58 protein-coding genes, 4 tRNA genes and 1 pseudogene (1 of these 63 only partly in view) are annotated in these 54,957 nt (G+C 68.8%); 23 read left to right on the forward strand and 40 right to left on the reverse strand.

Going from position 1 to position 54,957, the window contains the following annotated elements; translation table 11 throughout:
• The 9 genes and pseudogenes from DW306_RS07225 to DW306_RS07265 all read right to left on the reverse strand — a co-directional run.
• A pseudogene (locus DW306_RS07225) lies at positions 1 to 548 on the reverse strand (apolipoprotein N-acyltransferase); the annotation flags it as partial.
• Between the two features lie 11 nt (positions 549 to 559).
• The gene (locus DW306_RS07230; RefSeq protein WP_136054942.1) at positions 560 to 3,034 is read right to left on the reverse strand and encodes a DEAD/DEAH box helicase; all 2,475 of its coding nucleotides are present in this window, start codon (positions 3,032 to 3,034) and stop codon (positions 560 to 562) included.
• Positions 3,031 to 3,789, reverse strand: coding sequence for a twin-arginine translocase subunit TatC (gene tatC / locus DW306_RS07235; RefSeq protein ID WP_136054999.1), 759 nt, complete (start codon positions 3,787 to 3,789; stop codon positions 3,031 to 3,033). The genes DW306_RS07230 and tatC overlap by 4 nt, the downstream gene beginning before the upstream one ends.
• 57 nt (positions 3,790 to 3,846) lie before the next feature.
• Complete coding sequence (tatA, locus tag DW306_RS07240; protein ID WP_136055000.1) at positions 3,847 to 4,098, reverse strand: Sec-independent protein translocase subunit TatA; 252 nt, start codon at positions 4,096 to 4,098, stop codon at positions 3,847 to 3,849.
• A 40-nt stretch (positions 4,099 to 4,138) separates the two neighbouring features.
• The gene (locus DW306_RS07245) at positions 4,139 to 5,122 is read right to left on the reverse strand and encodes a WYL domain-containing protein (protein ID WP_136054943.1); all 984 of its coding nucleotides are present in this window, start codon (positions 5,120 to 5,122) and stop codon (positions 4,139 to 4,141) included.
• Positions 5,119 to 6,111: a WYL domain-containing protein gene (locus DW306_RS07250; RefSeq protein ID WP_136054944.1), complete on the reverse strand. Its 993-nt coding sequence runs from the start codon at positions 6,109 to 6,111 to the stop codon at positions 5,119 to 5,121. Before DW306_RS07250 ends, DW306_RS07245 begins: the two co-directional genes overlap by 4 nt.
• Entirely contained in the window at positions 6,111 to 7,043 is a 933-nt protein-coding gene (locus DW306_RS07255) for a hypothetical protein (RefSeq protein WP_136054945.1), read from the reverse strand. Before DW306_RS07255 ends, DW306_RS07250 begins: the two co-directional genes overlap by 1 nt.
• A 10-nt stretch (positions 7,044 to 7,053) precedes the next feature.
• Entirely contained in the window at positions 7,054 to 8,073 is a 1,020-nt protein-coding gene (locus DW306_RS07260; RefSeq protein WP_136054946.1) for a tRNA (adenine-N1)-methyltransferase, read from the reverse strand.
• Positions 8,070 to 8,753, reverse strand: coding sequence for an HAD family phosphatase (locus DW306_RS07265; protein WP_342670840.1), 684 nt, complete (start codon positions 8,751 to 8,753; stop codon positions 8,070 to 8,072). The genes DW306_RS07260 and DW306_RS07265 overlap by 4 nt, the downstream gene beginning before the upstream one ends.
• 88 nt (positions 8,754 to 8,841) lie before the next feature.
• On the opposite strand from DW306_RS07265, the gene DW306_RS07270 reads away from it, so the two are divergent.
• On the forward strand, positions 8,842 to 9,690 hold the full coding sequence (locus DW306_RS07270; RefSeq protein WP_136055002.1) for a PAC2 family protein: 849 nt from the start codon (positions 8,842 to 8,844) through the stop codon (positions 9,688 to 9,690).
• Positions 9,691 to 9,696: 6 nt separating this feature from the next.
• On the opposite strand, the gene DW306_RS07275 is transcribed toward DW306_RS07270, so the two are convergent.
• Both DW306_RS07275 and DW306_RS07280 read right to left on the reverse strand, forming a co-directional pair.
• Positions 9,697 to 10,521: an undecaprenyl-diphosphate phosphatase gene (locus DW306_RS07275; RefSeq protein WP_136054947.1), complete on the reverse strand. Its 825-nt coding sequence runs from the start codon at positions 10,519 to 10,521 to the stop codon at positions 9,697 to 9,699.
• A 47-nt stretch (positions 10,522 to 10,568) separates the two neighbouring features.
• Entirely contained in the window at positions 10,569 to 11,864 is a 1,296-nt protein-coding gene (locus DW306_RS07280; protein WP_136054948.1) for a M20/M25/M40 family metallo-hydrolase, read from the reverse strand.
• 111 nt (positions 11,865 to 11,975) lie between these two features.
• On the opposite strand from DW306_RS07280, the gene DW306_RS07285 reads away from it, so the two are divergent.
• Positions 11,976 to 12,058, forward strand: a tRNA-Leu gene (locus tag DW306_RS07285).
• A 64-nt stretch (positions 12,059 to 12,122) separates the two neighbouring features.
• Here DW306_RS07285 and DW306_RS07290 read toward each other — a convergent pair.
• From DW306_RS07290 to DW306_RS07305, 4 genes are all read right to left on the reverse strand, one after another.
• Positions 12,123 to 13,115, reverse strand: a complete 993-nt coding sequence (locus tag DW306_RS07290; protein WP_136054949.1) for an SRPBCC domain-containing protein — start codon at positions 13,113 to 13,115, stop codon at positions 12,123 to 12,125.
• A complete protein-coding gene (locus DW306_RS07295) occupies positions 13,112 to 13,357 on the reverse strand; it encodes a hypothetical protein (RefSeq protein WP_136054950.1) in 246 nt (81 codons plus the stop codon). Before DW306_RS07295 ends, DW306_RS07290 begins: the two co-directional genes overlap by 4 nt.
• Before the next feature lie 53 nt (positions 13,358 to 13,410).
• Positions 13,411 to 14,505: a VIT1/CCC1 family protein gene (locus tag DW306_RS07300; RefSeq protein ID WP_136054951.1), complete on the reverse strand. Its 1,095-nt coding sequence runs from the start codon at positions 14,503 to 14,505 to the stop codon at positions 13,411 to 13,413.
• A gap of 143 nt (positions 14,506 to 14,648) precedes the next feature.
• Positions 14,649 to 16,391 (reverse strand): DEAD/DEAH box helicase, encoded by a 1,743-nt coding sequence (locus tag DW306_RS07305; protein ID WP_136054952.1) that lies wholly within the window; start codon positions 16,389 to 16,391, stop codon positions 14,649 to 14,651.
• Positions 16,392 to 16,538: 147 nt separating this feature from the next.
• On the opposite strand from DW306_RS07305, the gene DW306_RS07310 reads away from it, so the two are divergent.
• On the forward strand, positions 16,539 to 17,366 hold the full coding sequence (locus tag DW306_RS07310; RefSeq protein ID WP_136054953.1) for an SGNH/GDSL hydrolase family protein: 828 nt from the start codon (positions 16,539 to 16,541) through the stop codon (positions 17,364 to 17,366).
• A 16-nt stretch (positions 17,367 to 17,382) separates the two neighbouring features.
• On the opposite strand, the gene DW306_RS07315 is transcribed toward DW306_RS07310, so the two are convergent.
• Positions 17,383 to 18,183, reverse strand: a complete 801-nt coding sequence (locus DW306_RS07315) for an RNA methyltransferase (protein ID WP_136054954.1) — start codon at positions 18,181 to 18,183, stop codon at positions 17,383 to 17,385.
• Positions 18,184 to 18,265: 82 nt separating this feature from the next.
• Here DW306_RS07315 and DW306_RS07320 point away from each other — a divergent pair, with 82 nt between their 5' ends.
• On the forward strand, positions 18,266 to 19,105 hold the full coding sequence (locus tag DW306_RS07320; RefSeq protein ID WP_136054955.1) for a Sir2 family NAD-dependent protein deacetylase: 840 nt from the start codon (positions 18,266 to 18,268) through the stop codon (positions 19,103 to 19,105).
• Positions 19,102 to 19,689: a histidine phosphatase family protein gene (locus DW306_RS07325; RefSeq protein WP_136054956.1), complete on the forward strand. Its 588-nt coding sequence runs from the start codon at positions 19,102 to 19,104 to the stop codon at positions 19,687 to 19,689. The genes DW306_RS07320 and DW306_RS07325 overlap by 4 nt, the downstream gene beginning before the upstream one ends.
• Here DW306_RS07325 and DW306_RS07330 read toward each other — a convergent pair whose 3' ends face one another.
• The 5 genes from DW306_RS07330 to DW306_RS07350 are packed head-to-tail and all read right to left on the reverse strand — an operon-like array spanning position 19,690 to position 25,606.
• Positions 19,690 to 20,499, reverse strand: a complete 810-nt coding sequence (locus tag DW306_RS07330; protein ID WP_136054957.1) for a CoA ester lyase — start codon at positions 20,497 to 20,499, stop codon at positions 19,690 to 19,692. It lies immediately after the preceding gene.
• Complete coding sequence (locus DW306_RS07335) at positions 20,496 to 20,981, reverse strand: MaoC family dehydratase (RefSeq protein ID WP_205814114.1); 486 nt, start codon at positions 20,979 to 20,981, stop codon at positions 20,496 to 20,498. Before DW306_RS07335 ends, DW306_RS07330 begins: the two co-directional genes overlap by 4 nt.
• 10 nt (positions 20,982 to 20,991) lie before the next feature.
• Positions 20,992 to 22,140 carry an acyl-CoA dehydrogenase family protein gene (locus tag DW306_RS07340; protein ID WP_136055003.1) on the reverse strand — a complete coding sequence of 383 codons (1,149 nt, stop codon included), beginning with the start codon at positions 22,138 to 22,140 and terminating at the stop codon, positions 20,992 to 20,994.
• A gap of 2 nt (positions 22,141 to 22,142) precedes the next feature.
• On the reverse strand, positions 22,143 to 24,047 hold the full coding sequence (locus tag DW306_RS07345; protein WP_136054959.1) for a biotin carboxylase N-terminal domain-containing protein: 1,905 nt from the start codon (positions 24,045 to 24,047) through the stop codon (positions 22,143 to 22,145).
• Positions 24,048 to 24,052: 5 nt separating this feature from the next.
• Positions 24,053 to 25,606 (reverse strand): carboxyl transferase domain-containing protein, encoded by a 1,554-nt coding sequence (locus DW306_RS07350; protein WP_136054960.1) that lies wholly within the window; start codon positions 25,604 to 25,606, stop codon positions 24,053 to 24,055.
• A 112-nt stretch (positions 25,607 to 25,718) separates the two neighbouring features.
• On the opposite strand from DW306_RS07350, the gene DW306_RS07355 reads away from it, so the two are divergent.
• Positions 25,719 to 26,342, forward strand: a complete 624-nt coding sequence (locus DW306_RS07355) for a TetR/AcrR family transcriptional regulator (protein WP_136054961.1) — start codon at positions 25,719 to 25,721, stop codon at positions 26,340 to 26,342.
• On the opposite strand, the gene DW306_RS07360 is transcribed toward DW306_RS07355, so the two are convergent.
• Genes DW306_RS07360 through pdhA form a run of 3 tightly spaced genes read right to left on the reverse strand, consistent with a single transcriptional unit; the run spans position 26,335 to position 29,857 of the window.
• Positions 26,335 to 27,732: a dihydrolipoamide acetyltransferase family protein gene (locus tag DW306_RS07360; RefSeq protein ID WP_136054962.1), complete on the reverse strand. Its 1,398-nt coding sequence runs from the start codon at positions 27,730 to 27,732 to the stop codon at positions 26,335 to 26,337. The genes DW306_RS07355 and DW306_RS07360 overlap by 8 nt on opposite strands.
• A complete protein-coding gene (locus tag DW306_RS07365; RefSeq protein ID WP_136054963.1) occupies positions 27,729 to 28,739 on the reverse strand; it encodes an alpha-ketoacid dehydrogenase subunit beta in 1,011 nt (336 codons plus the stop codon). Before DW306_RS07365 ends, DW306_RS07360 begins: the two co-directional genes overlap by 4 nt.
• A gap of 2 nt (positions 28,740 to 28,741) precedes the next feature.
• Entirely contained in the window at positions 28,742 to 29,857 is a 1,116-nt protein-coding gene (gene pdhA, locus DW306_RS07370) for a pyruvate dehydrogenase (acetyl-transferring) E1 component subunit alpha (protein ID WP_136055004.1), read from the reverse strand.
• Positions 29,858 to 30,027: 170 nt separating this feature from the next.
• Between pdhA and DW306_RS07375 the strand changes: the two genes are divergently transcribed.
• Positions 30,028 to 30,501 carry an Lrp/AsnC family transcriptional regulator gene (locus DW306_RS07375; protein ID WP_136054964.1) on the forward strand — a complete coding sequence of 158 codons (474 nt, stop codon included), beginning with the start codon at positions 30,028 to 30,030 and terminating at the stop codon, positions 30,499 to 30,501.
• Here DW306_RS07375 and DW306_RS07380 read toward each other — a convergent pair.
• Positions 30,473 to 31,372, reverse strand: a complete 900-nt coding sequence (locus DW306_RS07380; protein ID WP_136054965.1) for an alpha/beta hydrolase — start codon at positions 31,370 to 31,372, stop codon at positions 30,473 to 30,475. The genes DW306_RS07375 and DW306_RS07380 overlap by 29 nt on opposite strands.
• Positions 31,373 to 31,438: 66 nt before the next feature.
• Here DW306_RS07380 and DW306_RS07385 point away from each other — a divergent pair, with 66 nt between their 5' ends.
• The 3 genes from DW306_RS07385 to DW306_RS07395 all read left to right on the forward strand — a co-directional run bounded on the left by DW306_RS07385 (position 31,439) and on the right by DW306_RS07395 (position 33,671).
• Entirely contained in the window at positions 31,439 to 32,161 is a 723-nt protein-coding gene (locus DW306_RS07385) for an exonuclease domain-containing protein (RefSeq protein WP_136054966.1), read from the forward strand.
• 89 nt (positions 32,162 to 32,250) lie between these two features.
• Positions 32,251 to 33,210, forward strand: coding sequence for an AraC family transcriptional regulator (locus tag DW306_RS07390; RefSeq protein ID WP_136054967.1), 960 nt, complete (start codon positions 32,251 to 32,253; stop codon positions 33,208 to 33,210).
• Positions 33,211 to 33,353: 143 nt separating this feature from the next.
• Positions 33,354 to 33,671: a hypothetical protein gene (locus DW306_RS07395; protein ID WP_136054968.1), complete on the forward strand. Its 318-nt coding sequence runs from the start codon at positions 33,354 to 33,356 to the stop codon at positions 33,669 to 33,671.
• Positions 33,672 to 33,713: 42 nt separating this feature from the next.
• Here the strand turns inward: DW306_RS07395 and DW306_RS07400 are convergent, their stop codons facing one another.
• The 3 genes from DW306_RS07400 to DW306_RS07410 form a co-directional block, all read right to left on the reverse strand.
• Positions 33,714 to 33,974 carry a DUF6458 family protein gene (locus DW306_RS07400; RefSeq protein WP_136054969.1) on the reverse strand — a complete coding sequence of 87 codons (261 nt, stop codon included), beginning with the start codon at positions 33,972 to 33,974 and terminating at the stop codon, positions 33,714 to 33,716.
• 124 nt (positions 33,975 to 34,098) lie between these two features.
• Positions 34,099 to 34,172, reverse strand: a tRNA-Ile gene (locus tag DW306_RS07405).
• Between the two features lie 30 nt (positions 34,173 to 34,202).
• A complete protein-coding gene (locus DW306_RS07410; protein WP_136054970.1) occupies positions 34,203 to 34,739 on the reverse strand; it encodes a gamma carbonic anhydrase family protein in 537 nt (178 codons plus the stop codon).
• 131 nt (positions 34,740 to 34,870) lie between these two features.
• Here DW306_RS07410 and DW306_RS07415 point away from each other — a divergent pair, with 131 nt between their 5' ends.
• Complete coding sequence (locus DW306_RS07415; protein WP_136054971.1) at positions 34,871 to 35,356, forward strand: DNA starvation/stationary phase protection protein; 486 nt, start codon at positions 34,871 to 34,873, stop codon at positions 35,354 to 35,356.
• An 89-nt stretch (positions 35,357 to 35,445) separates the two neighbouring features.
• On the opposite strand, the gene DW306_RS07420 is transcribed toward DW306_RS07415, so the two are convergent.
• From DW306_RS07420 to DW306_RS07440, 5 genes are read right to left on the reverse strand one after another with little or no spacing between them, the layout of a single operon-like run.
• Positions 35,446 to 36,942, reverse strand: a complete 1,497-nt coding sequence (locus DW306_RS07420) for an amidohydrolase family protein (RefSeq protein WP_240747107.1) — start codon at positions 36,940 to 36,942, stop codon at positions 35,446 to 35,448.
• On the reverse strand, positions 36,939 to 37,580 hold the full coding sequence (locus DW306_RS07425; protein ID WP_136054972.1) for an FMN-binding negative transcriptional regulator: 642 nt from the start codon (positions 37,578 to 37,580) through the stop codon (positions 36,939 to 36,941). The genes DW306_RS07420 and DW306_RS07425 overlap by 4 nt, the downstream gene beginning before the upstream one ends.
• Positions 37,581 to 37,604: 24 nt before the next feature.
• Positions 37,605 to 38,603 (reverse strand): DNA-formamidopyrimidine glycosylase family protein, encoded by a 999-nt coding sequence (locus DW306_RS07430; protein WP_136054973.1) that lies wholly within the window; start codon positions 38,601 to 38,603, stop codon positions 37,605 to 37,607.
• A gap of 1 nt (position 38,604) precedes the next feature.
• On the reverse strand, positions 38,605 to 39,090 hold the full coding sequence (locus tag DW306_RS07435; RefSeq protein ID WP_136054974.1) for a ribose-5-phosphate isomerase: 486 nt from the start codon (positions 39,088 to 39,090) through the stop codon (positions 38,605 to 38,607).
• A 38-nt stretch (positions 39,091 to 39,128) separates the two neighbouring features.
• Positions 39,129 to 40,313, reverse strand: coding sequence for a ferrochelatase (locus DW306_RS07440; RefSeq protein ID WP_136054975.1), 1,185 nt, complete (start codon positions 40,311 to 40,313; stop codon positions 39,129 to 39,131).
• A gap of 125 nt (positions 40,314 to 40,438) precedes the next feature.
• Between DW306_RS07440 and pepN the strand changes: the two genes are divergently transcribed.
• From pepN to DW306_RS07460, 4 genes are all read left to right on the forward strand, one after another.
• Positions 40,439 to 42,991, forward strand: coding sequence for an aminopeptidase N (gene pepN / locus DW306_RS07445; RefSeq protein WP_136054976.1), 2,553 nt, complete (start codon positions 40,439 to 40,441; stop codon positions 42,989 to 42,991).
• Positions 42,992 to 43,084: 93 nt separating this feature from the next.
• On the forward strand, positions 43,085 to 44,155 hold the full coding sequence (locus tag DW306_RS07450) for a mechanosensitive ion channel domain-containing protein (protein WP_136054977.1): 1,071 nt from the start codon (positions 43,085 to 43,087) through the stop codon (positions 44,153 to 44,155).
• Positions 44,110 to 44,601 carry a globin gene (locus DW306_RS07455; protein WP_342670841.1) on the forward strand — a complete coding sequence of 164 codons (492 nt, stop codon included), beginning with the start codon at positions 44,110 to 44,112 and terminating at the stop codon, positions 44,599 to 44,601. Before DW306_RS07450 ends, DW306_RS07455 begins: the two co-directional genes overlap by 46 nt.
• On the forward strand, positions 44,598 to 46,256 hold the full coding sequence (locus DW306_RS07460; RefSeq protein ID WP_136054979.1) for an FAD-binding dehydrogenase: 1,659 nt from the start codon (positions 44,598 to 44,600) through the stop codon (positions 46,254 to 46,256). Before DW306_RS07455 ends, DW306_RS07460 begins: the two co-directional genes overlap by 4 nt.
• A gap of 41 nt (positions 46,257 to 46,297) precedes the next feature.
• Here DW306_RS07460 and DW306_RS07465 read toward each other — a convergent pair whose 3' ends face one another.
• Positions 46,298 to 46,963: a hypothetical protein gene (locus DW306_RS07465; RefSeq protein ID WP_136054980.1), complete on the reverse strand. Its 666-nt coding sequence runs from the start codon at positions 46,961 to 46,963 to the stop codon at positions 46,298 to 46,300.
• A gap of 50 nt (positions 46,964 to 47,013) precedes the next feature.
• Between DW306_RS07465 and DW306_RS07470 the strand changes: the two genes are divergently transcribed.
• Entirely contained in the window at positions 47,014 to 47,898 is an 885-nt protein-coding gene (locus DW306_RS07470; protein ID WP_136054981.1) for an acyl-CoA thioesterase II, read from the forward strand.
• Here DW306_RS07470 and DW306_RS07475 read toward each other — a convergent pair.
• From DW306_RS07475 to DW306_RS07495, 5 genes are all read right to left on the reverse strand, one after another.
• Entirely contained in the window at positions 47,895 to 48,269 is a 375-nt protein-coding gene (locus tag DW306_RS07475; protein WP_136054982.1) for an HNH endonuclease signature motif containing protein, read from the reverse strand. The two genes, DW306_RS07470 and DW306_RS07475, sit on opposite strands and share 4 nt — an antisense overlap.
• Positions 48,270 to 48,378: 109 nt before the next feature.
• On the reverse strand, positions 48,379 to 48,855 hold the full coding sequence (locus tag DW306_RS07480) for a thioesterase family protein (protein WP_136054983.1): 477 nt from the start codon (positions 48,853 to 48,855) through the stop codon (positions 48,379 to 48,381).
• Complete coding sequence (gene ettA, locus DW306_RS07485; protein ID WP_136054984.1) at positions 48,855 to 50,534, reverse strand: energy-dependent translational throttle protein EttA; 1,680 nt, start codon at positions 50,532 to 50,534, stop codon at positions 48,855 to 48,857. The genes DW306_RS07480 and ettA overlap by 1 nt, the downstream gene beginning before the upstream one ends.
• 63 nt (positions 50,535 to 50,597) lie before the next feature.
• Positions 50,598 to 51,095 (reverse strand): hypothetical protein, encoded by a 498-nt coding sequence (locus DW306_RS21490; protein ID WP_205814116.1) that lies wholly within the window; start codon positions 51,093 to 51,095, stop codon positions 50,598 to 50,600.
• A gap of 75 nt (positions 51,096 to 51,170) precedes the next feature.
• Entirely contained in the window at positions 51,171 to 51,710 is a 540-nt protein-coding gene (locus DW306_RS07495) for a single-stranded DNA-binding protein (protein WP_136054985.1), read from the reverse strand.
• A gap of 204 nt (positions 51,711 to 51,914) precedes the next feature.
• On the opposite strand from DW306_RS07495, the gene DW306_RS07500 reads away from it, so the two are divergent.
• The gene (locus DW306_RS07500) at positions 51,915 to 52,184 is read left to right on the forward strand and encodes a hypothetical protein (protein WP_136054986.1); all 270 of its coding nucleotides are present in this window, start codon (positions 51,915 to 51,917) and stop codon (positions 52,182 to 52,184) included.
• Between the two features lie 50 nt (positions 52,185 to 52,234).
• Here DW306_RS07500 and DW306_RS07505 read toward each other — a convergent pair.
• Positions 52,235 to 52,306 (reverse strand) — tRNA-Arg (locus tag DW306_RS07505).
• Between the two features lie 58 nt (positions 52,307 to 52,364).
• Here DW306_RS07505 and orn point away from each other — a divergent pair.
• From orn to DW306_RS07535, 6 genes are all read left to right on the forward strand, one after another.
• A complete protein-coding gene (orn, locus tag DW306_RS07510) occupies positions 52,365 to 52,991 on the forward strand; it encodes an oligoribonuclease (protein WP_136054987.1) in 627 nt (208 codons plus the stop codon).
• A 36-nt stretch (positions 52,992 to 53,027) separates the two neighbouring features.
• Positions 53,028 to 53,103, forward strand: a tRNA-His gene (locus DW306_RS07515).
• 77 nt (positions 53,104 to 53,180) lie between these two features.
• Positions 53,181 to 53,810, forward strand: coding sequence for a LysE family transporter (locus tag DW306_RS07520; protein ID WP_136054988.1), 630 nt, complete (start codon positions 53,181 to 53,183; stop codon positions 53,808 to 53,810).
• Positions 53,811 to 53,852: 42 nt separating this feature from the next.
• Complete coding sequence (locus tag DW306_RS07525) at positions 53,853 to 54,200, forward strand: metallopeptidase family protein (protein ID WP_136054989.1); 348 nt, start codon at positions 53,853 to 53,855, stop codon at positions 54,198 to 54,200.
• A complete protein-coding gene (gene clpS / locus DW306_RS07530; protein ID WP_136054990.1) occupies positions 54,197 to 54,493 on the forward strand; it encodes an ATP-dependent Clp protease adapter ClpS in 297 nt (98 codons plus the stop codon). The genes DW306_RS07525 and clpS overlap by 4 nt, the downstream gene beginning before the upstream one ends.
• A protein-coding gene (locus tag DW306_RS07535; protein WP_136054991.1) for a DUF2017 family protein crosses the window boundary here: on the forward strand, positions 54,490 to 54,957 show its 5' portion. It continues 33 nt past the right edge of the window; 468 of the gene's 501 nt are visible here — the first part of the coding sequence; the start codon lies at positions 54,490 to 54,492; its stop codon lies beyond the right edge, outside the window. Before clpS ends, DW306_RS07535 begins: the two co-directional genes overlap by 4 nt.

The following is a 54,957-nucleotide window of genomic DNA, read 5'->3' on the forward strand; positions in this document are numbered from 1 at the left end:
AGGAGCACCATGAGGAAGCCGAGGCCGCTGACGCCGATCCACGATGTGAGCGGAGCGAGCGGACTCTGCGCCTGGCTCATGCCGATGCGGGCCCAGGGGAAGCCTCCGTAGGGCCAGGAGCCGACGAACACCTCCCGACCGACCCAGAGGGCGGCGATCACGGTCGGGAGTCCGAGCAGGCGCCCTGCCGTCCCCGGGAAGGCGCGCGGCATCCAGCGGTAGGCCAGCGCCGTCAGGATCAGCGCAATCGCCGTGAGACCGCCCTCGACAACGCTCAGCGCCGCCCACGGAACCGGACCGAGATAGCGCGCGGTGAACGACACGAGGAACCCGAACAGCACGATGCCGTAGACGAGCCCGACCAGCAGGGCACCGCCCGCCCGACGGCCGATGAGCGCGAGGAGCACGAGGGCGACCGCCGGGAAGGCGAGCACCCAGACCGCGGACTCCGGGTAGGCGAGGTTCATCAGGAACGCCGAGAGTGCGGCGGCGATCACGGCCACCCAGAGCGGCAGGAGGGGGCGCTGGCGCGCTCGGGATTCGGACATCCCTCTCATTCTCACATCGACGAGTAGGAGACGATTCCACGGCGCACGCCGTCGAGTGCCGCTCGCGCCGTGCGGGCGAGTGCTCCGTCCTCTGCGACGATCGACAGCTGGTCGAGAAGATCGATCGTCTGCTTCGCCCAGCGCACAAAATCGCCCGCAGCCATGTCGGCATCGATCAGGACGCGATCGAGCATTCCGCCTCGAGCCCACGAGTGCATCGCTCCGGCCAGGCCGGCGGCGAGCGGCTCGGATCCCGGGAGGTGGTGATCCTTCTCCAGATCGTCGAGCTCGGCCCACAACATGGTCGTCTTCTCGTACGCGGTGCGGAATGCCCCACGCGGGAGACCCCGCTCCCCCGAGTTCGCCTCGTCGCGACGCGGCTCGTAGACGAGGCAGCACGCCATCGCAGCGAGCGACGGCGCATCGAGTCCGTTCCAGAGCCCTTGTCGGAGCGACTCCGCGACGAGCAGATCGCGTTCCCCGTAGATGCGGCGCATCGTGCGTCCGGCTTCGGTCAGCACGGTCTCGCCCGAGTCCTGGGAGAGGTAGTCCAGCGTCTCGAGCACCTCGACGACACGATCGAAGACGCGTGCGACCGTGCCGGTGCGCGTCTCGATCTGACGGCGGATGCGGTCGGTCTGGCGCTTGAGCTTCCAGTAGCGCTCCGCCCACCGGGCGTGCGCCTCGCGATCAGGGCATCGATGGCAGGGATGACGCTGCATGCTGGTGCGCAGCGACTGGATGCGCTTCATGCGCTTGTCTCGGGCGGCGCGCGGCGCGGCGGAGTCCTGCCGGTTCTTCTTCTCGAGGTCGCTCAACTCACGCCGGATGGCCGCGTACTCGGGGAAGTCTCCGTGCTCGCACGCCATCGACTTCTCGTAGCCGGCGAGCGACGCCTCGGCCTCTCGCACCTGGCGCGCCAGCCCGACGACGGCACGGTCCGCCTGGAACTGCGCGAACGACGACTCGAGGATCTGCCGCGCGCGCTGCTTGCCGAACAGGTCGATCAGGTTGACCGCCATGTTGTACGTCGGGCGGAAGCTCGAGTTCAGCGGGTACGTGCGCCGCGACGCGAGCGCGGCGACCGCCTGCGGATCCATGCCCTCGGTCCACTGGACCACTGCATGGCCCTCGACGTCGATTCCACGGCGCCCCGCTCGTCCGGTGAGCTGCGTGTACTCCCCCGAGGTGATCGCGACGCGGGCCTCGCCGTTGAACTTCTCCATCTTCTCGAGCACGACCGTCCGCGCCGGCATGTTGATGCCCAGCGCCAGCGTCTCGGTGGCGAAGACGACCTTGACGAGCTTGAGGCGGTAGAGCTCTTCCACGACCTCCTTGAAGGCGGGCAGGAGGCCGGCATGATGGGCGGCGACACCGCGCTCCAGGTTCTCCAGCCAGTCCCAGTACCCGAGCACGCCCAGGTCCTCGTCCTGGAGCGACCGCGTGCGGTCCTCGACGATCGCGCGGATCTCGGCCTTCTCCTCCGATGACGTCAGCCGGATGCCGGAGCGACGGACCTGCTGCACCGCAGCATCGCATCCCACACGACTGAAGATGAAGAAGATCGCCGGCAGCAGATTCGCGCGCTCGAGGAGCTTGATGACATCCGGCCGGTCCATGCGCTCGATACGACGGACGTTCGAGGGGCGCACCGGACGCTGTCCGCCGCGCGGTGGCCTCTTGGCCTGTCGGCCCGCGTGCCGGGCGCTGCTGTACGACTGGGCCTGCCGATTGTTCTCGTAGTGCGAACCCGTGAACGACCGGATCCGCATCAACTCCTGATTGACCTGCGCGGTGGCGATGCCCGCCCGGTCGTCGAAGAGCGGGAGCAGGTCGTCCCTCACGAGCACGTGCTGCTCGAGCGGCACCGGGCGGATCTCCGACACGATGACCTCGGTGTCACCGCGGACGGTGTCGAGCCAGTCGCCGAACTCCTCCGCGTTCGACACGGTGGCGCTCAGGGACACGAGCCGCACGTGCTGCGGCAGGTGGATGATGACCTCTTCCCACACCGCACCGCGGAACCGGTCGGCGAGGTAGTGCACCTCGTCCATGATCACGTACCGCAGGTCGCGCAGCGCCGCCGAGTCGGCGTAGATCATGTTGCGGAGCACCTCGGTGGTCATCACCACGATGCGCGCGTTGCCGTTGATGTTCGTGTCACCGGTGAGCAGGCCGACCTCGTCGGGGCCGTAGACCTCGACGAGCTCGCGGAACTTCTGGTTCGACAGCGCCTTCATCGGCGTCGTGTAGAAGGCCTTGTCGCTCGGGGTCTGCATCGCGAGGTGGATGGCGAACTCGCCCACGATCGTCTTGCCGGCGCCGGTGGGAGCCGCGACGAGAACGCTCCGACCGGCCTCGAGCGCGTGGCATCCGGCCACTTGGAAGGGGTCGAGCTCGAACTTCTGGCGGGCAGCGAACGCGATCGTCGCCGGGTGCTCAGCCGCCTCTCGTGCCGCAGCGTATCGCTCGGAAGGCGAACTCATACCGCGTCCGGCAGAAGCCCGGCTGCGGCGTCACGTTTGCGTTTGCGTCGGTCGAACAGCATCGAGAGCCCGGCCGCGGCGAAGAACAGCACGATCAGGATGCCGGCGAGCATCAGCATGCTGATGACATCCGCGGCGGGCGTCGCCAGAGCGGCGAAGACCGTCGCGATGAGGATCGCGACGCGCCACCCTTTGAGGATGGCCCGCCCGGACATGATGCCCGCGACGTTCAGAGCGACCAGGAACACGGGGAGCACGAAGGAGATCCCGATGACGATCATCAGCTTGAAGATGAAGTCGTAGTACTCCTGCGCCTGGTAGAAGTTCGTGCCGCCCTCGGGCGTGAAGCCCCACATCAGCTCGATCACGTGCGGTGTGACGAGGATGCCGAGGTAGCAGCCGGCGAAGAACAGCGGCACGGCGGCGGCGACGAACGAGACCGTGTAGCGGATCTCCTTGCGCGTCAGGCCGGGCATGATGAACGCCCAGATCTGCCAGAGCCAGACCGGCGCCGAGAGGAAGAGACCGATGGAGAACGCGATCCGCATTCGCATGTCGAACGCGGCCGTCACGGTCCCGAAGTTGAGTGCACTGAAGTTGTCGCCGCGCTTCTCGATGATGACGCGGATCGGCTCCGTGATCAGGTGGATCACCGGATCGGCGATGAGGAAGGCGATGACCATGCCGACGACCAGCGCGAGCGCCGCCCACATCAGGCGCTTCCGCAGTTCGACCAGATGCGCGCCGAGCGACATCCGCCTATCCCGATCCGCCTTCGGCTTCACGGGCGGTTCGATGGTTGCCACGGTCGATCAGGTGCGAGGCGGAGTCTCAGGGTTGACGCCGGAGTCCTTGGCTACGGAGTCCTTCACCGTGGTGGGCTCGGCGACGACAGCGTCGGTGCGAGTCTCGTCCTCGTCCTTCATCGCCTTCATCTCACCCTTGAAGACGCGAGCCGACTGACCCACGCTCTTCGCGAGTGCCGGCAGCTTCGCAGCGCCGAACAGAAGAAGGATGACGGCGAGCACGATGAGCAGGTGCCAGCCTTGCAGTCCAGCCATAATCATTTCCCGTCTTCGGTAAGCGTGTGACCCAGTCTACAGATCAATCCCGGGGATCGGGGTGACGATAGAGCGCGAGTCCGGATGCCGCCCATTCACGGGTCGACGACCGCGCGATGCCGGGTTCCAGCACCTCCATCTGTCCGCCGAAGCGCGCGGCGAGCCGCTTGATGCCCCGCGGATCGGCCAGGTGGAAGTGCGCGGTCGTCGAACCGTCGACGGCTTCGAGAGTGGTCGCCGGGAGGAAACCGGTCAGCAGCGGCACGTACCGCTCGGAGACACGCACCGTGACCTCGCGCTCGTCGTCGAGGCCGGCGAAGGGCTCCGGCACCTGATCTCCGCCATGGGTGATCGGGATGTCGGTCAGCTTCGGCTCGCTCACCCGATCGAGGTGGAACGTGCGCATCGCCTGCCGCAGGTGGCACCACCCCTGCAGGTACCACTGGGCGTTGGTGATGAGGATCTGCACCGGGTCGACGGTGCGTGTCGTCGGCGCGGCATCCGGAGCCTGGTAGGTGAACGAGATCGCGACCCCGTCCTGCAGGCCGCGGGCGACGGCCTCGCGCACCTCGTCCACCGCGCTGGGCGCGACGACGACGTCGGCGGGCGCGTCGGCCGCCCCGCGGGACAGCTTGGAGATCAGTCCTGCGACGAGGCCCGAATCCGAGACCGCGGGCACGGCGGCGACCATCTGAAGGCCGGCGAGCAGGGCGGCCGCCTCTCGGGCGGTGAAACGGGGAACGCGACGCAGGGCGACGTCGTTGGTGATCTCGATGACGTCCTCGAGATCGAGCAGGTCCCAGTTGATGTCGAACATCTCCTGCGGCTGCTGCCAGTACCCGGACTCGCCCGGGAGACCGATCACGGTCAGCTTCTCGACCATGCCGCGCATCTCCTGCGGCGTGACGCCGAACTCCGCGGAGGCCTCGGCGAGCGAGACCTGGCCGTGCTCGAGCAGGTACGGCACGAGAGTGAGATACAGCCGCACGCGTTCGGCGGCGAGCAGAGGCTTGGCCTGGGTGCTCATCGTGTTCCCTCCCGCTCGGTGTGCGCGTCGACGACGGCCTGCAGCCGTGCGATCACTTCGTCGCGCAGCGCGGCAGGCTCCACGACGCGCACCTCGGGGCCGTACGAGGCGAGCTCGTCGGCGAGGATGTGCAGGTCGACGAACGGAACCGTGATGCCCTGTGCCGCGGGTGCGGCGCGGCGACCGAGGCGGAGTGCCGCCTCCGTGCCGGGAGTGACCTCCAGCAGTGCGGAGTTCTCCGCGGCGACGCGATCGAGTCCGGCGAGTGCACGCTCCCCCGCGCCGTCACGCAGCGACGGATCGAAGCTCGTGGCGGTGAGCTTCACGTCGCCGACGATGCGGCTGAGCAGGAACATCCGGTCCTCGTCGATGTCGACGTCGACCCCGAACACGTGCCACCGCGCCTCGTAGTCGACGAGCGCGAGCGGACGGATGCTGCGCCGTCGAGGCACGGACTCGCCCGGCTTCAGGTATTCGAAGACCACGACCCGGCTCTTCTCGATCGCATCCTGCAGCGGAGCGAACGCCGCGTCCCTCGCGGTGATGCGGGGTGCGAAACCGATGATCGGCTCGTCGCCGTCGATGCCCAGGGCACGGATCTTGCGGACACCGGACTGCGCGTCGCCCGACGCGGATTCCGCGCTCCACACGCTTCCGGCCAGTCTCAGCACGGCGAGTTCCGCCGGCGTGAACTCGATGTCGGCGGGCAGGTCGTATTCCGCCTGCGGAATGCGGTAGCGCGCCTCGCGGAGATCGTTCGGGTCCGCGGCGTCGCCGATCGTCTCGATCGGAACGCCGAGAGACCGCAGCTCCTCCTTGTCGCGCTCGAACATCTTCTCCAGAGCGTCCGAGCGGGTGCCGGCATCCGCTCGCTGACGATAGCCCGAGACGTTGTCGAGGATCTGCTGCTTGGTGAGCCCGATCTCCGTGGCCATCAGCGCCACGACGAGATTCGTCAGGCGCTCCTCCGCGGGAATCCGGGCGGCCATCACTGCGTGGGCGCCGTCACTGCGCCCAGGATGTCGACGACGTACGCGACGGCTGCCGCACCATCGGTACCGGGGGTCACGACGAGCAGCTGCGAACCCACCGTCTTGCCGACGATCTGCTCGGCGACGGCGGGAGCGGTCGACGCCAGGTCGCCCGTCGGGCCCTTACCCCATGTGGTCGTGACGACGCTCTTGTCGTCCCAGTTGACGGCCGTCACGTTCACCAGAGGAATCTGGTCGGCGGCGACCTTCTCGCCGTCGCCCTTGATGAGGGTCTGCACGACCTGCTTCTTCGGCGCGGCACTGTCGGGAATGATGATGCCGGGTGTGCCGTCGGCGGCGCGGACGACCGTGGGCATGCCCTGCGCATCGTTGAACTGCAGCGCCCCCTCGGCCTTCGAGAGGAAGACGTCGAGGACATCGATCACGAAGACCATGTTGTCGTCATCCGACAGACCGAGACCCGAAAGGGCTTCGACACCGAAGTCCTCCGGGGTGAGACCGGCGATGATCCGCGAGCCCTCGGTCGCGCATTCGAACGCCTTCGCGAGCCCGGGCGACTGCGATGCCCAGTAATCCGCGTTGGAGACCTGGCCCTTGTTCTCGTCGTACGCGGTCGCATAGACCTTCTCGCCGGTCTCCCCGCTGTAGATCGAGAGCTCGACGGTGACGGCCTGCTGGCCGTTGACGATCGTGGGTCCGTCGCCGACGGCGACGTCGGCGTAGGACGACTTCTTGAGGTGGAGCGGCGAGAACACCGTGACATCGGGTGCGGAGCCGAAGTCGCCCTCGACGGTGACGGCGTCCTTAATGGCGCTGGAGTCGGCGCTGCGATCACAGGCGGCACCGTCGGACGAACCCGCGGCGGAGCAGCCCGTCAGGGCGAGGACGGCGAGGCTGAGGGAGGCCAGAACGGCGGACGTTTTACGCACGCGCTCCAGTCTATTCCGTCGAGTGCTCCGATTCGCGCGAAGCGGCGGCCGCGCGCGCCCCCTCGGCAGCCTTGCTCGCCTCCCTGGCTCGCTTGCGGAGCTGCTTGTCGTTGATCTCGCGATCGCCGACGGCGCCGGGGGTCCACTGTTCGACATCCTCATCGCCGTAGCTGCTCTTCGACGCACGCCGCTTCACCGAGGGGGCCACGGCGCCGGGCGCGAGTCGCCGCGCGGTCAGCAGGAACCCGGTGTGCGCGACCATCCGGTGATCGGGACGCACGGCGAGACCTTCGACGTGCCAGCCGCGGACCATGGTCTCGGAGGCGTCGGGGTCGGTGAAGAGCCCGGTTCCGCGGATGTACTCCGCCACCCGGGAGAGCTGCGTCGCGGTCGCGACATAGCAGAGCACCACGCCACCGGGAGTCAGGGCCTCGGAGACCGCATCGATGCACTCCCACGGGGCGAGCATGTCGAGCACGACGCGGTCCACGCTGCCCGCAGCCGTCTCCGCCGGGAGCGATTCGACCAGGTCTCCGACCACCACACGCCAGGTGTCGGGATGCCCGCCGAAGAAGGTCTCCACGTTGCCACGGGCGACGTCCGCGAAGTCGTCGCGTCGCTCGAACGAGATCAGCTGCCCGGCAGGACCGATGGCCCGCAGCAGCGACAGCGACAGCGCTCCTGAGCCGACGCCGGCCTCGACCACCGTGGCGCCGGGGAAGATGTCCGCCTGCATGACGATCTGCGCCGCATCCTTCGGGTAGACGATCGCCGCGCCGCGGGGCATCGACATGGCGAAGTCCTTCAGAAGAGGGCGCAGCGCCAGGTATTCGTGGCCGGAGCTGTTGGCGACCACGGAGCCGTCGGGAAGACCGATCAGATCGCGGTGGCGGAGCACGCCCTGGTGCGTGTGCAGTTCGCCGTCCTCGCGGAGGGTGACCGTGCTGAGACGGCCCTTGGGGCCGGTCAGCTGCACGCGATCGCCGACCCGGAACGGTCCGCTCGGGCGCGGAGCACCGGCGACCGTCATCGGATCGCCTCCGTCGCAGCGCTCTCGACGACGAACAGGTCGACCAGGTCGGAGACGCTCCGCCCGGCGAGAGTCGGCCACAGTTCATGGGCCCCGAGTCCGTCCAGCGAGACGATGTGCGGCACGCCGATCGTCCGTGCTCCCGATGCGAGACCGGCACGCACGCCGGTGGGCGAATCCTCGATCACCACGACGTCGGCGATGTCGACGTCGAGGAGCGCAGCGGCCTGCAGATACGGCTCCGGGTGGGGCTTGGGGTTGTCGACGTCGTCACCGGCCACGACGATGTCGAACGCCTCGAAGTCGATCAGGTCCACGACGCTCAACGCCATCCGGCGGAGCGACATGGTGACGAGACCGGTGGGGATCCCCGCCTGCCGGAGCTCCGCGAGAAGCTCGCGCGCGCCGGGACGGAACGGCACGCCCTGCGTGCGCAGCGACTCCTGCACGACATCGGTCAGATGCGACACGATCGCCTCCGGCTCCATGACGACGCCGGCGTTCTGCAGGATGATCGCGCTGTCGATCAGACCGCTCCCGACCAGCTGCAGCGCATCCTCATGAGTCCATGTGCCGCCGAAGGATTCGACCAGCGACGTCTCGGCCGCCATCCAGTACGGCTCGGTGTCGACGAGTGTTCCATCCATGTCCCAGAGGACTGCGCGGGGCTTTCTGCTCACTGAACCCATGCTAGCCGGGTGCCGCCCACATCCTTCCGACGCGGACTAGCCTGGAGGGATACGTCCTCGATCTCGAAGGGAGCCCATGATGGATGTTCTCGGTTCACGCATCGTCATCGCCGCCTTCGACGGCTGGAACGACGCAGGCGAAGCAGCCAGTGGCGCCGTCGAGGCGCTGCGTTCGTCGTCGGAGTACGAGCTCGTGCATTCCGTCGACCCCGAGCTGTACTTCGACTACCAGTACACCCGTCCTTCGACGCAGATGGATGCCGAGGGACGACGACAGCTCAAATGGCCGGAGGCCGGGCTCTGGCGTCCGCGCGATCCCGGCCCCGGCACGGAGTTCTGGCTGCTCACCGGCGTGGAGCCGGCCCGGACATGGCAGTCGTTCGCCGCGGAGTTCATCGACATCGCGCTGCGCGACGACATCACGGGACTCGTGACGATGGGCGCCATGCTGGCCGACGTGCCGCACACCCGACCCATCTCGATCTTCGCTTCGAGCCAGAACGAGCAGGTGCGCGAGGCGCACGGCCTGGAGCGCTCGCTCTACGAGGGGCCGGTCGGCATCCTCAGCGTCTTCGAGCACTTCGCCGAGAGCGCCGGCATCCCGACCGCCGGTCTCTGGGCGAGCGTGCCGCACTACGTCGCCTCCGCGACGCCCTCCCCCAAGGTCACACTCGCGCTCCTCGATCGACTCGAGGAGCTGACCGGTGTGGACGTCGACCGCAGCCACCTGCGCACCGAGGCTGCCGCGTGGGAGGCGTCGATCGACGCCGCGGCCTCCGAAGACGACGACATGGCCGAGTACATCCGTCAGCTCGAGCGCACGCGCGACACCTGGGACTCCCCCGAGGCTTCGGGAGACGCGATCGCGCAGGCTTTCGAGCGCTACCTGCGCCGTCGGGGCGATGCGCCCGGCGACCACAAGCGCTGACCCGGCTCAGGCGGCGATGACGCCCGTGGCGAGCATGATGAGCAGCGCGGTGCCGAGCAGGATCCGGTAGATCACGAACGGCAGGAAGCTGCGCTTCGAGATGAAGTTCATGAAGAACGCGATCACACCGAGGGCCACGACGAACGCGATGCCGGTCGCGGCCAGCGTGTCGCCGAAGGAGAAGAACGACGGCTCGCCCCAGCTCTTGAACACCTGATAGAAACCACTGCCGAAGACGGCGGGGATCGCGAGCAGGAAGGCGTAGCGGGCTGCCGCAGCGCGCTCGTAGCCGAGGAAGAGCCCCATCGTGATGGTGCCGCCGGAACGCGAGACGCCGGGGATCAGCGCGAGCGCCTGCGCGAACCCGAACGCGACGCCGTGCGGGTAGGTCAGGTCGCCGAGCTTGCGGCGCTTCGCGCCCACGTGGTCGGCGATGCCGAGCAGGATGCCGAACACGATGAGCATGATCGCGACGATCCAGAGCGACCGGAACACGGTCTCGATCTGATCCTGGAAGAACAGCCCGAGCAGCACGATCGGAACGCTGCCGATGATGATCATCCAGCCCATCCGGGCATCCGGATCGCTGCGCGGCACGCGACCGGCGAGTGAACGGAACCACTGCGAGATGATGCGCACGATGTCTCGCCAGAAGAAGACCACCACCGCCGCTTCGGTGCCGATCTGCGTGATCGCCGTGAAGGCCGCTCCCGGATCCTCACCCGACGGCAGGAAGGTGCCGATGATGCGCAGGTGGGCACTGGAGGAGATGGGCAGGAACTCGGTGAGTCCCTGGACGATGCCGAGGATGAGGGCTTCGAGCAGGTGCATGGAGGGCCTTCTGGTGAGATGAGGGCGCGGAGGCGGGCGGGCTGCGGTCAGTAGGTGCGCAGCAGATCGGCCAGCACCCGCTGGCCGAAGACAAGCGATTCTACGGGCACGCGCTCGTCCACACCGTGGAACATGCCCGTGAAGTCGAGGTCGGCCGGCAGCTTCAGCGGGGCGAATCCGTAGCCGGTGATGCCGAGGTAGGCGAGCGCCTTGTTGTCGGTGCCGGCGCCCAACAGGTACGGGATCACGGGAACGCCGGGGTCATGGCGTCCGATGCTCGCGACCATGGCCTCGACGAGCTCGCCTTCGAACGGGGTCTCCATGCCGATGTCGCGCACGACCGTCTCGATCACGATGTCGTCGCCGACGATCTGCTGGAGCTCGGCGAGCACGTCGTCTTCCGTACCCGGGATGACGCGCACGTCGATCAGCGCCTCGGCGCGCTCGGGGATCACGTTGTGCTTGTAACCGGCGGTCAGCGCGGTCGGGTTGGTCGTGGTGCGGAACGACGAGCGCAGGAACGCCTCGGCCGGCCCCGCGGCGGCGGCGAGAGCATCGGGATCCTCTGCGCTGCGGCCCGTCAGGCTGCTGAGGCCCTGGAGGAGCGCCTCGGTGGTGGATGTCAGCCGGATCGGCCAGCGAGTGCGACCGATAGCGGCGACAGCCTCGGCGAGCTTCGTGACGGCGTTGTCGTCGTGCAGGCGGCTGCCGTGACCGGCCCGGCCCTTCGCCACCAGGCGGATCCAGATCAGGGCTTTCTCGCCCACCTGCAGCAGGTACGCGCGCCGGTCATCGACGGTGATCGAGTAGCCGCCGACCTCGCTGATGGCCGCAGAGGCGCCCTCGAACCACTCCGGGTGATTCTGCACGACCAGCGCCGATCCCTCCACTCCGCCGTTCTCCTCGTCGGCGAAGAACGCCAGAACGAGATCGCGCTCGGGCTGCTCCCCTGCGCGCAGGATGTCCGCGACGGCCGTCAGGATCATCGCGTTCATGTTCTTCATGTCGACGGCCCCGCGGCCCCACAGCATGCCGTCCTGCACGAGGCCGGCGAACGGATCGACGGTCCAGTCCTCCGCCATGGCCGGGACGACGTCCAGGTGGCCGTGCACGACGAGCGCGGGCTTGCTGCTGTCGCGACCGCGCACGCGAGCCATCACGTTCGTGCGGCGAGGGATCGGCTCGTAGTACTCGACCTCGAGTCCGAGGCCCTCGAGGTAGGCGCCGACGTACTCCGCGGCCTCCCGCTCGCCCTTGGCGTTGCCGCCGCCGAAGTTCGACGTGTCGAACCGGATCAGGTCGCTCGCGATGCGGACGACCTCGGGCAGGGAGGGATCGGTCATGGCTCCAGGCTACCGAAACGGCGAGCCACGCCCGGGCGTACGGCTCGGTTCGAAGCGCGCTCCATTACGTGCTAATCTCATTCTTCGGTCGGCAACGATCATCCAACACCTGCGCGGGTGGCGGAATGGTAGACGCGCTACGTTGAGGTCGTAGTGCCCGTAAGGGCGTGGGGGTTCAAGTCCCCCTCCGCGCACAGGAAGCAAGAGGCGGTCCCGAGAGGGGCCGCCTCTTCTGTTTCCGCCGCTCGTCCTCGTGCCTCATCGGAAAGCGCGGCTGATGCCTCCGCTGATCTGAGCGAGCTGCGACCACAGCAGGAGGCGTCGCAATGGCCGGAACAGGAGGCCGACGGCTCGTCGCCAGCCTCTGCTGCGACGCCAGGCAAGAGTGATCTCCAGCTGCGTTCCTCCGGCCGCGGGGTGCAACGCGATCAGAATCCTGATCGCGGCGCTGCCCGGTGCGTCCGGATAGCTGAATCGCCAGGAGATCACCGCGTTCCTGTCCACCTCGAGCACCTCCACGCGGCGCCGCAGGAATCGTTCGCGTACGGCGAGGCGCTTGCCGTCCGGGCGGCGTTCCGGGGCGAAGGTGAACCAGGTGTCGCCCGCCTCGGCGATCGAGACTTCGGCCCCGCACTCGACTCGGGCCGTCATCGCATCCCACTCCAACATCTGCCGCGGGTCGGCGAGGAGACTCCAGACCTCGTCGACGGATGCCGGCACGAACGCCTCCGCGAATCCGCACACCTCACCCTCTCCGTGGACGGGGAACGTGTGGAGCGCGAGACCCTGCACCTCGTCCAGCCGCGCGACGATCTCGGCTGCCGACGTGCCCACGCGTTCGAGCAGGTCGTCGATCAGCCCGCTCTGATCCTTCAGCAGCTCTCGCAGGACCGCCTCGGCGTCGCCCGTGTGCCTGCCCGAGGCGGCGCGCGCGAAGATCTCGCGAGCCCGCGGCGTCCACTCGTAGCCGCCGGTCTCGTGGAACCGGATCCGCTCCGGTCCTTCCGCATCCCCCGCGACGATCCCGAGAGACCGGAGCTGCGCGGCGCGCTGATCGCCGAGGGCCCGACGGACGGCGTCGAGAGTGACGCCGGCGCCGCGCAGCACCTGGCCGGCCGGGTGCGTGCTGAGCGTCAGCGCGAGGAGCAGATGGTCGAGATCGGTCTCTCGCTGGCCGAAGCGAGAGGCCTCCTCCATCGCTGCAAGCGAGAGGCTCTGGCTCGTCGCCGCGATCACCGAGAACCTGCTCACCGGTTCCTCCTCGGAACGGGGATCGTCTGGTCGACGCGTCTCGCGTGCTTCTTGTGCACCGCCTGCCGCGTCACGCCCAGGGCCTCGGCGATGGCCTGCCAGCTCATCCCGGCTCTGAGCCCCGCTTCGACCTGACGGAGTTCGAGAGCGTCCGTCAGGATGCGAAGAGAGGCCACCGCCCGCAGACCGGCGCGCGGGTCGGCGGTGTCGGAGGCCAGAGTCGCCAGCTGCGCAGAATCCATGGTGTCAACCTACGTTGCTCGCGTGAGCGTGTCAACGTAGGTTGCGAACGGCGTCAGGCCACGCCGACGCCGAACACGAGACCGAGCACGTAGGTCACCGCGGCCGCACCGAAGCCGATCGCCAGCTGCCGCAGTGCCCGGCGCAGCGGAGGTCCGCCGGAGAGCACGCCGACCATCGCCCCGGTGCTCAGCAGGGCGATGCCGACGAGCACGAGGGCGAGAGCGATCGCGGCGATCCCCTGGAGCCCGAAGATCCACGGGAGCACCGGCACGATCGCACCGGACGCGAAGAGCAGGAAGCTGGAGATCGCAGCCGTCCAGTCGCTGCCGACGATGTCGTGGTCGCCGCCGGGCACGGTGACCGGCCCGGTCGCGGCGCGACGGGCGCCGGCCTTGGCGGCCTCGACGATGCGGTGGGCACGGGCGAGCGCTTCTTCCTGCTCCATGCCCCGTGCCCGGTAGACCAGGGCGAGCTCGTTCTCGTCGATGTCGAGGTCGCCCGCCGCATCCGCCGCATCCTCGTTGGCCTCGGTGGCGGCGAGCAGCTCGCGCTGCGACCGCACCGAGACGAACTCGCCGGCGCCCATCGACAGGGCGCCGGCCAGCAGACCGGCGATGCCGCTGAAGAGCACGAACCCGGAGCTCACCCCGGTCGCGCCGATGCCGAGCACGAGCGCCAGGTTGCTCACCAGACCGTCGTTGGCGCCGAACACCGCGGCGCGGAACGAGCCGGAGAGCCGTCGCCGTCCTCGGGCTGCGAGCCCGCGCACCACCTCGTAGTGGATCTTCTCGTCGGCGCGCATCGCCGGAGTCGCGTACTGCTCTGCGTCGTAGGGCGAGCGTGCTTCCGCGCTCTGCGCGAGGGCCAGCACGAAGATCGAGCCGAAACGACCGGCCATCCAGCCGAGCAGACGTGAGCGGATGCCGGCACGCGGCAGGCGCTTCGGCTCGCCGCCGAGCAGGTCGAGCCAGTGCTGCTCGTGGCGCCGCTCCGCATCGGCGAGGCGCAGCAGGATCTCCTGCTCCTCCCCCGTGCGTCGCGCCGCGAGCTTCTGGTATACCGTCCCTTCGGCACGTTCCTCGACCAGGTATCGTGCCCAGCGGCGGCGGTCAGCGGGTGTCGGTTCGGTGGCGGCAGGCGCTGTCATGGATCCTCCAGATGTCGCGGAGCCCGGTCCGCGGGCAACCGTTCCACGCTAGCCGCGCACCCGCTCACGAACGGCGCTCACGCGAGGATTGCCAGCATTTCGGGAATCCGAACCCTTCGGCAGGCTCAGGGACCTCCCGGCAGTCAGGAGCGCACGCGCTTGCGCAGCACGTCGATCCGCGCCTGCAGCTGCGTCACGGTGGCCTGCGCGACCGCCGGTCCTCCGCAGATGCGTCGCAGCTCGGCGTGCACCGCGCCGTGCGGCTCGCCCTTCTGACGGGCGTACAGGCCCACGAGGCTGTTCAGCAGCTGCCGCTGCTCTTTGAGCGTGCGGTGGAGAGGCGCAGGCAGCGTGGTGGTCTCGGTCGGCCCGGCCGCGGCCTCGCGGGCCTCGCGCAGGCGGGACTGCCGGGTCTGACGCTGCATGAGCAGCTCGTGCACGTGCTCGGGCTCGAGGAGGCCGGGGAAGCCGATGAACTCCTCCTCCTCGGGCGTGCCGGGCTCGGCGAGCTGTCCGAACTCCTGGCCTTCGAACACCACCCGATCGAAGTGCGCGACCGAGGAGAGCGCCTGATAGCTGAACTCCTGCTCGAGCGCGTCGGAGGTCTCTTCCTCGCGGTTGGCGCTCTCGAGCAGAGAGTCGTCGAGGCCGTCGTCATCGTTGGACTGGCGGTCGAGCGCGTGGTCGCGCTCCTTGTCCATCTCGTTGGCGAGGCCCATGAGGACGGGCACCTGGGGCAGGAAGACGCTGGCGGCTTCACCACGACGCCGCGCCCGCACGAACCGGCCGATGGCCTGCGCGAAGAACAGCGGCGTCGACGAGGACGTGGCGTACACGCCGACCGCGAGGCGCGGCACGTCGACGCCCTCGGACACCATCCGCACCGCCACCATCCAGCGCTGCTCGCCGGCGCTGAACTTCTCGATGCGCTCCGACGCCGTCGCGTCGTCGGAGAGCACGATCGTGGGCTGCTGCCCGGTGATGCTGTGCAGGATCTTCGCGTAGGCCCGCGCGACGGTTTGGTCGGTCGCGAGCACGAGGCCACCGGCATCCGGCACATGATGGCGGATCTCGGTCAGTCGACGATCGGCGGCCGACAGCACCGCCGGCATCCACTCGCCCTCGGGATCGAGCGCCGTGCGCCAGGCCTGGGACGTGACGTCTTTCGTGTTGTCCTGGCCGAGGTGGGTCTCGAGCTCGTCACCCGAGGTCGTGCGCCAGCGCATCTTTCCGGCGTACATGTGGAACAGCACCGGACGCACGACGCCGTCGGCGAGGGCCCGTCCGTAGCCGTAGTTGTAGTCGGTGCGCGAGATGCGCGCCCCGGATTCGTCGGGGTGGTACTCGACGAACGGAATCGGCGCGGTGTCGCTGCGGAACGGGGTGCCCGACAGCAGCAGCCGTCGTTTCGCCGGCCCGTAGGCGTCGCGGATCGCATCGCCCCAGCTCAGCGCGTCGCCGCCGTGGTGCACCTCATCGAGGATGACGAGGGTCTTGGCGTCTTCGGTCAGGTGCCGATGCACGGACGACTTCGCCGCGACCTGCGCATACGTGACCACGGCACCGTGATAGTGCCGTGCCGGTGCCCAGTGACTGTTGCGGAAACGCGGGTCCAGGCGGATGTGCACGCGCGCCGCAGCGTCGGCCCACTGGGTCTTGAGGTGCTCGGTGGGGGCGACCACGATGATGCGGTTCACCTCGCCCATGCGCATCAGCTCGACCGCGAGGGTCAGGGCGAAGGTCGTCTTGCCTGCGCCCGGCGTGGCGGCGACGAGGAAGTCGCGTTGGTCGGCCTCGAAGTACGCCTCGAGCGCCTCGTGCTGCCATGCCCGCAGCTTGCTCGCCGTCCCCCAAGGGGCGCGCTGAGGGAAGGAGGGAGAGAGCATCGAGTCCACGATAATCGCTCCCACGGACACCGCTGCGCACTCCCGCCGACGCGCCCGGCAGACCTCCCGTGACACGCCGAGCGCGGGTAGGCTCAGTCCTTGCGCTGCAGCCACCGCCGCACGCATCTGTTCGCGAAGGAGAGCTGGATGACAGACCAGGATTCGACCCGGACCCCCTACGTCGCCAACGAGACGGTGCACCCGTGGCGCCGGTTCGTCGCCGTGGGCGACTCGTTCACCGAAGGCATCGGCGACCCCGACCCGGCGACGCCGGGCAGCCATCGCGGTTGGGCCGACCGCGTCGCCGAGGTGCTCGGTGATCAGGTCGAGGACTTCGCCTACGCGAACCTCGCGGTGCGCGGCAAGCTGATCGCGCAGATCGTCGCCGACCAGATCGAACCGGCCGTGGCGCTGCATCCGGACCTCGTGTCGATCTGCGCAGGCGGCAACGACGTGATCCGCCCGGGAACCGACCCGGACGCGATCGCCATGCAGCTGGAGGATGCCGTCGCGCGCCTGGCGTCCACCGGTGCCGCCGTCATCCTCTTCACGGGCATCGACACCGGATTCACCCCGGTCTTCCGCGCCTTCCGCGGCAAGGTCGCCATCTACAACGAGAATGTGCGCGCGATCGCCGACCGGCACGACTGCATCGTGGCCGACCAGTGGGCGCTGAAGGTCGTGCAGGACATGCGCTTCTTCGACGACGACCGCCTGCACTACAACGCTCTCGGCCACCACGAGGTCGCCCGGATGGTGCTGCGCGCGCTGAACGTGCCGAACGAGCTCGAGTCGCTCCAGCCCGAGCCCATCCCGGTGCGCACCTGGCGCGAGGCCCGCGCCGAGGACTTCGGATGGGCGCGCGAGCATTTCGTCCCGTGGGTGCTGCGCCGTCTGCGCCACCAGTCATCCGGTGATCACATCGTCGCGAAGCGCCCGGATGCGTCGCCGATGATCCGACTCGACCAGAGCTGAAGCGCGACGCTCGTTCTCAGCGCTGCAGCGCCCAGAGGGCGACCGCGGCAGCCGAGGCCACGTTCAGGGAGTCCACTCCCCCGCTCATCGGGATCGTGACCACGTGGTCGGCGCCCTCGAGTGCGGTGCGGGACAGCCCATCGCCCTCCGAGCCCATCACGAGGGCGACCCGTTCGGGGCGGTCGGCGACATAGGCGGCGAGCGTCACGGCATCATCGCGCAACGCGAGCGCCGCGATGTCGAACCCTTCGGCGTGCAGGTCGGTGGTGGCGGATTCCCAGTCCGTGATGCGGGTCCACGGCACCTGGAAGACGGTCCCCATGCTCACGCGCACGCTGCGGCGGTACAGGGGGTCCGCTCCGCCGGGCGAGACGAGCACGGCATCGGCGCCGAGGCCGGCCGCCGCACGGAACGCGGCGCCGACGTTCGTGTGATCGCCGATGTTCTCGAGGATCAGCACGACCCGGGCCCCCTCGAGGACCTCGCGAACGGTCGGCAGCTCCGGACGGTGCATCGACGCGATCGTTCCGCGATGCACCGCGAAACCGGTCACCGCCTCGGCGACCTCGTCCGGGACGACGTACACCGGCACGTCGAGATCGCCGAGGATCCCGCGGATCTCGTCGACGCGCTTCTGCTGCAGCAGCACCGAGCGCGGACGGTGACCGGCGGCGACCGCGCGGGCGATCACCTTCGTCGACTCGGCGATGTACAGGCCGCCCGTCGGGTCGCTCACCGTGCGCAGAGCGGTGTCGGTGAGTCCGCGGTAGTCGTCCAGCCGGGGGTCTGCGGCGTCGGCCACGGAGAAGAGTTCCACGACAGCCACTCTGCCACCCGAGGGGCGACTCGCGGCACGCCCCGGGCCCGCGGCACGTCGTAGACTCGCTCGGGGAGGTCCTGTGAGCGCATCGAGCACTGCCGAGCTGTCGGCCACCCTCGCCCAGGCGGCAGGGCTGCTTCGTGGCAGGCGGATCGCGCTCCTGACCGGCGCCGGCATCTCGACGGACTCGGGCATCCCCGCGTATCGCGGCGAGGGCGCCAGGACGCGCAGCGATCCGATGACGATCCAGACCTACCTCGGCGACGAGACCGCCCGGCGTCGCTACTGGGTCGGCGGGCACCTGGGATGGCGCGCGTTCGCACGTGCCGAGCCCAACCCCGGGCACGTCGCCCTCGCCGAGATGGAGGCCGCGGGAGCCGTCTCCGGCGTCATCACGCAGAATGTCGACGGACTCCACCTTCGGGCTGGCAGTTCGCACGTCATCGAGGTGCACGGCACCATGCGTCGCGTCCACTGCCTGCACTGCGGCCAGGTGTTCGACCGCCGCGATGTCGCGGTGCAGATCGAGGAGCTCAACCCCTGGATCACGGTCCCCGAGAACGTCGCACTGAACCCCGACGGCGATGTGCTGCCGGAGAGCACCGACGGATTCGTGATCCCCACCTGCACGGTCTGCGGAGGGATGCTGAAGCCCGACGTCGTGTTCTTCGGGGAGTATGTGCCCCAGGATCGCTTCCGGGCCGCGGAGTCGCTGCTGAGGTCCAGCTCGGCGCTCATCGTCGCGGGCTCGTCGCTGGTCGTGAACTCCGGCGTACGCCTCGTGGAGCGAGCCCGTCGCCGCAGCATCCCCCTGATCATCGTCAACCGCGAGCCCACCCGCGCGGACGCCTGGGCCGATCTCACGATCGCCGCGGGCACCAGCGACGTGCTCCCCGCCCTCCAGGAACTGCTCTCGTGACCTTCATCACCCTCATCCGCCACGGACAGACCGACTGGAACCTCGCCCGTCGCATCCAGGGCTCCACCGACATCCCGCTGAACGAGAAGGGGCGCGCCGACGCGCACCGTGCGGCCGCGCATCTCGCCGAGACGCCGCACGATGCGATCTACTCGAGTCCGCTGCTCCGGGCGAAGGAGACCGCCGAGATCATCGCCGCAGAGCTCGGGCTGGAACTCGCGGGGGTCGTCCCCGATGTGCGCGAACGCGAGTTCGGCGAGGGCGAGGGGATGCTGGTCTCGGACTACATCTCGACCTACGGCGATTGGCATGCCGAGGTTCCCGGCGCCGAATCCCTCCACGACGTCGGAGTGCGGGCCATCGCAGCGCTGCACGCGATCGCCCGCGATTCCCGGCGCCGCTCCGCTCCCCGCGCCGAATCCGTCCTGGTCGTGGCGCACGGCGGCGTCATCCGCTCCGTGATCGACCTCGTCTCGGGCGGCACACTCCCCCGCGACGGCGAGGTCATCGCGAACGGGTCGGCCCACCGGTTCGAAGCCTCACCCGGATCCCTCCGACTGCTCGAGGAGACGCTGGTCATCTGATCAGCTGACCCGGGCCACCACCGAACGCGCGTGCCGGAGCACGGGTTCGTCGACCATGCGGCCCTCGAATCGGAAGACGCCGCGTTCGCTCTCCGCAGCGCGGAGGACCGCTCGCGCCCACTCGACCGTCGCCTCATCCGGCAGGTAGGCCGCGCGGATGACGGCGACCTGGTTCGGGTGGATGCAGGCTGTGGCACGGAAGCCGGATGCCGCGGCATCCACCGCCTCCTCCTCCAACCCTTCGAGGTCGCCGAGGTCGATGTGCACGGCGTCGATCGCGGCCTTCCCGTGCGCGCCGGATTCCAGCAGCACGCGCGAGCGGGCGTAGCGCGCGATCTCTCGGTAGGCGCCGCCGGACGTGCGCGACGAGGTGCCGCCGAGCGAGGCGACGAGGTCTTCCGCGCCCCACATCATCGCGGCGACGAGCGGATGCGCAGCGATCTCGGGGGCCGCATGCACTCCGCGGGCCGTCTCGCACAGCGCGATGAGCGAGAACCGGTCGTCGAACGCGGAGAGGCCGTCGGCGCCCTCGGTCTTCGCCACCATGACGGTGCGGAAGGCGGTGTGCTCGAGAGCCTCCAGGTCTGCAGCGAAGTGCTCGCTGCTCGGCGCGTTCACCCGCACGATCACCCGCTCGGGATCGACGTCCGCCGCGATCAGGTTGACTCGCGCCCCGGCCTTGGCATCGGGCAGCACGGCGTCTTCGAGATCGAGGATCACCGCGTCGGCCCTCTCCAGCGCGGTGCGGAAGCGCTCCGGTCGATCGGCAGGGCAGAACAGCAGCGCCGGGCCGAGGTCGAACGCGGTCATGCGGAGGCCTCCGGACGGCAGTGCACGAGCACACTCCTCGTCGCGGTGGCGACGATCGTGCCGTCCTGGCTGCGGCCGGTGTGCGCGATCTGCACGATGCCCTGGCCGGGGCGAGACGACGACAGCCGCTTCTCGACGATGACGCTCTCGGTATAGAGCGTGTCGCCGGCGAAGAGCGGATGCGGGAACGCGATGTCGCCGAAGCCGAGCTGTGCGACGAGCGTGCCCTGGGTCAGCTGCGCCACCGACGCCCCGACCATGGTCGACAGCGTCCACATCGAGTTCATCAGCCGCGCATGGAACGGCGCCTGCGCGTCGGCGAACGCTGCATCGAGGTGCAGCGCCTGCGTGTTCATCGTGAGCGTCGTGAACAGCACGTTGTCGGCCTCGGTGGCCGTGCGCCCCGGTCGATGCAGATAGCGCGCGTCCGTCACGAACTCCTCGTAGTACAGCCCCCGCTGGATGATGTCCTGCCTACCCATGCCGCTCACGCTACCCGGCGAGACCGAGCCCGCGCGCGATCACCAGGAGCTGCACCTCGGTGGTGCCCTCGCCGATCTCGAGGATCTTGGAGTCGCGGTAGTGCCGTGCCACCGGGAACTCGTTCATGAATCCGTTGCCGCCGAAGATCTGGGTCGCGTCCCGGGCGTTGTCCATCGCGGCCTCGCCGGCGACGAGCTTCGCGATCGCCGCCGCCTCGGCGAACGGCTTGTCTGCATCGCGCAGTCGTGCCGCGTGATGCCAGGCGAGGCGTGCCGTGTGCACCCGCGCCCGCATGCGTGCCAGAGTGAACTGCGCGTTCTGCCGGGTGCTCAGGGCGCTGCCGAAGATCGTGCGGCTCTTCGCGTAGTCGACAGCAGCCTCCAGGCAGCCTTCCGCAGCACCTGTGGAGAGCGCGGCGATCGCGATGCGCCCCTCGTCGAGGATGCTGAGGAAGTTCTTGAACCCGCGTCCGCGCTCTCCCACCAGGTTCGACGCAGGAACCCGCGCACCCTGGAAGCTGAGCGGATGCGTGTCGGAGGCGTTCCACCCGACCTTGTCGTAGGGCGGCTCGACGGTGAACCCCGGCGTGCCGTTGGGAACGATGATCGTCGAGATCTCCTTGCGACCGTCCTGGACACCGGTGACCGCGGTCACGGTCACGAAGCGCGTGATCGGCGTGCCGGAGTTGGTGATGAACTGCTTGGAGCCGTCGATCACCCACTCGTCGCCCTCCAGCCGCGCGGTGGTGCGCGTCGCACCGGCGTCACTGCCGGCCTCGGGCTCGGTGAGGCCGAACCCCGCGAGAGCGCGCCCGGCGAGGAGGTCGGGAAGCAGCTCCTGCCGCTGCTCCTCGGTGCCGAAGCGGAAGATCGGCATGGCGCCGAGGCTGACGCCCGCCTCGAGCGTGATCGCGATGGACTGATCGACGCGGCCGAGCGCTTCGATCGCGATGCCGAGCGCCATGTAGTCACCGCCCTGACCGCCGTACTCCTCCGGGAACGGCAGGCCGAACAGGCCCAGGTCGCCCATCTGCGCGACGACGTCCATCGACAGGGTGTGCGTGCGATCGGCCTCGTACGACTGCGGGGCCACGACGGTCTCTGCGAATTCGCGCACCATGGCGGCGAGCTCGCGCTCCTCCTCGGTCAGGTCTTCCATCATCAGCTCTCTTCCGTCGTCACACGCGCGACCGGCTGGTCGCGTCGAACCTGATCGCCCACGACGACCAGCAGCTGCACGACGCCGTCGTGCGGCGCGAGCACCGGGTGCTCCATCTTCATCGCCTCGATGGCGACGAGCGGCGTGCCGGCGGAGACCGACGCGCCGTCCTGCACATGCACGGCGACGACGCTTCCCGGCATCGGCGCACGCGCCTCCGGCGCGGTCGCCGCGACGCCACGATCGTGCGCGGCGTGCCGGCGTCGCATCCGCTCTCGTCGGTCGAGCGGACGCAGACGAGCAGTCCTGCCGTGTTCCGAGACCCAGACGGCGCCGTCGGCATCGACGGCCGCGCGCGCAGGAGACCGCGCCGCCCCGCCGTCGTCTGCCGGCACCTCGATGACCTCGTCGTCGTCGGTGAGCATCGCGAAGGCCTCACGGTCGACCGGTCCCGCTCCGAGGCGCCAGCCCGGGAGCTCTCTCCAGAGAGCACTCGTCCGGACGGGCTCCGCCGCTGTCGGCGCGACCGCGCGAGCAGCCGACAGCATCGCGCCCGACGGCGGATCCGCGGTCACCGGCAGCAGAGTCTCGATCAGGCCGGTGTCGAGGTCGCCGGCGATGACGCGGGCGTCGTTGCACAGTCGGCGCAGGAACGCGATGTTGGTGTCGACGCCGAGCACGACGGTCTGCGCCAGCGCCTCGTCGAGGCGGCGGAGTGCGCTCGCGCGATCCTCAGCGAACGCGATGATCTTCGCGATCATGGGGTCGTAGAACCCCGTGACCTCGCTGCCGCTCTCGATCGCCGCGTCCACGCGCGCGCCCGCAGGCGGGTCGAACAGCAGCACCGTGCCGGTCGACGGAAGGAAACCTCGCTCCGGAGACTCCGCGTAGACGCGGGCCTCGACCGCATGGCCGCGGGTCGTCGGCGCGACGTCGAGTGGCAGCCCGGCCGCGGCGCGCAGCTGCAGCGCGACCAGATCCAGACCGGTGACCTCCTCGGTGACCGGATGCTCCACCTGCAGCCGAGTGTTCATCTCGATGAAGAAGACGTCCTTCGGCGAATCCGCGTCGACGAGGAACTCCACCGTCCCGGCGCCGACATATGCGACGCTCTCGCCGGCCTGGACGGCCGCTGAGAGCAGGCGTTCGCGCGTCTCCTCCGGGATTCCCGCGGACGGCGCCTCCTCGATCACCTTCTGGTGCCGCCGCTGAAGGGTGCACTCCCGTTCGCCAAGCGCGACGACGGAGCCGTGGGCATCACCGAACACCTGCACCTCGATGTGGCGCGGACGTCGGATGAGCCGCTCGAGGATCAGGGAGTCGTCGCCGAAGGCCGCGGCCGCGACCCGGCGCGCCGAAGCCAGAGCACCGACGAGACCGGCGGCGTCCGACACGACCTCCATGCCCTTCCCACCGCCGCCGGCGCTCGGCTTGACCAGCAGCGGGAAGCCGACACGTGCCGCTTCCTCGGCGATCTCGGAGTCCGAGAGGCCTCGTGCGTCGAAACCGGGCACCACGGGTACGCCGTAGCGCATCACGTGATCGCGCGCCCGAGCTTTGTCGCCCATGATCTGCAAGGCCTCGACGGACGGGCCGATGAAAACGATCCCGCTCTCGGCGCATGCCTCGGCCAGACCGACGCTCTCCGAGAGGAAGCCGTAGCCCGGGTGGATCGCCTGGGCGCCCGAAGTACGCGCGGCCGCGATCACGGCGTCGATGTCGAGGTACGACTCTGCCGCCGGTGCCGGACCGATGCGCACGGCGTCGTCGGCTTCGCGCACGTGGGGCGCGTCGGCGTCGGCGTCGCTGTACACCGCGACGCTGCGGATGCCGAGGTCGCGCAGGGTGCGGATCACTCGGCGGGCGATCTCGCCGCGGTTCGCGACGAGGACGGTGTCGTAATACATGGCACTCACATCCGGAAGACGCCGAAGCGCGGTTCGGGCAGCGGACTGCGGGCGACGACATCGAGGGCGAGGCCCAGGAGATCACGGGTCTGAGCCGGGTCGACGATTCCGTCGTCCCAGAGCCGAGCGGTGGCGTAGTACGGCTCGCCCTGCTGCTCGTACTGCTCGCGGATCGGCGCCTCGAAAGACGCCCGATCCTCGGTGGTCCAGCCGTCGCCACGGGCCGTGAGCTGGTCCTCCTTGACCGTCGCGAGGACGGATGCCGCCTGCGCGCCGCCCATCACCGAGATCCGGCTGGCCGGCCAGGTCCAGAGGAAGCGCGGCGAGTAGGCACGGCCGCACATGGAGTAGTTCCCGGCGCCGAAGGATCCGCCGATGATGACCGTGAGCTTGGGGACGCGGGTGCTCGCGACGGCGGTGACCATCTTGGCCCCGTCCTTCGCGATGCCGCCGGCCTCGGCATCCGATCCGACCATGAAGCCGGTGATGTTCTGGAGGAAGAGCAACGGGATGCCGCGCTGGTCGCACAGTTCGATGAAGTGCGCGCCTTTGAGCGCCGACTCGCTGAACAGCACCCCGTTGTTGGCGACGATGCCGATCGGATGCCCGTGCAGACGAGCGAAGCCGGTGACGAGAGTCGTGCCGTACTCGGCTTTGAATTCGCGGAAGCTGTCGCCGTCGACCAGGCGCGCGATGACCTCGCGCACGTCGTAGGCCTCGTTCACATCGACGGGTACGACGTCGTACAGGGGCGACTGCTCGGACGGGACACGGCTGTCGAGCACCTCCCATGCGGGTGCCTGCGGCGGCGGGAGCGTCGCGACGATGTCCCGGAGGATCTCGAGGGCGTGCTCGTCGTCTTCGGCGAGGTGGTCCACGACGCCGCTGCGACGGGCGTGCAGCTCTCCGCCACCCAGCTCCTCCGCGGTCACGATCTCACCGATCGCGGCCTTCACGAGCGGCGGACCGCCGAGGAAGATCGTGCCCTGGCCACGGACGATGATGGTCTCGTCGCTCATGGCGGGCACATACGCGCCGCCGGCGGTGCAGGACCCGAGCACCGCCGCGAGCTGCGGGATGCGCTCCGCCGACATCCGCGCCTGGTTGAAGAAGATGCGCCCGAAGTGCTCGCGATCGGGGAAGACCTCGTCCTGCCTCGGCAGGAAGGCTCCGCCCGAATCGACGAGGTAGAGGCAGGGCAGTCTGTTCTCGAGAGCGATCTCCTGGGCGCGCAGGTGCTTCTTCACCGTCATCGGGTAGTAGGTGCCGCCCTTGACGGTGGCGTCGTTGCAGACCACCATCACGTGGCGACCGTGGACGAGCCCGATCCCGGCGATCACTCCCGCGCCCGGCGCCTCTCCCCCGTACAGCCCGTCCGCGGCGAGCGGCGCGACCTCGAGGAAGGGACTGCCCTCGTCGAGGAGTCGTGCGACACGGTCGCGCGGGAGCAGCTTTCCCCGAGCCAGATGGCGCTCTCGTGACGCCGCGGGTCCGCCGCGCGCAGCGGTCGCGAGGCGATCCCGCAGCTCCTGGGCGAGCGACTCCTGGGTTGCCGACATCGTGATGTCCTCCTCGACCCACGTCGGCGCCGGCGAAGGTGCTGGCGCAGTGCATGCATTCTCGGTTAGTGTTCACTAACCCGTTGATTCAGGTTAGCGAGGATTAACTGAGATGACAAGCCCGGTCACTGCCCGAGACCGCGCGAAGGCCGAGCGCTCCGACGCGATCCTTCACGCCGCCGCTCGCCTCTTCGCCGAGCGTGGCTACACGGGCGTGAGTCTTGAAGACATCGGCGCTGCGGTCGGCGTGTCCGGCCCGGCGGTCTACCGCCACTTCGCCGGTAAACAGGCGCTGCTCGGCGCGGTCCTGGTGAAGGTCAGCCAAGACCTGATCCACGGAGGCCGTCAGGTCTCCGACGGCGCCACGACACCCGACGCGCGCATGCAGGCGCTGATCCGCTTCCACGTGGACTTCGCTCTCGGCAACGCCGAGGTGATCCAGGTGCAGGACCGCGATGTCGCCCACCTCTCCGAGACCGATCGAGCCGAGGTGCGCCGCCTGCAGCGCGCATACATCGAGCTGTGGATGGACACCCTGGAGCCTCTGCATCCGATCAGCGGCGCCGCCGCCGAGACGCCGAAGGCCGATCGTGACGAACTCCGGCTGCGCGTGCAGGCCTGCTTCGGTCTGATCAACTCGACGCCGCACAGCACGCGCGCCGCCGCCCGCCGGCATGCCGCCACCGCGAGCGTCCTCGTCGCGATGGCGGATGCCGCGCTGCGCGCCCCTACCTGAGGAGCATGGCGCGGCCCGGCTCCTGCAGCACGTCGGCGACGTCCTTGAGGAATCTCGCGCCTTCCGCCCCGTCGACGAGTCGGTGATCGAACGAGAGACTGAGCGTCATCACCTGACGCAGCGCGATCTCGCCCTGGTACTCCCACGGCTGTCGGCGGACGGCGCCGACCGCCAGGATGCCGGACTGACCGGGAGGCAGGATCGGTGTCCCCGCCTCCACACCGAACACGCCGATGTTGGAGATCGAGAAGGTGCCGCCGGCGAGCTCGGCCGGCGACGTCTTCCCTGCTCGCGCCGTCTCGGCGAGCGACTTCAACGCCGTCGCGAGCCCCGTGAGTGTCAGCTGATCCGCATCCCGGATGTTCGGAACGATGAGGCCCCGATCCGTCGCCGCGGCGATGCCCAGGTCGACGAAGTTGTACTGGACGATCTCGCCAGCCGCCTCGTCCCAGCGCGAGTTGAGGCCCGGCGCGCGACCGAGGGCGAGGCAGACGGCCTTCGCGATGACCGCGAGCGGACCGATCCGGTGCTCGGCGAGTGCCCTGTCGTCGCGGAGGCTCGCCAGGAGGTCCATCGTCGCCGTCACATCGACGGTGTGGAACACGGTGACGTGCGGAGCGGTGAAGGCGCTCTGCACCATCGTCGCCGCGGTGTGCTTGCGGACGCCGCGGATCGGGATGCGCGTCTCCCGCTCGCCCGAGCGGGCCGTCGCGAACAGGCTCTCCGCCGTGGCGGGCACGACGGTCTCGGCCGGCGACGGAGCCGCGGACGCCGCGGAGGCGGAGGCTGCAGAGGCGGACCCGACGCGTTGCGCATACGCATCGACGTCGTTCCGGGTGATCACCCGATCCCCGACCTCTGCCGCGACGAGCACCAGATCGATGCCGAGCCGCTTGGCATGCGCGCGGACCGGTGGTGTGGAGCGCGGACGCTCGACGACGGTCTCGGTGCTGGCCGCGGGCCGCGCATCATGTGGAGCGGCCTCGAGGACGGCGATATCCGCCGACGCAGCGGTCCCGCCGACACGACGCGCGCGGCGGGCCGGACGACCCGCGGCGGTCGGTGCGGCACCGTAACCCACGAGGTTCGGCTGTGCCTTCTCCCCCGCATCCTGCTTCCCCGCATCGTCCGTCGCCGCCGGCTCATCGGCGCCCTCCACGTCGAAGTCGATCAGCGGGGCGCCGACGGCCACCGTCTGGCCCGCTTCGGCGTGCAGCGTCGCGACCGTCCCCTCATAGGGCGACGGCAGTTCGACGACGGCCTTCGCCGTCTCGACCTCGGCGAGCGTCTGGTTCAGGGCGACCGCGTCGCCGGGGGCGACGAGCCACTGCACGACCTCTGCCTCGGTCAGTCCTTCACCGAGGTCCGGCAGGCGGAACTCCGCGTTCATGCGTCTGCTCCCGTCAGGCTGTTCGGGCGGTCTAGCACGCGATCGACCGCGTCGAGCAGGCGGTCGAGGTCGGGTAGGTGATACTTCTCGAGCTTCGCGGGAGGGTACGGGATGTCGTGTCCGGTGACGCGGAGAGGTGCGGACTCGAGGTACTCGAAGCAGCGCTCGGTGATGCTCGCGATGACCTCCGCGGCGACTCCCGCCTCGCGCGACGCCTCGTGGGCGACGACGACGCGTCCGGTCTTGCGCACGGATGCGGCGACCGAGGCGTAATCGACCGGCGAGAGAGAGCGCAGGTCGACGACCTCCAGCGAGATGCCTTCGTCCTCCGCGGCATCGGCCGCCTGCAGGGCGGTCGAGACCATGGCGCCGTAGGTGATCAGCGTGGCATCCGTTCCCGTGCGCACGACACGGGCGAGCCCCATCGGCGACGCGTCGGCGAGCGGCGCCTCGAGGTCGACCTCGCCCTTGTGGTGGTACAGCCGCTTCGGCTCGAAGAAGATCACGGGGTCGTCGCTGGCGATCGCCTGGCGGAGGCTGCGATACGCGTCCTCCGGATTGGAGACCGCGATCACGCGCAGACCGGCCGTGTGCACGAAGTACGCCTCCGGCGACTCCGAGTGGTGCTCGGCCGCGCCGATCCCACCCGCCCACGGGATCCGGATCGTGATGGGCATCTTCGCGCGCCCCTGCGTGCGATAGTGCAGCTTCGCGACCTGCGCGACGATCTGGTCGAACGCGGGGTACACGAAACCGTCGAACTGGATCTCGACGACCGGCCGGTAGCCGCGGAACGCGAGTCCGACCGCCATGCCGACGATGCCGGACTCCGCGAGAGGGGTGTCGATCACGCGGGCCGCGCCGAATTCGTCGAGCAGCCCGTCGGTGATGCGGAACACACCGCCGAGCTTGCCGATGTCCTCGCCGAGCAGCACGACCTTGTCGTCGTCGCGCATCGCCTGACGGAGTCCGGCTCCGAGGGCCTTTCCGAGAGTCATCTCCGTCATGATCAGGCCTCGACGTCGAAGGTCGCGAGGTACGCGGCGTATTCGTCGCGCTGACGGTCGAGCCCCGTGTGAGGCTCCGCGTAGACGCCGTCGAACACCGAGAGCGGGGGGCGCGTGACCATCCCCAGGCATGCGGCGCGCATCTCCTTGGCGACGGCATCCGCCGCGGCCTGGGTCTCGGCGACGTGCTCGTCGCTGAACTCTCCCGTCGCGCGGAGGTACTCCTCGAGTCGCGCGATCGGATCGCGCCGGCGCCACGAGTCGAGCTCGACCTCGTCGCGGTAGCGCGTGGGGTCGTCCGCCGTGGTGTGCGGACCCATGCGGTAGGTCACGGCCTCGATGTACGCCGGGCCCTTGCCGGCCCGCGCGTGCTCGAGGGCCCAGCGCATGGCCGCCATGCAGGCGAGAACATCGTTGCCGTCGACCCGCAGGCTGGGGATGCCGAAACCGGGAGCGCGTCCGGCGATGGGGAACTGCGACTGCACCGCGACGGGCTCGGAGATCGCCCAGTGGTTGTTCTGGCAGACGAAGACGACGGGGGCCTGGTAGGACGCGGCGAAGATCATCGCCTCGTTCACGTCGCCCTGGCTGGTGGCGCCGTCACCGAAGTAGGTCACCGCGACCTCGTCGGCGCCCTCATGACGGATGCCGAGGGCGTAGCCGACCGCGTGGAGCGTCTGCGCGCCGATGATGATCTGCAGCGGAGCGACCCGGTGTGCCTCCGGATCGTGGCCGGCGCCTTCCTCGCCCCGCCACATGCGGACGTAGTCGCCGGGCTGTGCGCCCCGGGCGTAGATGACGCCGGTCTCGCGGTAGCTCGGGAAGACGTAGTCCTGCGGGGCGAGGGCCCGCGCGGTGCCGATCTGCGTGGCCTCCTGGCCGAGGCACGGCGCCCAGAGGCCGAGCTGTCCCTGACGCTGGAGGGCCACGCCCTCGGAGTCGATCCGGCGGAGGATCATCATGTCGCGGTGCAGAGCGCGCAGCTGCGCGGCATCCACGTCGGCGACATACGGGTCGAGCCGGGGGTTCGCGATGCGCGATCCGTCGGGGGCCAGGATGCGCTCGGAGAGCTCGAGATCCTGTGCGGTGTCGGCGATGGGCGTGATCTGCGGTGACATCATCGTCCTCCAAGTCCTCAGCGGCTCTCATGGAGCCTCGGCGCTGGCACCGGCTTCAGCACCGGCATGCTCAGAGGCTACGTCCGTTCAGCACCTCGCTCAAGCAATTGCGATGGGCTTGAGCATGTTGCTCGATATTCGGCGTTCGGGTCCTGCTAGGGTTTGTCACTATGTCTGGACTGGACCGTATCGATCTCGAACTCCTCGCCGCGCTCGCCGCCGATCCGCGCATCACGATCGTCGCGCTCGCCGAGAACCTCAAGCTGTCGCGCAACACCATCCAGGCCCGGATGGCGCGGCTGGAGCAGACGGGGGTGTTCCTCTCCTACGAGCGCTCCTTCTCCCCCGACGTGCTGGGCTTCCCGCTGCAGGCCTTCGTCAACATCGGCGTGCGTCAGCCCGAGCTGCCCCGCATCATCAACGAGCTCGCGCGCATTCCGGAGATCGTCCAGGCGCACGGCCTCAGCGGCTCGATCGACCTGCTCGCCCGCGTCGCGTGTCGCGACGCCAGACACCTCTTCGACACCGATGCCCGGATCCTGTCGATCGAGGGTGTCGAGCGGACGGAGACCTCGCTCGCCATGGGCGAGGTGATCCCGTTCCGGGTGGCCGGACTCATCGGCCTCGCTCGACGGGAATCCTGAGGAAGCGCCGCACAGCGCCGGCGGCCTCGGCCGGCGTCTCGTAGTGGATGAGGTGCCCCACGTGGGCGATCTCGACCAGAGTGGCGTCCTCGAACATCGTCGCGAGCTTCCGCTCGGCCTCGATGGGGGTGATGTCGTCGCGCTCGGCGGCGACCAGCAGGGTCGGCACAGGGATGTCGGCGGCGAACTCCCGCACGTCGTGTGACACGCTCGCGACGAACGCGTCGTGCAGCACGTCCCGGTCGGAGAACCGCGAGAAGTACGTGTCGTGCTGATCGTGGATGAAGCGGCGCAGCGCGGGCTCCCGCGTCTTCGTCATCGTGAGGCTCATCACCCGAACGACGAGGCGGCTCCGCAGCCATGCGGTTCCCAGCCGCTGAGGAAGACGCGCACCCAGTGCGTAGTAGAACACGGCGAGGCGCGTCATCACGCCCTTGGGACCTTCGAGCGCGGGAGCCCCGATCGGGTTCAGCAGGATCAGCCGCGGAGTCTCGAGTCCCCCGGCGACGGCGGCCGACGTGACGATCGAGCCGAAGGAGTGGCCGAGGATGACGGCACCCGGTGCGACGACGGCGGTGAACTCGGTCAGCCAGGCCGCGTACTCGTCGAGGTCGTGCGTCCGAGACGGCAGCGCTGCCGTCTCGCCGAAGCCGGGAAGGTCGGGCGCGATCACACGCACCTCGGGAAGGTACGCGAGCACGGGTTCCAGGCCGTGATGCTCGCCCCGGAATCCATGCACAGCCACGACCGTGGTCTCCGCATCCTCCGGGCCGTACTCCCAGTAGGCGGTCACCCCGCCGCGCACGGCGACCTCGTGCCGGCGCACCGGCAGGCGACGGAGACGGTCGGCGTAGGGCGATGGCACGGTCATGCTCCGAGTCTACGAGCCGCCGTGCGCCTTCTCCTGAATGTCGGAGGACGGATCTACCGTGAGGGCATGCCACCCCGTCCCGAGCTCCCCGCCTGGCTCACGCGTGTCGCGGTGTTCGATCTGGAGACGACCGGGGTCGACGTCACCTCCGACCGGGTGGTCAGCGCGCACGTCGGCGTCCTCGACGCCCACGGCCGGCAGATCGCGGCTCGTTCCTGGCTCGCCGATCCCGGCATCGTCATCCCCGATGGCGCCACCGCCGTGCACGGCATCACCACCGACCACGCGCGGACGCATGGTCGACCCGCGCCCGAGGTCGTGGGCGAGGTCACCTCCGCCCTCCGGTCTCTGCTCGGCCAGGGCGTTCCGGTCGTCGCCTACAACGCCTCCTACGACTTCTCCCTTCTCGCTCACGAGGCCCTGCGGCATGGGATCGAGCCGCTCACCGACCCCGCGCCGGTCATCGACCCGTTCGTCATCGACAAGGCCTACGACCGGTACCGCCGAGGCAAGCGCACCCTCGAGGTCGTCGCCGAGCACTACGCCGTCTCGCTCGAGGGAGCACACGAGGCCGCCGCCGATGCGATCGCCGCCGGACGCGTCGCCCAGGCGCTCGCGCGCCAGTTCTCCCTTCCCCCCACTCTGACCGAACTGCACACGCGTCAGATCGGCTGGGCCCGCTCCCAGGCCGCGAGCCTCACGGAGTACTTCATCAGCGTCGGCCGCCTCGAGCCCGAGGAGCGGCTCGACGGCACCTGGCCGGTGCGCGCGCACCGTCCGGCGGACTGAGCGTCCGATGCCGCGTTCGTCACTGTCTGCGGGTTCGACTAATCTCCACATTGGCGCCTATTTCGCGCGGTGTGAGGAGGAAGCACGCGATGCAGTTCACGTCCAGGAACGTCGATGACGTGGAGTCCACCTGGCAGCAGTTCGTGCCGTCCGCCACCCTCCAGAAGGTCGACCCGAGACGCTTCCGATTCGACTGGCGATCCGCCGATCTGGCGTCCGCGACTTTGGTGCGCTATGAACTCGCCGCGCAGATCCATTCCACCGCCGAACCGCAGGATCAGCTGCTCGCGTGCCGCGTCGATTCTGCGGGCGCCCGCGTCTGGTCGAAGGACCAGGATCTCGATGCGCGCACGCCATGGCTCACCGACGGCGAGCCTGTCCAGGCCCAGTGGCTGCACTCGGCTCGCGTTCGCGCCCTCGTCTTCGACCGCGCAGCGGCGCAGGAGCGCGCCCGGCAGATCACGGGTGACGACGGCATCGAGCTGCGTGCGACGGGCCTCGCACCGCGGTCGTCCGCCGCTGCGATGCAGTGGGAGCGGATGTTCCACTACCTCGACACCTCCTTCGACGACGAACTCGGCGACGACCGCATCCTCCGCGCCGAGTTCGAACGGCACGCGTTGATGACGACGCTGGCGACGTTCCCCACGACCATGACCGACTCCCTGCGGAGGACGCCGCAGCGCGCGGGCGCGCCGTTGACGGTGCGGCGCGCTCTCGCCTACATCGAGGAGAACGCCCACCTGCCGATCACGGTCGACGACGTGGCGACCGCGTCGTTCATCTCGACCAGGGGCCTGCAGTACGCCTTCCGGCGTGCCCTCGACATCACCCCGACCGACGCACTTCGGCGCGCCCGCCTCGACGGAGCGCGTCGTGATCTCGATCGCGGAGACGGCGAATCCGTCCGCGCGGTCGCCCGCCGATGGGGCTTCAGCCACCCTTCTCGGTTCGCCACCGCCTACCGCGCGGCCTATGGGACCGCCCCCGCTGTCGCGGCAGATCCGGCCCGCAGTGTGACGCCAGGCGAAGACTCTGTTCGCGCGTGACGGCGGGTCCCGGGGTACGGCCGGACGAATCTCCTCATTTGGATAGAGTGCAACTACGCCCGGACTGCGTCTGTCCCCCCATGCACGCACCGAGGAGTCACATGAGCCACACGACCGCCGTCTCCCCCGACGCGAGCTGAGCCGTGGGAGCCCTGTACTACGGCGACGCCCAGGACCCGATCCAGGTCGAGGACCGCGCACTCGCTCACCTCAAGGTGGTCATCGCCACCAAGCTCCGCCGCAATGAGAGCTTCACCCTGTCGTGGAAGCACCCCGAAGGCGACGCTCCCGGGCGCTCCACGCTGTGGCTGCACCCGTCGATCCCGCTCCGATTCGTGTTCCAGGAACCGGAGACGCCCGAGCTCAGCAGGAAGTGGATCGAGGATCTCGCACTCTCCGCGAATTCGAGCGGCGGGATCACGCTCATCGAGGAGCACCTCGAGAGCGCCGCGGCAGACTGACGGCATCCTCCGGGATGAGGCGGATGCCGCCCGTCCGCGCGGTCACACCACGTCGTCGTTGGTCGCGCGAACCGACCGGCGCGTGACCGGCTCACCCGTGGCCGGGTCCACGGACGTACGCGACACCGTGTCGGTACGCCGACGGCGCGCCAGCAGGATGATGCCGATGAGGAAGACGACCACTCCTGCGCCCATCAGGATGTAGCCGACCATGTCGAGGTTCACCCACGGCACCTCGACGTTCACCGCGAAGACGAGGATCGCTCCGATGACGAAGAGCGCGATTCCTGTGCCGATGCTCATGATGCCTCCCGTTCCGCGGCGGAGTGCCGCACGCACTCGAGAGTGCCGCGATGCAGAAGCGCCCGGCAGGGCCTTGACAGCGCGCGCTCGCTCCGAATTCCTCTCGGAGACAGCGCTGAATCGGTAGGGCGGGCGGGACTTGAACCCGCGATCGTTGGGTTATGAGCCCACTGCCTTAACCAGCTTGGCCACCGCCCCGTACGCGCTCCAGCCTAGCGGCCGAGCCGTTCACGCCGGAGCAGCGGCGGCGTGGATCTGCAGGTGGCCGAGATAGATCTCGGCGTTGGCGATCAACCCCGCCCGCTCCTCGTCGCTGAGCGCGCGGCGCACCTTCGCAGGCACGCCGGCGACGAGCGAACCGGCCGGGATCTCGGTGCCTCCGAGCACCACGGCGCCACCGGCGATCAGGCAGCCTTCCCCGATCACGGCACCGCTGAGGATCACGGACCCCATGCCGACGAGCGACCCGTCGCCGATCGTGCAGCCGTGCACCACGGCGTTGTGCCCGATCGACACCTTGGCGCCCACGACGACAGGATGACCGGCATCGACGTGCACCGAGACGTTGTCCTGCACGTTGCTGCCCGGACCGATGCGGATCCCGGCGGAGTCGCCCCGCAGCACCGCGTTGTACCAGACGCTGGCGCCGGCGCCGAGATCCACGTCTCCGACGATCCGGGCGCCGTCTGCGACGAACGCGGAGTCATCGATCGACGGAATACTGTTCGGGAGGCGGAGCACGGACGCTCCGGCGGCGATGGTCATGAGGTGAGACTACCCTCACTTCCGCGGAATCACGCGGAAGTGAGCCCAGCCTCAGCTTGCTTGCGGAATGTCTGAGCGTGAGTAGCGTTGTCTTCAACAGATACGAGATTTCCCTCCTGGAGGAGCACAAGATGAGCAAGGCACAGACCGTTTCCACCACCGCCATCGACCCGACCGCCGCCGCTGGCGCGGCGCAGTTCCTCTCCCCCGTCGTGCTCGGCCTGCAGGCCCTGACCATCAACGGCAAGCAGGCGCACTGGCACGTCCGCGGCGCGAACTTCGTCGGGGTCCACGAGCTGCTCGACACGATCGTCGCCCACGCCGGCGACTTCGCCGACACGGCCGCAGAGCGCATCGTCGCTCTCGGTCTCCCGATCGACGCCCGCGTCAGCGCGGTCGCCGCCAAGGCCGGGGCCACGGGAGTGCCGGCCGGGTTCACCCAGTCCGACGACCTCATCCGTGCGGTCATCGCCGACATCGACGCGATCCTCGTCGACGTCCGTGCAGCCGTCGACGGCCTCGACGAGGTCGACCTCACGAGCCAGGACGTCGCGATCGAGATCCAGCGCGGTCTCGACAAGGACCGCTGGTTCCTCGTCTCGCACATCGCGGCCTGACGCACGACGCTGAAGAGGGCGGGCTCCGGTATCACCGGGGTCCGCCCTCTTGCGTGTTCTCCGTCGTCTACGGCACGTGGGTCGGTCGTCTACTGCACGTGGGTCACGCGACCGGCGAGCAGCGTCGCGCCGACCGGCATCGCGCGGAGATCCGTCGCGCTGCTGGTCCGGGGATCGGCGGAGCAGAGCACGATGTCCGCGGGCTCACCGGGACGGAGCGATGACCGCACGCTCGCCTCGAGCGCCTGGTCCACGGTGAGCGTCTCCTCGGGATGCCACGGATCGCGCTCGTCGTCGGTGCGCGACACCGCGGCGGCGATCGCGTGCCACGGATCGAGAGCGGCCACCGGCGCGTCGGACCCGAAGCGGAGCTCCGCTCCCGCGTTCCGCAGCGAAGCGAGCGGATAGCTGATCGCCGTCTGATCTCTCCAGTGCTTCGCCACGAGGTCACGGTCGTCGAGGGCATGCTGCGGCTGAACGCTGGCGATGATGCCGAGGCGTGCGAACCGTGCGAGATCCGCATGACGGACCAGCTGGGCGTGCTCCATGGTGCCGACTGCACCCGAGACGGTGAACGCATCCAGGGCGGAAGTCGTCGCTCGGTCGCCGATCGCGTGCACCGCGGCCGCGAGCCCCGCACCCGCAGCTCGCGTGAGCAGGTCGACGAGGGCATCCGGCGGAACCGTGAGCATCCCGAAGTTCAGCGGATCGCCGGGATAGGCATGCGAGCAGGCCGCCGTGCGGGTGCCCAGCGAGCCATCGGTGATCACCTTGAGCGACCCCACCCGCACGAGGCCGCGGGCCGCAGCCGGGGCGTCCGGGTCCTCGTGGAGCTCCCCCGACTTCAGGCCCGTCGCGATCGCCCGGTCGAGATCGAAGGGGTAGATCGCGAACTCGACGCGGTGGGCTGCGAATCCGGTGCCGATGCGTCGCGGCCAGGCATCCGCGTTCCATGCCATGTCGAAGTCGACCAACCCGGTGATGCCTCGCATCGCCGCGCGTTCGCCGGCCGCCTGCACGGCGGCGTCGCTGTGCGCGGGATCTGCGGCGTTGAGGCGTCGAGAGATCTCGAACGCGTCCTCCTCGCGCAGCATCCCGTCCGCGCTGCGGAACCCCTCGCGCGCGAGAGCGGCGGAGTTCAGCCACACGCTGTGCACGTCGGCGTTGATCAGGTAGGTGGGAACGACGCCCGTCTCGCGATCGAGCACCGCGAGGGTCGGCGCATCCGGCCAGAGCGCATCGCGGAAGCCGCTGCCGACGCGCCGTCCGTCGGGAAGCACGGCAGCGGAGCTCATGAGTCGGGCGGCCTCGGCCGCAGAACCGGCTGCGCCCAGCGCAAGGCGTTCCACCGCCAGCGCCCACTGCACCGTGTGCACATGGTTGTCCCACAGGCCGGGAACCGCCCAGGCTCCCCCGGCATCCAGCACCTCTCCCTGCGCGCGCAGGGCTCCCGTCGGTGCGATATCGGCGATACGACCGTCCTCGATGAGGATGTCGACGGGTTCGTCGTCCATCAGGAACTCGCGGCCGGGCCCCGCGATCCGGACAGCGCGGACGGTGCCGATCGCCGCCTCCCGCTCGGTCACCGCTGCGCTCCGGACCGCGCGTCCTGTGCGCGCCGCATCTCCTCGGCGAGCGGGCGGTTCGCATAGGGGCCGTCTGCCGACAGTGCCGAGATCACGGCCTCGATCGTCTCGGCCGGCTTGTTCTGACTGAGCTTGCGCTTGGCCACGACGCGCGTCGGGGTGAGCCGGAATCCGACCGTGCCGGCAGCGAGACGCTCGACGTAGGCCGGGTCGTTGGGGCGCTCCCACAGGAGCCGCGGCTCCGGCATCCGCCCTTCGAAGCGCGCCACCAGACGATCGAGCACCTCGAGGTTCTCCTCGGCGCTCAGGATCTCCGGCACGCCGGACAGATGCACGGCGGTGTAGTTCCACGTCGGAACGGCCTTCTCGTCGCCGTACCAGCCCGGCGACACGTAGCCGTGCGGGCCCTGGAAGATCACCAGGAGCTCGCGTTCCCCCATACCGTGAATCAGATCGTCTGGACGGCCGACGTGCCCCACGATCGTGAGGTCGTCGCGCGTCTCGTCGAGCAGCACGACATAGTGCGACGAGACGAGTCCGTCGTCGGCCGCGCTGACGATGGTCGCCCACGGATTCGCGTCGACGACGCGACGGATCTCGGTGACGTCAGCCAGCGTGAAGCTCGGGTTCTGTCGCATGGGATCAAGCCTAGGGTGGTGCGGTCACGCCTGGCAGCGCGGGCACCAGTAGAGCTTGCGTGCACCGATCTCCTCGAGGGCGATCTCGGTGCCGCACACCCGGCAGGGCAGGCCGGCGCGGTGATAGACCCAATGACGGTCGTCCCGACTCGCCATCGCCGCCCGGTACTGCTCCGGGGAGAGGTCGTCCATGGTCATCATCTGACCCGTCTCGACGCCGATCGCGAGCAGACGCACCCAGTCGTGCCAGAGTGCGCGGACGATCTCCTCCGGCACGTCGCGGCCGGGCGTGTGCGGGTTCAGACGCTGACGGTAGAGCATCTCCGCGCGGTACACGTTGCCGATGCCGCTCACGACCGACTGGTCCATCAGGAGGAGGGCGATGACGGTCTGCGTCTTGCGGACCGCACGGACGAACCGCTCCTCGTTCTCGACCGGGTCGCCGACCAGAGGATCGGGACCCAGCTTGGCGACCGTGGCGAGCATCTCGTCGGGGGTCTGCAGCACGCACGCGGTCGGGCCTCGCAGATCGGCCGCGGTGATGTCGGTCATGAGCCGGAGGCGCACCTGGCCCACGATCGGGGGTGGCCACTCCATGCCCTCGTCGGCGAGCCCCTTCGTCTGCTCCGACATCCGCACGTGCACGCGTGTGCGGCGAGGCGCGCCGATCGACGAGAGCGAGTTCTCTCCCGCGTCGTCGAGGATCGGTTCGTCCAGGACGGTGCCGCGCTGGTTGGTCTGCCCCATCCGCCCATTGGCAGAGGCGATCGTGGGGTCGAGCAGGATCTCTCCCGCGAAGTCCCACGCGCCGTAGAGGCCCAGGTGCACACGCAGCCAGAGGTCGCCCTCGGCCTCGAGGAACATCTGCTTGCCCACGGCCTTCACGCTCACAGCCGCGCGACCGTCCAGCACCGCCGCGCCCTCGGCGAATCGCCCCTGCGGGCTCGAGGCGTGCAGCGTCTTCCCGACGAAGTTGCGGTCGAACTGACGCGCGATCCGATGAACGGAATGCCCCTCAGGCACGTCAGGCCCTCGGGTCCGGAAGAAGCGAGCCGTCGCGCTCGAAGTCCGCGATCTGCCCGATCCGACGCACGTGCCGCTCTTCGCCGGAGAACGGCGTCGCGATGAAGCGATCGATCAGGCCGGTGACCTCGTCGTACGTGTGCTGTCGCGCACCGATCGAGATGACGTTCGCGTCGTTGTGCTCGCGGGCGAGTTCTGCGGTCGACAGATTCCAGACCAGGGCCGCGCGAACGCCCTTCACCTTGTTCGCCGCGATCTGCTCGCCGTTTCCGGAACCGCCGAACACGATGCCCAGCGCTTCGACACCGGCCGCCTGGTCGGCGACGACGGCTTGAGCGGCACGGATGCAGAAGGCGGGATAGTCGTCCACCGCGTCGTAGACGACCGGACCGTGGTCGACGACGTCATGCCCGGCGGCGCGCAGATGGTCCTGCAGCTGCGTGGAGAAGTCGAGACCGGCGTGATCGGTGGCGATGTGGATGCGCATGGATCCCATCCTAGAAGCGACGGGAGGTCGGCGGGATGTCAGGGCGCGACACCCGCCGCGGCGGGCTTGAACCCGGCGCGGATGTTCTCACAGCACCCCGGACGACACACGTCGAAACCACCGGGAAGCGACGTCACGTGGGCGCGCTGCTCGTTCGGACGGCCCTGCAGGCGTTCCTCGATGAGATCGACGATGCCGGCGACGAACGAGGGCGAGACCCCGGGCGTCGGCGTGCGGGTGAAGGCGAGACCTGCTTCTTCGGCAGCCTCGGCGGCTTCGGTGTCGAGATCCCACAGCACCTCCATGTGGTCGCTCATGAAGCCGACCGGCACGACCGCGACCGCCTTGCGGCCGCGGGAGGAGAGCTCGCCGATCACGTCGCAGACGTCGGGTTCGAGCCACGGCTGCGACGGGGGGCCCGAACGGGACTGGTAGACGAGCTCCCAGGACACGTCCGCCGCTGCGGGCACGGTCTCGCGCACGCGGTCCATGACCCAGGCGGCCACGGCGAGATGCTGGGCCGCGTAGGCACCGCCCTCGCCCCACTCGATGTCGCGTGCACCGGAGCGCTCGGCGTCGGCCGTCGGGATGCTGTGGGTGGAGAAGAGGATCTGGATGTCGGCCGCGGCGATGCCGTCGGCGAGGAACCCCTCGACCGCTTCGCGCACGCCCGTCTCGAAGGCCTCCACGAAACCCGGGTGATCGTAGAACGGGCGGATCTTGTCGATCGTGACCGTCTCGCCGAGACCCGTGTCCTCGAGGATCCGGGCGAAGTCCTCGCGATACTGGCGGCAGCTGGAGAACGAGCTGTAGGCGCTGGTCGCGAACGCGAGGAGCGTGTTGTGCCCCTGCGCCGAAGCCTCGGTCACGACCTCCTCGAGGTACGGGGCCCAGTTCCGATTGCCCCAGTAGACAGGGAGGTCGATGGCCCGCGCGGCCAGTTCGGCCTCCAGGGCCTCCTTGAGCACACGGTTCTGGCCGTTGATCGGGCTCACACCGCCGAAGTGACGGTAGTGGTGGGCGACCTCTTCCAGCCGCTCGTCCGGGATGCCGCGGCCTCGCGTGACGTTGCGGAGGAAGGGGATCACGTCATCCTGTCCCTCTGGACCGCCGAACCCCGCCAGCAGGATGCCGTCGTAGGCGACCGGGGTCGTCACGAAGGGTGCGCCGCTCGATGCGGCGGGCGAAGCAAAGGGAACGGCGTTCGGCTCGGTCACAGTCACCCCTCCATCCTTTCACCTCTGCGGAGCGAGAGCGGCCGTTCGCTCTGGCGTAGGCTGTCATGGTTGCCGTCGGCGCCAACTGTGCCCGACCCCGGCGACATCCCCTCACCCCTGGGAGTAGATCTGTGCCTGGAGAGAACCTCACCCGCATCGAAGCGCAGGAGCGCCGCGACGTCATCGACACGCAGTCGTACGAAGTCGCCCTCGATCTGACCAAGGGCGCCGAGGTTTTCGGTTCCCGGAGCGTCGTGCGCTTCACGGCGACCCCGGAGAGCTTCACGTTCATCGACCTCATCGCTCGCGAGGTGCGCGAGATCTCCCTGAACGGAGAGCAGCTCGATCCGGACGAGGTCTTCGCCGATTCCCGCATCGCCCTTTCGGGTCTGCAGGCCGAGAACGTGCTGGTCGTCGACGCCGACTGCCTCTACACGAACACGGGCGAGGGTCTGCACCGCTTCGTCGACCCCGTCGACGGCGAGGTCTATCTGTACTCGCAGTTCGAGGTGCCCGACTCCCGGCGGGTGTTCGCCGTCTTCGAGCAGCCCGATCTGAAGGCCACGTTCCAGTTCACGATCACCGCGCCGTCGGCGTGGAAGGTCGTGTCGAACTCCCCCACTCCCGAGCCCATCGTGCATGACGACGACGTCACCGCCACCTGGGGCTTCGAGCCGACTCCGCGCATCTCCTCCTACATCACCGCCCTCGTCGCGGGTCCGTACGAGTCGACCTTCTCCGAGCTCACCAGTGCCTCCGGACGCGTGATCCCGCTCGGGGTCTATGGCCGCAAGAGCCTGTGGCAGCACCTCGATGCCGAGTACATCTTCGACAAGACCCGCGAGGGCTTCGCGTACTACGAGTCGAAGTTCGGCGTGCCGTACCCCTTCGCCAAGTACGACCAGCTCTTCGTCCCCGAGTTCAACGCGGGCGCCATGGAGAACGCCGGCGCCGTCACGTTCACCGAGACGTACGTGTTCCGCAGCAAGGTCACCGACGCCGTCAAGGAGCGCCGCGTCGTCACGATCCTGCACGAGCTGGCGCACATGTGGTTCGGCGACCTCGTCACGATGAAGTGGTGGAACGATCTCTGGCTCAACGAGTCGTTCGCCGAATGGGCGTCGACCATCGCGACCGCCGAGGCCACCGAGTGGACCGAGGCCTGGACCACGTTCAACGCCATGGAGAAGACCTGGGCCTACCGCCAGGACCAGCTCCCCTCGACGCATCCGATCGTCGCCGAGATCAACGACCTCGAGGACGTGCAGGTCAACTTCGACGGAATCACCTACGCCAAGGGCGGGTCGGTCCTCAAGCAGCTCGCCGCATGGGTGGGCATCGACGCGTTCTTCGGTGGCGTCTCGCAGTACTTCCAGAAGCACTCGTGGGGCAACACCGAGCTGAGCGACCTCCTCTCCGAGCTCGAGGCCACCAGTGGCCGTGACCTGAGCACGTGGTCGAAGAAGTGGCTCGAGACAGCCGGCGTCAACACGCTCGAGCCGGTCATCGCCGAGGGTGGCGACGGCAAGATCTCCCGGTTCGCGGTGACGCAGACAGCGCCGGCCGACTATCCGACCATCCGTCCGCACCGCCTCGGCATCGGCTTCTACACGCTGACCGACGGCTCTCTCACGCGCACGCACTATGTCGAGGTCGACGTCGACGGCGACCGCACCGAGGTGCCGGAGCTGCAGGGCATCGCCCGGCCCGACCTCGTGCTGCTCAACGACAACGATCTCGCCTACGCCAAGATCCGCCTCGACGAGAAGTCCCTGGCGACGGCGATCGCCCACCTCGCCGACATCCATGACCCGCTGGCGCGTTCGCTGGTGTGGGGTGCGGCCTGGGACCAGACGCGCGACGCCGAGACGCCGGCATCCGCCTACATCGACCTGGTGCTCGGCAACATCGGCCGCGAGACGGAGTCCACCACCGTGCGGACGACGCTCGCGCAGCTGCGCAGCGCAGCGACACTGTACGTCACACCGGCCGATCGCGAGTCGGCCCGCCTGAAGGTCGCCGATGGGCTCTGGGCACTGGCTGAAGCGGCGGAACCCGGCAGCGACAGCCAGCTCCAGTTCGTCACCGCTTTCGCGAACGCCCTCGTCACGCCGGAGCACGCCGGAATCGTCGGCCGCCTGCGCTCCGGTGAGGAGACGCTCGCCGGGCTCGAGATCGATGCCGACCTGAACTGGCAGCTGCTCGTCGGGCTCGCGACCATCGGCGCGACCGATGCCGCCACCATCGACGCCGCTCTCGCCGCCGACAACACTGCCAAGGGCGGTGAGTTCGCCGCTCAGGCGCGCGCCGCTCTGCCCGACTCCGCCTCGAAGAACGCGGCCTGGGCGTCGCTCATCGAGCGCGACGACGCACCGAACACGATCGTGCGATCTGCTGCACTCGGTTTCGTGCACCCGGACAGTGCTGCGGTCCTGGGTGAGTTCGTGCCGAAGTACTTCGACATGCTGATCCCGATCTGGGAGTCGCGGACCTATCAGATCGCGCAGTACCTCGTGGTCGGTCTGTTCCCGACGGCACTGGCGGACGTCGCGCTGCGCGACGCCACGCGCGGCTGGCTCGCAGCGAACCAGGATGCCGCTCCGGCGCTCCGCCGCCTCGTGCTGGAGAACCTCGCGGATGTCGAGCGGGCACTGGCCGCTCAGTCGCGCGACGCCGACGACTGAATGCTCTGCGAGAGGCTCAGCGCCCGGCAACGGGCGCTGGGCCTCTCGTCGTACCCAGCCCGCGCAGAGGCCTGATCGCTAGGATCGGGGGTGATGATGATCCCCTTCGAAACCACTGATCCGCCCGCTGTCGTTCTTCCCGTCTGGTGGACGGACCTGCTCGTCCTTCTCGGCAAAGTCGGCATGAAGGCGCTCACCGTCGCGATCATCATCGTCAGCTGCATCGTGATCGGCTTCATCCTGCGCGTCGTCATCCGCCGCGTCGTGCACCGCATCGTCGACACCGCGAAGAACAAGGCCGCCGTCGACGACACGCAGGCCCTCGAACGATCGCCGCTCGCCGACATGCGGCTGGTCCAGCGCACGCGCACGCTCGGCTCGATCCTGCAGAACATCGTGAACGTGATGCTCGTCGTGATCGCGCTCGTGCTCGTCGTCAGTGCCCTCTCGCCGGGACTCCTCGGCTCCCTGACGCTCCTCACCGCGGCCGTCGGCGCCGGTCTCGGCTTCGGGGCGCAGAACATCGTCAAGGACGTGCTGAACGGCATGTTCATCGTCGCGGAGGACCAGATCGGCATCGGCGACGTCGTCGATCTCGGTCTCGCGAGCGGCGTGGTCGAGTACGTCAGCGTGCGCATCACGCAGGTGCGAGATGTCAACGGCACGCTCTGGTACGTGCGCAACGGCGAGGTCACCCGCATCGGGAACATGTCCCAGGGATGGGCACGCACCATCATCGACATCGGCGTGCCCGCCGACTCCGACCTGGAACAGGTCGAGCACACGATGCTGGAGACGGCGCAGGGGCTCGCGAAGGACCCCAAGTGGCGCACGCGCATCGTCGAGAAGCCCGAGCTCTGGGGCCTCGAGTCGATCGGCGGCGATGCGCTGGTCGTCCGCGTGGTCGTCAAGACGCGCGCGAACGCGAAGGACGATGTGGCGCAGGAGCTGCGCCGGCGGCTCCGCACCGCCCTGCTCGAGAAGGGCATCGCCGTGCCCAGCCTGGTCGATGTCGTGCCGACGGGGCTCGACGGCGCGCGTCGCGTCCGCGGAGCGAATCCGCCCCGCACCCGTCCGAATGCGGTCACGGGCGTGCCGGTCATTCCCGACCGCGGCATCTGGCGGCGGAAGAAGCAGACCGACGACGGGAGCCCCCAGAAGTGACGTTCTACGACGAGGTGGGAGGGCACGAGACGTTCGCGAAGATCGTCTCGGTCTTCTATCGCGAAGTGGCCCTGGATCCGGTGCTGAAGCCGATGTATCCCGAGGATGATCTCGGTCCGGCCGAGCAGCGGCTGCTGATGTTCCTCGAGCAGTACTGGGGCGGCCCAACCACCTATGGCGACACACGCGGCCATCCTCGCCTTCGCATGCGGCACATGCCGTTCCGCGTCGATCCGGACGCCCGCGATCGTTGGCTCCGTCACATGCGGACCGCTGTGGACGAGGCGCAGTTGTCGCCGCTCCACGAAACGACGCTCTGGGACTACCTGGAGCGCGCGGCCTATGCCATGGTGAACACCATGGAGCCGTCGGGCATCGGCACCACCTCTGGCGGGCGCCCGACGCTCGAGACCCGATCACGTCAGGAATCAACGGAGACCTCATGACGACGACGCCCCTGTCCGCAGATGTCCTGGTGATCGGATGGGGGCTGTCGGGGCTGGTCGCCGCCGCCGAGGCCCTCGAGGCAGGGCGTCGCGTCATCATCGTCGACCAGGAGCCGCGCACGAACCTCGGCGGGCAGGCCTGGTGGTCGTTCGGCGGTCTGTTCTTCATCGATTCGCCCGAGCAGCGGCGGATGGGGATCAAGGACTCGCTCGAGCTCGCGACACAGGACTGGTTCGGCAATGCCGCGTTCGACCGTCCGGAGGACGAGTGGCCGAAGCGCTGGGCGGACGCCTATCTGCAGTTCGCCGCCGGGGAGAAGCGCTCCTGGCTGCGCGAGCGCGGTGTCGGATTCTTCCCCGTGGTCGGCTGGGCCGAACGCGGCGGATACGGGGCTCTCGGACCGGGCAACTCCGTGCCGCGCTTCCACATCACCTGGGGAACCGGTCCCGGAATCGTCGCGCCGTTCGCGGCTGCCGTCGAGCAGGGCGAGCGCGAAGGGCGGCTCACGGTTCTCCCCCGCCACCGCGTCTCCGAACTCGTCGTCACGGACGGTACGGTGACCGGCGCGCGCGGCCAAGTGCTGGCGACGAGCGGTGCCGTTCGGGGCGTCGAATCGTCGCGCGACGTGATCGGCGACTTCGAGATCGGCGCGGGAGCCACGATCGTCTCGTCCGGCGGCATCGGCGGGAACCACGACCTCGTCCGCGCGGCGTGGCCTTCGCGGCTCGGCACCCCGCCCGAGCACATGCTCACCGGTGTCCCGGCGTACGTGGACGGCTCCATGCACGGCGTCAGCGCAGCCGCCGGAGCACGTCTGATCAACGGCGACCGGATGTGGCACTACGTCGAAGGCATCACGAACTGGGATCCGGTGTGGCCGTCGCACGGCATCCGCATCCTGCCGGGGCCGTCATCGCTCTGGCTCGACGCCACCGGCAAGCGCCTCCCGGTACCGCTGTTCCCCGGCTTCGACACGCTCGGCACGCTCGCGCACCTGCGAACGACAGGGCACGATCACTCGTGGTTCGTGACGTCGCGGAGCATCGTCGAGAAGGAGTTCGCCCTCTCCGGCAGCGAGCAGAATCCCGACCTCACCGGCAAGGACGTCGGGCTGCTGCTCAAGTCCCGCCTCGCCAAGGGGCCGACCGGACCGGTGCAGGCGTTCCTCGACGAGGGCGAGGACTTCATCGTCGAGAGCGACCTGGAGTCGCTTCTCGAGCAGATGCGGCAGCATCCGGGCGGGGAGCTGCTCGACATCGACAACGTCCGCCGCGAGGTCGTCGCCCGCGATCGCGAGATGGACAACGACTTCACCAAGGACGCCCAGATCGGGATGCTGCGGTCGATGCGGACCTATCGCGGCGACAAGCTCATCCGCACGGCCGCCCCGCATCGTCTGCAGGACCCGGCCGCCGGCCCTCTCGTGGCCGTCAAGCTGCATGTGCTCACCCGGAAGTCGCTGGGCGGTATCAATACCGACCTGGACGGCCGGGCGCTCGATGCCAGCGGCGAGCCGATCTCTGGTCTGTTTGCGGCCGGCGAAGCCAGCGGGTTCGGTGGTGGCGGTGTGCACGGGTATCGCGCGCTGGAGGGCACGTTCCTCGGTGGCTGCCTCTTCTCGGGTCGACAGGCCGGCCGCGCGGCCTCACGCTGAGCGCGGCGCGACGGGCCCGAGAACGCGATAACCGAATCGGGTCAGCCGGCGGCGCGCGTGTCGCGGACGGCCGTCAGGCCGGATGCCACCGGTCCGCGTGCGAGGACGTGCCCGCGGCGGAATGCCAGGCGAGACCATCGTCCTGAGCGCATCACGGGGACGTCCTCCTCTCCGGAGATGAAACCCATCGCGTCGGCGGCGAAGGCGATACCTCGGGGAAGGCCGTCGAGCTCGTCGTCCGGTTCGCCCCAGATCGCCGCACGGAGTGCGCGGACCGCCTCTTCGCCTGAGCCCGGTGTGGCCCCGCGTGCGACGGCGGAGATGCCCCACTGGGCGCGCTGTGCGACCATGGCGGCGGGGAGGGCCGATTCCGGCTTCCAGTCCCCTCGAGGAGGCGCTATGCCCGCCCACGCCGGCGAGAGACCCGTCTCGGGAAGGTTCAGGCGCAGCGGATCGTCCGATGCGGTGAGCTGGTCGACGACGATGTCGCATTCGAGTTCGGGGTCGGCGTGCACGATGCGCATCGCGAGAACGGTCGGGGTGTTGTCGAACAGGCCATGCGGCGCGAGAGCGGCCGTCGTCAGCGCCAGGACGCCGTTCGACGCCTGGAGCCGCACTCCGTCATCCGTGATCCTCGTCGCCCGCCCGACGAACGTGAGGACGTCTTTCGCCGTGTCGGCGTCGGCGAGGAGGAGGTGATGCGGCACGCGTTCTAAACTACCAACGGACCGGTGCCCACGGTCGCGGAGAGGAATCGATGAGCCCGGAAGACCACGCCGTCCAGACCGTCGAGCGGCTGCTCGAGGTGCTCGATCTCGACTTCACGCAGGCCCGTACCACCGAGGACATCTTCACCGGGGCCTCGCATCCCATGCCGAGCGGTCGGATCTACGGCGGTCAGGTCCTCGCGCAGAGTCTCATCGCGGCGGAGCGCACGTTGCCCGAGGACCGCGCCGTCCACTCGATGCACGGTTACTTCCTGCGGCCGGGAGACGCCGGCCAGGGGATCACGATCGCCGTGGACCGCATCCACGACGGGCGATCCTTCTCGACGCGGCGTTCGCAGGCCTACCAGAACGGAGTGCCGATCTTCTCGATGATCGCGTCGTTCCAGGACCACGATCCGGGTGTGGAGCACGCCGAGCCGATGCCCGACGGAATCCCGGCGCCGGAGGATCTCGCGCCGGACGAGGACAGGGTGCAGGGCCTCCCGGACGGGACGGCGCGGATGCTGAGCGAGCGAGCCGCCGACATCCGGCACGTCGATCACCCGCTCTACCTGCCGAGCGATGACGCGCACGTCGCCAGGCAGGCGGTCTGGATGCGTCTGCGCGCTCCCCTCCCCGACGATCAGAGGCTGCACCGCGCTGCGCTCGCCTACCTGAGCGACATGACGATCCAGGAGTCGATCCTGCGCGCTCACGGCGTCTACTGGGCGATGCCCGGGCTCAAGGTGGCGAGTCTCGACCATGCGATGTGGTGGCATCGCCCGGCGCGTGTGGACGAGTGGCTGCTCTACGTCCAGGAGTCGCCGAACGCACGCGGCGGTCGCGGCCTCGCGACGGGGCGCATCTACTCGCGCGAGGGCGGTCTCGTCGCCAGCGTGGCGCAGGAGATCATGATCCGGGTGCCGGAGGCCTAATCCGCCAGGAGCGCGCGGAGGATGGTCGCGTAGCGAAGCAGGAAGTCGCGCTCGTCGAGCTTCTTCCGTCGAAGCCACGCGGTGACCTCGCTGTTGCTCTTGCTGGCGTTGCACGAAGCGCAGGCGGGCACGACATTCTCGATCGTGTAACGCCCGCCGCGCGAGATGGGCATGACGCAGTCGCGCTGAAGCCGGCCATCATCGTGTGAACGACAGTAGGCGCACCCTCCCCAAGCGGCCACGATATCGACCCACTGTGAAGCGGTGAGGTCGTTGTCCACGCGGTCCAGCCGGCCTTTGCGGCGCTTCGCGTATCGGGCCCGCGCAGCCTTCGACGGTCCGGCTGCGGGGAACCTGCGTCGTGTGGGCACGGCTCGACGGTACCGCGCCGACCAGCGGTCTCCCCCGACCTCCTGCCGCGTGGCGGAGGAGTCCGTCAGCGGACACGCGCGGTCATGGGCGTCACGGGTGTGCGGAGGCTCAGCGGTGGGCGTACTCGATCGACGGGCCGACGAAGGGCTCCCAGGCGTCGCGCATCTCCTGCGTCAGTCGGGTCGGGCGGCCGCTCGCGGCGTCGACGAGGACGATGATGGCGGTGGATCGGGCGTAGATGGTCCGTGGTTCGGCCGCGGGATCGTTGTGGACCTCGTAGCAGACCTCGACGCTCGAGCCGCCGAGCTTTCCGAACCACATCTGCACCTCGAGCGGACGGCGCTGGTAGGGCACGGGCGCCAGATACTCGATCTCCTGACGCGCGATGAGGGTCAGGATGCCTTCGTCGATCCCGGAGTCGAGCACGGCCGTGGTCGGCGCGTCTTCCCCGGGGCCGGCGCGCCAGAACGCCCGCACCCGTGCCTCCTCGAGCAGCTTGAGCATCGAGGTGTTGTTGACGTGGTTGAACGCATCCAGATCGCCCCAGCGGAGGTGGATCGGGATGTGGAGGCGCGGCGCGGACATCAGTCGCGCGTGAGCTTCCGGTGAGTGGAACGGTGCGGCTTCGCGGCGTCCGGACCGAGGCGATCGACCTTGTTCTCCTCGTAGGCCTCGAAGTTGCCCTCGAACCAGTACCACTGGCCGGGGTTCTCGTCGGTGCCCTCGTAGGCGAGGATGTGCGTCGCGATGCGGTCGAGGAACCACCGGTCGTGGGTGATGACCACGGCGCAGCCGGGGAACTCGAGCAGTGCGTTCTCGAGCGAGCTCAGGGTCTCGACGTCGAGGTCGTTGGTGGGCTCGTCGAGGAGCAGCAGGTTGCCGCCCTCTTTCAGCGTGAGAGCGAGGTTGAGTCGGTTGCGCTCACCACCGGAGAGCACACCGGCCTTCTTCTGCTGGTCGGGACCCTTGAAGCCGAACTTCGAGACGTAGGCGCGCGACGGGATCTCGGTCTTGCCGACCTGGATGTAGTCGAGCCCGTCGGACACGACCTCCCACAGCGTCTTGTTCGGGTCGATGTTCGCGCGCGACTGGTCGACGTAGCTGATCTTGACCGTCTCACCGATCTTGAGGTCGCCGCCGTCGAGCGGCTCGAGTCCGACGATCGTCTTGAACAGCGTGGTCTTACCCACACCGTTCGGTCCGATCACGCCGACGATGCCGTTCGGGGGCAGGTTGAAGCTGAGACCGTCGATCAGCACGCGGTCGTCGAAGCCCTTGTGCAGCTTCTTCGCGTCGATGACGATGCCGCCCAGTCGCGGGCCCGCCGGGATCTGGATCTCGTCGAAGTCCAGCTTCCGAGTCCGCTCCGCCTCCGTGGCCATCTCCTCGTAGCGGGCGAGACGGGCCTTGGACTTGGTCTGGCGACCCTTCGCGCTGGAGCGCACCCACTCGAGCTCCTCCTTGAGGCGCTTGGCGAGCTTCGCGTCTTTCTTGCCCTGGACCTCGAGGCGCTCGCCCTTCTTCTCCAGGTAGGTCGAGTAGTTGCCCTCGTAGCCGATGAGACGACCGCGGTCGACCTCGGCGATCCACTCGGCGACGTGGTCGAGGAAGTACCGGTCGTGGGTGATCGCGATCACGGCGCCCTTGTAGGCCTGGAGGTGCTGCTCGAGCCAGAGCACGCTCTCCGCGTCGAGGTGGTTGGTGGGCTCGTCGAGCAGCAGCAGGTCGGGCTTCTGGAGCAGAAGCTTGGCGAGAGCCACGCGGCGCTTCTCTCCACCCGAGAGCGGTGCGATGGCTGCATCGGCCGGCGGAGTGCGCAGTGCGTCCATCGCCTGGTCGAGCTGCGAATCGAGGTCCCACCCGTCTGCGGCGTCGATCTCCTCCTGGAGCCCGCCCATCTCTTCGAGAAGCGCGTCGAAGTCGGCGTCGGGATCGGCCATGAGCGCGGAGATCTCGTTGAAGCGGTCGACCTTCGCCTTGATGGCGATGCCGTCCTGGATGTTCTCGATCACCGTCTTCGACTCGTCGAGCTCGGGCTCCTGCATGAGGATGCCGACCGTGAAACCGGGAGACAGCTTCGCCTCGCCGTTCGACGGCGTGTCGAGGCCCGCCATGATCTTGAGGATCGTCGATTTTCCGGCGCCGTTCGGACCCACCATGCCGATCTTGGCGCCGGGAAGGAATGCCATGGTGACGTCGTCCAGGATGAGCTTCTCGCCCACTGCCTTGCGTGCACGCACCATCGAGTAGATGTACTCAGCCACCGAAAACCGCTCCTTCTGTTGGCGTCGAAGATCGACACTCCAGCCTACCGGCCCTCTGCTGTGTCACCAGTCGATGGGACGAGTGGTGCCGACGAGGCAGCGTCCTTCTGCCAACTGCGGCATCACCGCGGTGACGACCTGGCCGATCGATGGTCCGACCTGGCCGACGAGGCACTCGTCGTCACCCCATCGCACCGAGAACAGCAGGCTCTCCGCCGTGTTGCCGACGGTGGAGACGTCCTGCGTCACCTGCATGTCCGCCCGGTCGAACCCCGCCGCGATCAGAGCGTCGATGTATGCGCGACCCACTCCTCGCTGGTCCGTCGCCCACACCGATTCAGAGACGCTCGTGAAGACCGGGAGGTTGTCCTCGGCGGTCCCGTCCGGCAGCAGCTCCGGCGCCGCGGGTGCCGTGGAGTCCGGGGACGGCGGGGCCTCTGCCGACGGCGAAACGGACACCTCCGGACCGGGCCCGCAGGCGGAGAGCGCGAGCAGCGCGGCTGCGAGAGCCACGAGAGAGGCGGCCGTACGGGGCGCCGCAGAGACCGGTCGACGAAGCACGTGCCGAGTCTACGGGTCGGAGACGCACACACCGCCACGCCGACCGGTCCGTGCTCCGTCCGGGTGCGGGATCTCTCAGTGCACCGTGACGGGCGCGCCCGCACTGCCGGCCGGCGCTTCCGCCCAGGACAGGTCGAGGTCGGACAGCTCGCCGTCGCCGTCCGCATCGTCCTGCGCATCGTCGTCGGGGTGCGCAGCGTCGTCCGGGTCGGCCGTCCGCTGATCCGGCGCCGACCCGGAGGCTGCGGCATTCGTCGTTCGACTCCGGGGTAGGAAGGCCGTGGTCCCCCAGCGCAGATCGTGTCCGATGGCTTCGGCGATGATGTCGACGCTCGTGCCCTGCTTGCCGTTGCTCTCCCACGTGCGGATCCGGAGACGACCGGTCACGATGACGCTGTCGCCGGTTCGCAGCGAGGCCTTGGCGTGTTCGCCGAGCTGCCGGAACGCCGCGACCGAGAACCAGTTCGTGTCGGAGTCCGTCCAGGACTGCGTCGCGTTGTCGAATCGGCGATGGGTGCTCGCCAGCCGGAAGTTCGTGACCGGGTCTCCTCCCCCGGTCTGACCCTGCGTCGGGTCGGTGGCGACTCTTCCCACGATTGTCACGGTGTCGTTCATGTCAGTCCTCTCGATTCCGAGTCGATTGCTCGGGTCGCCCCAGCGTGCTCCCTCTCACGGAGTCCCGAACGCCGGAAACACGCGAGCTGTGGAGGGAAATGGCAGATCCGCTCCGGTGCAGGAACTGTTCTGGAGTCCTCCCACGGAGCACCGTCGAGGGAATGTCGGTGGTCGGTCATATGTTCGAATCAGAAAGGAGTTCCGATGTCCGACAGCCTGACCACCTATCTGCCCGAGGTGCCGTACGCGACGCCTCGGCTCTCCTCCCCGCGCGAACACCTCGTCCGCGCAGCCGATCACCTCTGGCGCGTGCAAGACCGCACGGAGCGGCTTCTGGGCCACCTCCGCATCGTGGCCGACCCGCTGGGCCTCCGCTATCGCGCCGAGCGTCTGCACCTCGCGACCGGCACCTTCCGCCTCGTCGGCGAGTTCTGGCGACCCGACGATGCGGTCGCTGCGCTCCGCTACTCGTAGACGACGTCACGTGCCGAGGGAGTGCAGACGGATGCACGGAAAGAGTCGTGTGCCCCCGGCAGGATTCGAACCTGCGACCGGCGGATTAGAAGGCCGCTGCTCTTCCTCTGAGCTACGAAGGCGTACGTCTAGAGTATCGCCCTCGGCAGCCGATGTCGGGCCCGTCGATAGTATGGCGGAATGGTAACTGCGTCGGAGAACGATCGTCTCGTATGGATCGACTGCGAGATGACGGGGCTCGATCTCGCGGTCGATGAGCTCGTCGAGATCGCCGTCGTGATCACCGATTTCGAGCTGCGCCCCATCGATCCGGGCTTTCAGATCGTGATCCGTCCGAACGACACGGCCCTTGCCCACATGAACGACTTCGTCACCAAGATGCACGAGAAGTCCGGGCTCATCGAGGAGATTCCGCACGGCGTATCCCTCGATGAGGCCGAAGCACAGACGCTCGCGTACATCAGACGATTCGTGCCGCTCGAGCGCAAGGCACCACTCGCGGGCAACACGATCGGCACCGACCGCATGTTCCTCGCGAAGTACATGCCCCAGGTCGACCAGTGGCTGCACTACCGCAACGTCGATGTGTCCAGCATCAAGGAGCTCTCCCGCCGCTGGTACCCCCGAGTGTTCTTCCAGGCGCCGTCGAAAGATGGTGGCCACCGGGCCCTCGCAGACATCCTCGAGTCGATTCGCGAGCTGCGCTACTACCGCGAGGCTGTGTTCGTCGATGAGCCCGGCCCTTCGAGCGACGATGCGCGCGACATCGCCGCCCGTACCGTGTCGGAGTTCACCCCCAACATGTAATAGACTCATCTGGTTGCCCGCTCCGGTGGGCACATGGTGGGTATAGCTCAGCTGGTAGAGCGCTGGCTTGTGGTGCCGGATGTCGCGGGTTCGAGTCCCGTTACTCACCCCAGTGAAGAGGCCCGAATCGTCAGGTTCGGGCCTCTTCTGCGTGTCGGCGGCCTCTCCCCTGCGCTCTAGACTGAAAGCGTGTCACTCGCGGTCTGGTTCTCTCTCCTCACCGCCTCCGTCGTCATCAGCTTCACGCCCGGTGCCGGCGCGATCAACACGATGTCGAACGCGCTCAACCAGGGGTGGAGACGTTCCATCTGGGGCATCGTCGGCCAGCAGATCGCCCTCATCGTGCACGTGGCGATCGTGGCGGCCGGAGTCGGACTCCTGGTCTCGCGTTCGGACTTCCTGTTCACGGCCATCCGCTATGCCGGCGCCGCATATCTCGTCTTCCTCGGCATCCGGCTGATCCTGGCGAAGCCGTCCGAGATCGCGGATGACACGGTGGCGCCCGTTGATTCTCGAGAGAGCCACTGGTCGATGATCCGACGCGGATTCTGGGTGAACCTGCTCAATCCGAAGGCGATCGTCTTCTTCCTCGCCTTCATCCCCCAGTTCATCCGACTCGACGAGCCTCCCCTTCCGCAGTACCTCACCCTCATCGCGACCGTGGTCATCGTCGACGTGATCGTCATGTGGGGATTCTTCGCCGCGGCCGCCCGTCCTTTCCGTCGGCTGACTCGGTCGGTGCGTGGTCAGCGCATCCTCAACGCCGTGTTCGGCGTGCTCTTCATCGCCGTCGCCGCGCTGCTCGTCTTCCTGCATTGACGCAACCGTCCGGTCTCGGCCTCCGCCCCTAGGCTGGAGACGATGGACATGGATGCCGCAGCCTTCGAGGCGCTCGTGATCGACGAGCTCGACCAGCTGCCCGACGACATGGTCGACGGGCTGGAGAACGTCGTGTTCGTCGTGGAGGATCGCCCGGAGGACGGCACCCTCGATCTCCTCGGGCTGTATGACGGCCTCGCTCTGACCGAACGCACCCAGTACGGCATGGGCGAGCTCCCCGATCGCATCGTGCTGTTCCGCGAACCTCACCTGGCGGAGTGCGAGACCGAGTCGGAGCTTCGCGACGAGATCCACACCACTCTCGTGCACGAGATCGCGCACTTCTACGGTCTCGACGATGAGCAGCTCCATGAGATGGGCTGGGCATGAGCACTCCCGTCGCGATCCCGGATCTCGAGGAGGTCACCGATCTCAGCGCCGCTCCGCTCGAGCCATGGGAGGTCGTCGTCTGGAACGACCCCGTGAACCTCATGAGCTACGTCGTCCGCGTATTCCGGACCTATTTCGGATACTCCGTCGAGCGCGCGACAGCCCTCATGCTCGCCGTCCATCAGGACGGACACGCCATCGTCGCGACCGGCCCCCGCGAGACCATGGAGGTCCACGCTCAGGCGATGCACGACTACGGCCTGTGGGCGACGGTGCGGAAGGCGTCCGGATGAGTGCTCGCGACGTGGTCCTGTCCATCGCCGTCCTGGAGGGTGTGCATCTCGCACGACTCGTGGACGATTTCCGTGATCTGCTCGCCGAGCGCGAGACCGACGACTCCGCCGTGCAGCGACTGACACCCAGCGCCTATCCCGACGATCAGGATGCGGCCAGGGCGTTCGCCGAGAGCACCCGCGACGATCTTCTCGATCGCAGACTCACAGATGCATTGACCGTCCGCACTGCGCTCGCACCGTTCGACGTCGACGTGGAGCCGCTGTCCGAGGATGAGGCGCTGGCGCCTCGAGATCTCGTCATCGCCGAGGACGATCTCGACGCGTGGATGCGCACGCTCACCGCTATCCGCCTGGTCATCGCCGATCGGCTCGGGATCACCGAGGACGACCAGACCCATGAAGACGGCCGTGGCGACATCTACGACTGGCTCGGCTATCGTCTCGAACTGCTGATCCAGGCA

This window comes from Microbacterium sp. K24 (genome assembly GCF_004794465.1).
GTDB lineage: Bacteria > Actinomycetota > Actinomycetes > Actinomycetales > Microbacteriaceae > Microbacterium.

Excerpts from the sequence above, each read along its gene's own strand:
- DW306_RS07230 (WP_136054942.1), bottom strand. The coding sequence starts at position 3,034 with ATGAGTTCGCCTTCCGAGCGATACGCTGCGGCACGAGAGGCGGCTGAG.
- tatC (WP_136054999.1), bottom strand. The coding sequence starts at position 3,789 with ATGTCGCTCGGCGCGCATCTGGTCGAACTGCGGAAGCGCCTGATGTGG.
- DW306_RS07245 (WP_136054943.1), bottom strand. The coding sequence starts at position 5,122 with ATGAGCACCCAGGCCAAGCCTCTGCTCGCCGCCGAACGCGTGCGGCTG.
- DW306_RS07250 (WP_136054944.1), bottom strand. The coding sequence starts at position 6,111 with ATGGCCGCCCGGATTCCCGCGGAGGAGCGCCTGACGAATCTCGTCGTG.
- DW306_RS07260 (WP_136054946.1), bottom strand. The coding sequence starts at position 8,073 with ATGACGGTCGCCGGTGCTCCGCGCCCGAGCGGACCGTTCCGGGTCGGC.
- DW306_RS07270 (WP_136055002.1), top strand. The coding sequence starts at position 8,842 with ATGGATGTTCTCGGTTCACGCATCGTCATCGCCGCCTTCGACGGCTGG.
- DW306_RS07275 (WP_136054947.1), bottom strand. The coding sequence starts at position 10,521 with ATGCACCTGCTCGAAGCCCTCATCCTCGGCATCGTCCAGGGACTCACC.
- DW306_RS07280 (WP_136054948.1), bottom strand. The coding sequence starts at position 11,864 with ATGACCGATCCCTCCCTGCCCGAGGTCGTCCGCATCGCGAGCGACCTG.
- DW306_RS07295 (WP_136054950.1), bottom strand. The coding sequence starts at position 13,357 with ATGGATTCTGCGCAGCTGGCGACTCTGGCCTCCGACACCGCCGACCCG.
- DW306_RS07300 (WP_136054951.1), bottom strand. The coding sequence starts at position 14,505 with ATGACAGCGCCTGCCGCCACCGAACCGACACCCGCTGACCGCCGCCGC.
- DW306_RS07305 (WP_136054952.1), bottom strand. The coding sequence starts at position 16,391 with ATGCTCTCTCCCTCCTTCCCTCAGCGCGCCCCTTGGGGGACGGCGAGC.
- DW306_RS07310 (WP_136054953.1), top strand. The coding sequence starts at position 16,539 with ATGACAGACCAGGATTCGACCCGGACCCCCTACGTCGCCAACGAGACG.
- DW306_RS07330 (WP_136054957.1), bottom strand. The coding sequence starts at position 20,499 with ATGACCGCGTTCGACCTCGGCCCGGCGCTGCTGTTCTGCCCTGCCGAT.
- DW306_RS07335 (WP_205814114.1), bottom strand. The coding sequence starts at position 20,981 with ATGGGTAGGCAGGACATCATCCAGCGGGGGCTGTACTACGAGGAGTTC.
- DW306_RS07340 (WP_136055003.1), bottom strand. The coding sequence starts at position 22,140 with ATGGAAGACCTGACCGAGGAGGAGCGCGAGCTCGCCGCCATGGTGCGC.
- DW306_RS07345 (WP_136054959.1), bottom strand. The coding sequence starts at position 24,047 with ATGTATTACGACACCGTCCTCGTCGCGAACCGCGGCGAGATCGCCCGC.
- DW306_RS07350 (WP_136054960.1), bottom strand. The coding sequence starts at position 25,606 with ATGTCGGCAACCCAGGAGTCGCTCGCCCAGGAGCTGCGGGATCGCCTC.
- DW306_RS07355 (WP_136054961.1), top strand. The coding sequence starts at position 25,719 with ATGACAAGCCCGGTCACTGCCCGAGACCGCGCGAAGGCCGAGCGCTCC.
- DW306_RS07360 (WP_136054962.1), bottom strand. The coding sequence starts at position 27,732 with ATGAACGCGGAGTTCCGCCTGCCGGACCTCGGTGAAGGACTGACCGAG.
- DW306_RS07365 (WP_136054963.1), bottom strand. The coding sequence starts at position 28,739 with ATGACGGAGATGACTCTCGGAAAGGCCCTCGGAGCCGGACTCCGTCAG.
- pdhA (WP_136055004.1), bottom strand. The coding sequence starts at position 29,857 with ATGTCACCGCAGATCACGCCCATCGCCGACACCGCACAGGATCTCGAG.
- DW306_RS07375 (WP_136054964.1), top strand. The coding sequence starts at position 30,028 with ATGTCTGGACTGGACCGTATCGATCTCGAACTCCTCGCCGCGCTCGCC.
- DW306_RS07380 (WP_136054965.1), bottom strand. The coding sequence starts at position 31,372 with ATGACCGTGCCATCGCCCTACGCCGACCGTCTCCGTCGCCTGCCGGTG.
- DW306_RS07385 (WP_136054966.1), top strand. The coding sequence starts at position 31,439 with ATGCCACCCCGTCCCGAGCTCCCCGCCTGGCTCACGCGTGTCGCGGTG.
- DW306_RS07390 (WP_136054967.1), top strand. The coding sequence starts at position 32,251 with ATGCAGTTCACGTCCAGGAACGTCGATGACGTGGAGTCCACCTGGCAG.
- DW306_RS07400 (WP_136054969.1), bottom strand. The coding sequence starts at position 33,974 with ATGAGCATCGGCACAGGAATCGCGCTCTTCGTCATCGGAGCGATCCTC.
- DW306_RS07410 (WP_136054970.1), bottom strand. The coding sequence starts at position 34,739 with ATGACCATCGCCGCCGGAGCGTCCGTGCTCCGCCTCCCGAACAGTATT.
- DW306_RS07415 (WP_136054971.1), top strand. The coding sequence starts at position 34,871 with ATGAGCAAGGCACAGACCGTTTCCACCACCGCCATCGACCCGACCGCC.
- DW306_RS07425 (WP_136054972.1), bottom strand. The coding sequence starts at position 37,580 with ATGCGACAGAACCCGAGCTTCACGCTGGCTGACGTCACCGAGATCCGT.
- DW306_RS07435 (WP_136054974.1), bottom strand. The coding sequence starts at position 39,090 with ATGCGCATCCACATCGCCACCGATCACGCCGGTCTCGACTTCTCCACG.
- DW306_RS07450 (WP_136054977.1), top strand. The coding sequence starts at position 43,085 with ATGATGATCCCCTTCGAAACCACTGATCCGCCCGCTGTCGTTCTTCCC.
- DW306_RS07460 (WP_136054979.1), top strand. The coding sequence starts at position 44,598 with ATGACGACGACGCCCCTGTCCGCAGATGTCCTGGTGATCGGATGGGGG.
- DW306_RS07470 (WP_136054981.1), top strand. The coding sequence starts at position 47,014 with ATGAGCCCGGAAGACCACGCCGTCCAGACCGTCGAGCGGCTGCTCGAG.
- DW306_RS07480 (WP_136054983.1), bottom strand. The coding sequence starts at position 48,855 with ATGTCCGCGCCGCGCCTCCACATCCCGATCCACCTCCGCTGGGGCGAT.
- DW306_RS07495 (WP_136054985.1), bottom strand. The coding sequence starts at position 51,710 with ATGAACGACACCGTGACAATCGTGGGAAGAGTCGCCACCGACCCGACG.
- DW306_RS07500 (WP_136054986.1), top strand. The coding sequence starts at position 51,915 with ATGTCCGACAGCCTGACCACCTATCTGCCCGAGGTGCCGTACGCGACG.
- orn (WP_136054987.1), top strand. The coding sequence starts at position 52,365 with ATGGTAACTGCGTCGGAGAACGATCGTCTCGTATGGATCGACTGCGAG.
- DW306_RS07525 (WP_136054989.1), top strand. The coding sequence starts at position 53,853 with ATGGACATGGATGCCGCAGCCTTCGAGGCGCTCGTGATCGACGAGCTC.
- clpS (WP_136054990.1), top strand. The coding sequence starts at position 54,197 with ATGAGCACTCCCGTCGCGATCCCGGATCTCGAGGAGGTCACCGATCTC.